The sequence below is a fragment of the Clostridium sp. Ade.TY genome (assembly GCF_000498355.1).
In the GTDB taxonomy this organism is placed as follows: domain Bacteria; phylum Bacillota; class Clostridia; order Clostridiales; family Clostridiaceae; genus Clostridium.
Window position 1 is genome coordinate 1 of record NZ_AVSV01000027.1, and the last position, 57,671, is coordinate 57,671.

General features: G+C 26.6%; 54 protein-coding genes, 2 riboswitches and 1 other annotated feature (1 of these 57 running past the window's edge). Of the genes, 45 read left to right on the top strand and 9 right to left on the bottom strand.

Translation table 11 applies throughout. From position 1 onward, the window contains the following. Positions 1–107 precede the first annotated feature (107 nt). The 29 genes from tyrP to O212_RS0109830 all read left to right on the top strand — a co-directional run bounded on the left by tyrP (position 108) and on the right by O212_RS0109830 (position 29,854). A complete protein-coding gene (gene tyrP / locus O212_RS0109690) occupies positions 108–1,547 on the top strand; it encodes a tyrosine-tyramine antiporter (protein ID WP_024614912.1) in 1,440 nt (479 codons plus the stop codon). Beyond that, on the top strand, positions 1,531–3,420 hold the full coding sequence (gene tdc, locus O212_RS0109695) for a tyrosine decarboxylase (RefSeq protein ID WP_024614913.1): 1,890 nt from the start codon (positions 1,531–1,533) through the stop codon (positions 3,418–3,420). Before tyrP ends, tdc begins: the two co-directional genes overlap by 17 nt. A 318-nt stretch (positions 3,421–3,738) precedes the next feature. Then, positions 3,739–4,785, top strand: a complete 1,047-nt coding sequence (locus tag O212_RS0109700; RefSeq protein WP_024614914.1) for an aldose epimerase family protein — start codon at positions 3,739–3,741, stop codon at positions 4,783–4,785. 69 nt (positions 4,786–4,854) lie between these two features. Then, a riboswitch (cobalamin riboswitch) is annotated at positions 4,855–5,037 on the top strand. A gap of 157 nt (positions 5,038–5,194) precedes the next feature. Then, positions 5,195–6,022 (top strand): sirohydrochlorin cobaltochelatase, encoded by an 828-nt coding sequence (locus tag O212_RS0109705; RefSeq protein ID WP_024614915.1) that lies wholly within the window; start codon positions 5,195–5,197, stop codon positions 6,020–6,022. Positions 6,023–6,040: 18 nt separating this feature from the next. Next, positions 6,041–7,345: a cobyrinate a,c-diamide synthase gene (locus O212_RS0109710; protein ID WP_024614916.1), complete on the top strand. Its 1,305-nt coding sequence runs from the start codon at positions 6,041–6,043 to the stop codon at positions 7,343–7,345. A 29-nt stretch (positions 7,346–7,374) separates the two neighbouring features. Beyond that, positions 7,375–8,001 (top strand): precorrin-8X methylmutase, encoded by a 627-nt coding sequence (locus tag O212_RS0109715; RefSeq protein ID WP_024614917.1) that lies wholly within the window; start codon positions 7,375–7,377, stop codon positions 7,999–8,001. 6 nt (positions 8,002–8,007) lie between these two features. Continuing rightward, positions 8,008–9,090: a cobalt-precorrin-5B (C(1))-methyltransferase CbiD gene (gene cbiD, locus O212_RS0109720; RefSeq protein ID WP_024614918.1), complete on the top strand. Its 1,083-nt coding sequence runs from the start codon at positions 8,008–8,010 to the stop codon at positions 9,088–9,090. 13 nt (positions 9,091–9,103) lie between these two features. Continuing rightward, positions 9,104–9,706 carry a precorrin-6y C5,15-methyltransferase (decarboxylating) subunit CbiE gene (gene cbiE / locus O212_RS0109725; protein WP_024614919.1) on the top strand — a complete coding sequence of 201 codons (603 nt, stop codon included), beginning with the start codon at positions 9,104–9,106 and terminating at the stop codon, positions 9,704–9,706. Between the two features lie 16 nt (positions 9,707–9,722). Next, positions 9,723–10,307, top strand: coding sequence for a precorrin-6Y C5,15-methyltransferase (decarboxylating) subunit CbiT (cbiT, locus tag O212_RS0109730; RefSeq protein WP_024614920.1), 585 nt, complete (start codon positions 9,723–9,725; stop codon positions 10,305–10,307). Further along, the gene (locus tag O212_RS0109735) at positions 10,300–10,965 is read left to right on the top strand and encodes a cobalt-factor II C(20)-methyltransferase (protein ID WP_024614921.1); all 666 of its coding nucleotides are present in this window, start codon (positions 10,300–10,302) and stop codon (positions 10,963–10,965) included. Before cbiT ends, O212_RS0109735 begins: the two co-directional genes overlap by 8 nt. 13 nt (positions 10,966–10,978) lie before the next feature. Then, positions 10,979–11,725, top strand: coding sequence for a precorrin-4 C(11)-methyltransferase (gene cobM / locus O212_RS0109740; protein ID WP_024614922.1), 747 nt, complete (start codon positions 10,979–10,981; stop codon positions 11,723–11,725). Between the two features lie 3 nt (positions 11,726–11,728). Beyond that, positions 11,729–12,712: a cobalt-precorrin 5A hydrolase gene (gene cbiG / locus O212_RS0109745; RefSeq protein ID WP_024614923.1), complete on the top strand. Its 984-nt coding sequence runs from the start codon at positions 11,729–11,731 to the stop codon at positions 12,710–12,712. A 3-nt stretch (positions 12,713–12,715) separates the two neighbouring features. Beyond that, positions 12,716–13,441, top strand: coding sequence for a precorrin-3B C(17)-methyltransferase (cobJ, locus tag O212_RS0109750; RefSeq protein WP_024614924.1), 726 nt, complete (start codon positions 12,716–12,718; stop codon positions 13,439–13,441). Beyond that, entirely contained in the window at positions 13,441–14,211 is a 771-nt protein-coding gene (locus tag O212_RS0109755; RefSeq protein WP_024614925.1) for a cobalt-precorrin-6A reductase, read from the top strand. Before cobJ ends, O212_RS0109755 begins: the two co-directional genes overlap by 1 nt. A 10-nt stretch (positions 14,212–14,221) precedes the next feature. Continuing rightward, entirely contained in the window at positions 14,222–15,169 is a 948-nt protein-coding gene (cbiB, locus tag O212_RS0109760) for an adenosylcobinamide-phosphate synthase CbiB (protein WP_024614926.1), read from the top strand. Beyond that, complete coding sequence (gene cobD, locus O212_RS0109765) at positions 15,166–16,245, top strand: threonine-phosphate decarboxylase CobD (RefSeq protein ID WP_024614927.1); 1,080 nt, start codon at positions 15,166–15,168, stop codon at positions 16,243–16,245. Before cbiB ends, cobD begins: the two co-directional genes overlap by 4 nt. Then, positions 16,235–17,368: a hypothetical protein gene (locus O212_RS0109770; protein ID WP_024614928.1), complete on the top strand. Its 1,134-nt coding sequence runs from the start codon at positions 16,235–16,237 to the stop codon at positions 17,366–17,368. Before cobD ends, O212_RS0109770 begins: the two co-directional genes overlap by 11 nt. Before the next feature lie 12 nt (positions 17,369–17,380). Then, positions 17,381–18,886 carry a cobyric acid synthase gene (locus O212_RS0109775; RefSeq protein WP_024614929.1) on the top strand — a complete coding sequence of 502 codons (1,506 nt, stop codon included), beginning with the start codon at positions 17,381–17,383 and terminating at the stop codon, positions 18,884–18,886. A 182-nt stretch (positions 18,887–19,068) separates the two neighbouring features. Next, positions 19,069–20,520 carry an aminoacyl-histidine dipeptidase gene (locus O212_RS0109780; RefSeq protein ID WP_024614930.1) on the top strand — a complete coding sequence of 484 codons (1,452 nt, stop codon included), beginning with the start codon at positions 19,069–19,071 and terminating at the stop codon, positions 20,518–20,520. 84 nt (positions 20,521–20,604) lie between these two features. Continuing rightward, positions 20,605–22,584: an oligopeptide transporter, OPT family gene (locus tag O212_RS0109785; protein ID WP_024614931.1), complete on the top strand. Its 1,980-nt coding sequence runs from the start codon at positions 20,605–20,607 to the stop codon at positions 22,582–22,584. Continuing rightward, positions 22,584–22,961, top strand: a complete 378-nt coding sequence (locus O212_RS0109790; RefSeq protein WP_024614932.1) for a hypothetical protein — start codon at positions 22,584–22,586, stop codon at positions 22,959–22,961. The genes O212_RS0109785 and O212_RS0109790 overlap by 1 nt, the downstream gene beginning before the upstream one ends. 116 nt (positions 22,962–23,077) lie before the next feature. Then, complete coding sequence (locus tag O212_RS0109795; protein WP_024614933.1) at positions 23,078–23,416, top strand: hypothetical protein; 339 nt, start codon at positions 23,078–23,080, stop codon at positions 23,414–23,416. A 74-nt stretch (positions 23,417–23,490) separates the two neighbouring features. Then, complete coding sequence (locus O212_RS0109800; protein ID WP_024614934.1) at positions 23,491–23,727, top strand: TIGR04540 family protein; 237 nt, start codon at positions 23,491–23,493, stop codon at positions 23,725–23,727. Positions 23,728–23,890: 163 nt separating this feature from the next. Then, positions 23,891–24,340, top strand: coding sequence for a hypothetical protein (locus tag O212_RS0109805; RefSeq protein WP_242829570.1), 450 nt, complete (start codon positions 23,891–23,893; stop codon positions 24,338–24,340). Between the two features lie 83 nt (positions 24,341–24,423). Further along, positions 24,424–24,906, top strand: a complete 483-nt coding sequence (locus O212_RS0109810; protein WP_024614936.1) for an NAD(P)H-dependent oxidoreductase — start codon at positions 24,424–24,426, stop codon at positions 24,904–24,906. A gap of 24 nt (positions 24,907–24,930) precedes the next feature. After that, positions 24,931–25,269: a hypothetical protein gene (locus tag O212_RS0109815; protein ID WP_024614937.1), complete on the top strand. Its 339-nt coding sequence runs from the start codon at positions 24,931–24,933 to the stop codon at positions 25,267–25,269. A gap of 54 nt (positions 25,270–25,323) precedes the next feature. Continuing rightward, a riboswitch (Lysine riboswitch) is annotated at positions 25,324–25,494 on the top strand. A gap of 87 nt (positions 25,495–25,581) precedes the next feature. Continuing rightward, a complete protein-coding gene (locus tag O212_RS0109820) occupies positions 25,582–26,907 on the top strand; it encodes an amino acid permease (RefSeq protein ID WP_024614938.1) in 1,326 nt (441 codons plus the stop codon). Between the two features lie 284 nt (positions 26,908–27,191). Next, positions 27,192–28,730, top strand: coding sequence for an AbgT family transporter (locus tag O212_RS0109825; protein WP_024614939.1), 1,539 nt, complete (start codon positions 27,192–27,194; stop codon positions 28,728–28,730). Positions 28,731–28,840: 110 nt separating this feature from the next. Beyond that, positions 28,841–29,854: a glycosyltransferase gene (locus tag O212_RS0109830; protein ID WP_024614940.1), complete on the top strand. Its 1,014-nt coding sequence runs from the start codon at positions 28,841–28,843 to the stop codon at positions 29,852–29,854. A gap of 16 nt (positions 29,855–29,870) precedes the next feature. Here the strand turns inward: O212_RS0109830 and O212_RS0109835 are convergent, their stop codons facing one another. Both O212_RS0109835 and O212_RS0109840 read right to left on the bottom strand, forming a co-directional pair. Next, positions 29,871–30,350, bottom strand: a complete 480-nt coding sequence (locus tag O212_RS0109835; protein WP_029699298.1) for a threonine/serine exporter family protein — start codon at positions 30,348–30,350, stop codon at positions 29,871–29,873. Between the two features lie 4 nt (positions 30,351–30,354). Continuing rightward, a complete protein-coding gene (locus O212_RS0109840; RefSeq protein WP_024614942.1) occupies positions 30,355–31,119 on the bottom strand; it encodes a threonine/serine exporter family protein in 765 nt (254 codons plus the stop codon). A 190-nt stretch (positions 31,120–31,309) separates the two neighbouring features. On the opposite strand from O212_RS0109840, the gene glyA reads away from it, so the two are divergent. From glyA to O212_RS0109860, 4 genes are all read left to right on the top strand, one after another. Beyond that, positions 31,310–32,545 (top strand): serine hydroxymethyltransferase, encoded by a 1,236-nt coding sequence (gene glyA, locus O212_RS0109845; protein ID WP_024614943.1) that lies wholly within the window; start codon positions 31,310–31,312, stop codon positions 32,543–32,545. A gap of 92 nt (positions 32,546–32,637) precedes the next feature. Next, the gene (locus tag O212_RS0109850) at positions 32,638–33,549 is read left to right on the top strand and encodes a metallophosphoesterase (RefSeq protein ID WP_024614944.1); all 912 of its coding nucleotides are present in this window, start codon (positions 32,638–32,640) and stop codon (positions 33,547–33,549) included. A gap of 54 nt (positions 33,550–33,603) precedes the next feature. Next, on the top strand, positions 33,604–34,530 hold the full coding sequence (locus O212_RS0109855) for a membrane dipeptidase (protein ID WP_024614945.1): 927 nt from the start codon (positions 33,604–33,606) through the stop codon (positions 34,528–34,530). A gap of 19 nt (positions 34,531–34,549) precedes the next feature. After that, on the top strand, positions 34,550–35,287 hold the full coding sequence (locus O212_RS0109860; protein WP_024614946.1) for an SDR family oxidoreductase: 738 nt from the start codon (positions 34,550–34,552) through the stop codon (positions 35,285–35,287). 5 nt (positions 35,288–35,292) lie between these two features. Here O212_RS0109860 and O212_RS0109865 read toward each other — a convergent pair whose 3' ends face one another. Together O212_RS0109865 and O212_RS0109870 are read right to left on the bottom strand one after the other, a co-directional pair. Next, entirely contained in the window at positions 35,293–36,807 is a 1,515-nt protein-coding gene (locus tag O212_RS0109865) for a HAMP domain-containing sensor histidine kinase (protein WP_024614947.1), read from the bottom strand. Next, positions 36,807–37,478, bottom strand: a complete 672-nt coding sequence (locus tag O212_RS0109870) for a response regulator transcription factor (RefSeq protein ID WP_024614948.1) — start codon at positions 37,476–37,478, stop codon at positions 36,807–36,809. The genes O212_RS0109865 and O212_RS0109870 overlap by 1 nt, the downstream gene beginning before the upstream one ends. A 146-nt stretch (positions 37,479–37,624) precedes the next feature. Between O212_RS0109870 and O212_RS0109875 the strand changes: the two genes are divergently transcribed. Genes O212_RS0109875 through O212_RS0109885 form a run of 3 tightly spaced genes read left to right on the top strand, consistent with a single transcriptional unit; the run spans position 37,625 to position 40,577 of the window. After that, entirely contained in the window at positions 37,625–38,869 is a 1,245-nt protein-coding gene (locus O212_RS0109875) for a pitrilysin family protein (RefSeq protein WP_024614949.1), read from the top strand. A 9-nt stretch (positions 38,870–38,878) separates the two neighbouring features. Further along, positions 38,879–39,517: a recombination regulator RecX gene (gene recX / locus O212_RS0109880; RefSeq protein WP_024614950.1), complete on the top strand. Its 639-nt coding sequence runs from the start codon at positions 38,879–38,881 to the stop codon at positions 39,515–39,517. 1 nt (position 39,518) lies between these two features. After that, positions 39,519–40,577 (top strand): transglutaminase domain-containing protein, encoded by a 1,059-nt coding sequence (locus O212_RS0109885; protein ID WP_024614951.1) that lies wholly within the window; start codon positions 39,519–39,521, stop codon positions 40,575–40,577. A gap of 26 nt (positions 40,578–40,603) precedes the next feature. Here the strand turns inward: O212_RS0109885 and O212_RS0109890 are convergent, their stop codons facing one another. After that, positions 40,604–40,957 (bottom strand): tetratricopeptide repeat protein, encoded by a 354-nt coding sequence (locus O212_RS0109890; RefSeq protein WP_024614952.1) that lies wholly within the window; start codon positions 40,955–40,957, stop codon positions 40,604–40,606. A 268-nt stretch (positions 40,958–41,225) separates the two neighbouring features. Here O212_RS0109890 and O212_RS0109895 point away from each other — a divergent pair, with 268 nt between their 5' ends. From O212_RS0109895 to O212_RS0109905, 3 genes are all read left to right on the top strand, one after another. After that, the gene (locus O212_RS0109895) at positions 41,226–45,464 is read left to right on the top strand and encodes a 2-hydroxyacyl-CoA dehydratase (protein WP_024614953.1); all 4,239 of its coding nucleotides are present in this window, start codon (positions 41,226–41,228) and stop codon (positions 45,462–45,464) included. A 58-nt stretch (positions 45,465–45,522) separates the two neighbouring features. Then, positions 45,523–45,747 (top strand) — a binding site (T-box leader). Between the two features lie 137 nt (positions 45,748–45,884). After that, complete coding sequence (locus O212_RS0109900; protein ID WP_024614954.1) at positions 45,885–48,530, top strand: valine--tRNA ligase; 2,646 nt, start codon at positions 45,885–45,887, stop codon at positions 48,528–48,530. 64 nt (positions 48,531–48,594) lie between these two features. After that, a complete protein-coding gene (locus O212_RS0109905) occupies positions 48,595–49,257 on the top strand; it encodes a GTP pyrophosphokinase family protein (RefSeq protein ID WP_051373006.1) in 663 nt (220 codons plus the stop codon). Between the two features lie 21 nt (positions 49,258–49,278). On the opposite strand, the gene O212_RS0109910 is transcribed toward O212_RS0109905, so the two are convergent. Continuing rightward, positions 49,279–50,538 carry an FprA family A-type flavoprotein gene (locus O212_RS0109910; RefSeq protein WP_051373007.1) on the bottom strand — a complete coding sequence of 420 codons (1,260 nt, stop codon included), beginning with the start codon at positions 50,536–50,538 and terminating at the stop codon, positions 49,279–49,281. A 231-nt stretch (positions 50,539–50,769) separates the two neighbouring features. On the opposite strand from O212_RS0109910, the gene O212_RS0109915 reads away from it, so the two are divergent. After that, complete coding sequence (locus O212_RS0109915) at positions 50,770–52,062, top strand: folylpolyglutamate synthase/dihydrofolate synthase family protein (RefSeq protein WP_024614955.1); 1,293 nt, start codon at positions 50,770–50,772, stop codon at positions 52,060–52,062. A 12-nt stretch (positions 52,063–52,074) separates the two neighbouring features. On the opposite strand, the gene O212_RS0109920 is transcribed toward O212_RS0109915, so the two are convergent. Further along, positions 52,075–52,323, bottom strand: coding sequence for a TIGR03905 family TSCPD domain-containing protein (locus O212_RS0109920; RefSeq protein WP_024614956.1), 249 nt, complete (start codon positions 52,321–52,323; stop codon positions 52,075–52,077). 219 nt (positions 52,324–52,542) lie between these two features. Between O212_RS0109920 and O212_RS0109925 the strand changes: the two genes are divergently transcribed. Continuing rightward, positions 52,543–53,340: a YncE family protein gene (locus O212_RS0109925; RefSeq protein ID WP_152524864.1), complete on the top strand. Its 798-nt coding sequence runs from the start codon at positions 52,543–52,545 to the stop codon at positions 53,338–53,340. On the opposite strand, the gene O212_RS0109930 is transcribed toward O212_RS0109925, so the two are convergent. After that, positions 53,337–53,873 carry a DUF4364 family protein gene (locus tag O212_RS0109930; RefSeq protein ID WP_024614958.1) on the bottom strand — a complete coding sequence of 179 codons (537 nt, stop codon included), beginning with the start codon at positions 53,871–53,873 and terminating at the stop codon, positions 53,337–53,339. The genes O212_RS0109925 and O212_RS0109930 overlap by 4 nt on opposite strands. 119 nt (positions 53,874–53,992) lie before the next feature. Between O212_RS0109930 and O212_RS0109935 the strand changes: the two genes are divergently transcribed. Then, positions 53,993–54,751 (top strand): polysaccharide deacetylase family protein, encoded by a 759-nt coding sequence (locus O212_RS0109935; protein ID WP_024614959.1) that lies wholly within the window; start codon positions 53,993–53,995, stop codon positions 54,749–54,751. 108 nt (positions 54,752–54,859) lie between these two features. Then, positions 54,860–55,513 carry a single-stranded DNA-binding protein gene (locus O212_RS0109940; RefSeq protein ID WP_024614960.1) on the top strand — a complete coding sequence of 218 codons (654 nt, stop codon included), beginning with the start codon at positions 54,860–54,862 and terminating at the stop codon, positions 55,511–55,513. A gap of 41 nt (positions 55,514–55,554) precedes the next feature. Here the strand turns inward: O212_RS0109940 and dapD are convergent, their stop codons facing one another. Continuing rightward, positions 55,555–56,265 (bottom strand): 2,3,4,5-tetrahydropyridine-2,6-dicarboxylate N-acetyltransferase, encoded by a 711-nt coding sequence (dapD, locus tag O212_RS0109945; protein ID WP_024614961.1) that lies wholly within the window; start codon positions 56,263–56,265, stop codon positions 55,555–55,557. A 149-nt stretch (positions 56,266–56,414) separates the two neighbouring features. Between dapD and O212_RS0109950 the strand changes: the two genes are divergently transcribed. Continuing rightward, the gene (locus tag O212_RS0109950) at positions 56,415–56,960 is read left to right on the top strand and encodes a cob(I)yrinic acid a,c-diamide adenosyltransferase (protein ID WP_029699304.1); all 546 of its coding nucleotides are present in this window, start codon (positions 56,415–56,417) and stop codon (positions 56,958–56,960) included. Beyond that, positions 56,960–57,671: the 5' portion of an aminotransferase class I/II-fold pyridoxal phosphate-dependent enzyme gene (locus O212_RS0109955; RefSeq protein ID WP_024614963.1), read on the top strand. 422 nt of this gene lie beyond the right edge of the window; the window shows 712 of its 1,134 coding nt (coding positions 1–712); the start codon lies at positions 56,960–56,962; its stop codon lies off the right edge, out of view. Before O212_RS0109950 ends, O212_RS0109955 begins: the two co-directional genes overlap by 1 nt.

Here is a 57,671-nt window from a genome sequence, read left to right on the forward strand (position 1 = left end):
TATGCTTTTTTGTTTAGATTAAATAAGATTATAGGAAATCATTACTTGGATTAAATAATAAATTTAGACAAATAATAAAATTATCTACTTAAAGGAGGATGTAAAAAATGAATGATTTAGAACATAGAAATAAAAAACTTACTTTGTTTCAATTAGTAGGAATAAGTATAGCTTTCTATGGAAGTATAAGAAGTGTGCCAACTTTAGCTATAGTTGGATGGCAACAAATATTTTTTTTAATAGGAGCTGCTATAATTTTTGCTATTCCTATATCACTTATTGCTGCAGAACTTGCAACAGGATGGACAGAAGAAGGTGGATCACAAGTTTGGGTAACTGAAGCTATTGGAGAAAAGTGGGGATTTGTGACAGCTTGGCTTTTATGGGTTCAATTATTTTTTGGAATGGTTATGGTAGCATCAACAGTTGGAGTTATGTTAGCTTATGCAATTGGTATGCCTAGTCTTTCACAAAATAATAATTTTATATTTATTGTAATTTTAATTTCTTATTGGGCAGTTACTTTATTAAACTTTAGATTTGATATGGGTAAAGTGGTTGGAAGTATTGGAGCTGTTGTAGGTATATATATACCATTTGTAGTTTTAGTAGGACTTGGTTTATGGTGGGCTTTTAAACATGGAAATGTTAATTTAGGACCCTTAAATGTTAATACTGCAATACCAAGTTTAGGATCTTTTGATAAATTATCATTTTTTGCTGGAATAATATTTATATTTTCAGGCCTTGAAATTGCATCTGTTCATGCAAATGAAATAGAAAATCCAAAGAGAAATTATCCAATATCAGTATTTTTATCAATGGGATTATTAGTAATATTTAATTTAATTGCAGGGCTTACAGAAGCAAATACAATACCTCCTAATAAAATACAATTATCAAATATAACTCAACCATTTGAAATATATTTTAATGAATTAGGAGTTCCTTGGCTTACTAATGTTATTTCAGGAATGATTGCAATTGGAGTTTTAGCTCAATTAAGTGCATGGGTACTTGGACCTTCAAAAGCTATGATAAAAGTTGCTGAGGCTGGTAATTTACCTAAGATATTTCAAAAAAGAACTAAAAGAGATGTTCCTATAACATTTGTTTTAATTCAAGCTATAGTAATATCTTTAGTTGCTATTGTATATGTAGTAGTACCAGATGTTAACAATAGTTTTTTTATGGTGCTTATATTAACGACTATTCTTTATAGTATAGTTTATATATTTATAATAATAGCGGAAATAGTACTTAAATATAAAAGACCAGATGTACATAGAGCATTTACAATTCCAGGTGGAAAAATTGGTATGTGGATAACTTGTATTCTGGCATTTATTGGAGTAATTATTACAATAGGTGTAAGCTTCATACCACCAAGTTCAATACCGGCAGGAAATAAAAATATGTATGTATCCTTTCAAGCAATAGGTACACTAGTATGCTTTATAGCACCATTAATTATATATAAATTTAAGAAGGATTCTTGGAAGAAAATAGACAAGGAGGATGTTTTGAAAAATGAAACAAGAGAATAATTTTGGAACTAAAACTTTAGGTAATGGTGAAGATGTTAATTTAAAAGCTATGTTTTTAGGACCTAAATCAGAAAATGAAGATTTTTTTGAAGAAAGTTTATTAAAATTGTTTAGAGAACATGCAGAGTGGAGAAAAAATTATCATCCAGAAGATAGTACTATAATAAAAGTAGCAGATGAACATAAAGAAAGCTTTGTAATAAGTAAAGAAAGGTTAGAAGAAGTATTTATAGAATTATCATCTAAGTTAAGGTCGGGTTCAGTTCCATGGCATTCACCAAGATTTTTAGGCCATATGAACTCTGAAACTTTAATGCCAGCGTTACTAGGATATTTTGCTGCTATGCTATATAACGGAAATAATGTAGCATATGAATCATCACCAGCTACATCACAAATGGAAGAAGATGTTGGCGAAGATTTTTGTAAGTTAGTAAACTATAATGAAAATGGTTGGGGACACATATGTGCAGATGGATCAATTGCAAATTATGAAGGCCTTTGGTATGCAAGAAACTTAAAGTCAATTCCTCTTGCTATAAAAGAAATATCACCTGAATTAGTTAGTGAAAAATCAGAATGGGAACTTTTAAATTTTAGTGTTACAGAAATTTTAGATTTAATGGATAAATCAGGAGATAAATTAGATCAAATAAAAGAACATTCCGCAAGAGGTGTAGGAGAAAAAATACATAAACTTGGAAAGTGGCTTATTCCAGAAACTAAGCATTATTCATGGCTTAAAGCTGGAGATATATTAGGACTTGGTGTTGAGGCTGTAGTTCCAGTAAAAGTTGATAATAAATATAGAATGGATATAGAGGAATTAAATAAAACAATTGAAAAATATACAGAAAAGAAAGTTCCTATACTTGGAGTTGTAGGCGTTGTAGGTTCTACAGAAGAAGGTGCAATAGATCATATTGATAAAATCGTAGAACTTAGAGACGAATTTTCAAAAAAAGGAGTAAATTTTTATATTCATGTAGATGCAGCTTATGGTGGATATGCAAGGTCAATTTTCTTAGATGAGAATTATTCATTTATAAGCGAAGATGAATTAAAAAATAAAATGTTAGAGCATAAAGCAATAAAGGATTCTAATACAGAATGGCCAACAACTGATGTATATAGAGCATTTAAGGCAATGAAAGATGCTGATACTATAACAATAGACCCACACAAAATGGGATATATTCCATATTCAGCAGGTGGAATCATAGTTAAAGATAAGAGAATGAGAGATGCTATTTCGTATTTTGCAACATATGTTTTTGAAAAAGGTGCTGATATACCATCACTTTTAGGAGCATTTATGTTAGAGGGGTCAAAGGCTGGTGCTACAGCGGCTGCTGTATGGACAGCACATAAAGTTATGCCGCTTAATATAACTGGATATGGAAAGCTTATTGGAGCAGGTAATGAAGGGGCTTATAAACTTTATAATAAATTTAAAATGCAAAAATCATATAAAGTTTTAGATAAGATAGTTGATGTTTATCCTTTAGTTAAACCAGATTTTAATATGGTCAATTTTTCATTTAATATAAGAGGAAATAAAGATTTGAAAATTATGAATGATTTAAATCATGATTTTTATGAAGAAGCTTCATATGTAAAAGAAGAATTATATGTAAATGACTTTATAACATCTCATACAGATTTTACGAAGAGTGATTATAGTAATTCACCAGTAGAATTCATAGAAAGATGTGGTATACCAAGAGAGGAATGGGAAAGAGTACAAAAAGTTACTGTATTAAGAGCTTGCGTTCTATCTCCATTTTTAAATTGTGAAAAAGTATTTAATGATTATATGGAAAAAATGGATAAAGCGATAGTTGAAAAATTAGAAAAAATATTAGTGAAATAAATTTTAAAAACTTCTTGAAGAATAAAAAAATTCTTTAAGAAGTTTTTTATTATATATATAATTGACACTTATATAATATTTTACTAAAATTAAATTATAGTTATGAAAACATTTTCTATAGCTTATTTATTATGATTAAGACATATTTTATTTTTAAAATAGTATAATTGTTTAAGGAGGGGTATAGTAAAATTTTACTAAAAATTATAAAGCTTTTTTGGGAACTTTATTATTAAATTTAAAATAGTACTATTTATTTTTGAAAACTAATAAATATATATGGGATTTAATATAAAATTTATTTTGTGAGGGTGAAAAATGAGAATAGATGAAAAGAAAATTGCAAAATTTAATTCAGATGAAATTAAAAGTTATACTATAACTAATTCTAGTGGGTTTTCTGTAACGGCACTTAATTATGGTGCAATAATAACAGATATTATGGTAAAAGATAAAAATGGTAAATTAGAAAATGTTGTTATGAAGTATAATGATATTAATGATTATAAAAATAATCCGTCTTACTTTGGAGCATTAATTGGAAGAACTTCTGGAAGAGTTTGCGATGGAAAAGTATTATTAAATGAAAAGGAATTAAGTTTTAATAAAAACTATGGACTGCATCAAGGTCATGGAGGGGACAAGGGTTTTGATAAAAAAATTATGGATGTCAAAACAAGTGTAGGTAAAAAAGAAAGTTATATAGAATTTTCATTTATAAGTAAAGATAATGAAGAAGGCTATCCAGGTAATTTAAAAGTTAAAGTAAGATATACTATTACAGAAGATTGTTCATTAAAAATCGATTATAATGGAATATCTGATAAAGATACACTTTTAAATTTAACTAATCATAGTTATTTTAATTTATCAGGATATGAAAAAAGTAGTATATTAGAACATTATTTATATGTGGATAGTGATTATTTAATAGAATTAGATGAAACTCAAGTTCCAACAGGAAATTTAATAGATTTAAGTTACTCTCCATTTGATTTTATAATACCAAAAACTATAGGAAGAGATATAGAAAAAAATAATTATCAACTAACTATAGGGTCTGGTTATGATCATCCTTGGATGCTTCATGAAGGAGATAATGTTAAAGCAAGGCTTTGGGATGAAGCTTCAGGAAGATGTATGGACATATATACTAATCAAAAAGCTTTAGTATTATACTCACTTAACTTTCCAGATGATAAATTAGTTGAAAATGGTAAATGTGCAAATAAACAAAGTGCAATAGCTATTGAAACACAAAGTCCACCAATTGGAAGGAATAATTGCTTTATAGAAGATTCTATAATTTCTAAAAATAAGGAATATAAAAAACAAACTATATATAAGTTTTATATAAAAGAATAATTTTACAAACAAATAGTAAAGAAAGTTGAATATTATTAAAAATTAATATATAATTAATGAACGACAAAAGTAAATATTTATTTTATAGGTGAATGTAAAAAACATTTTAAAAGGGAAAATGGTGAGATACCATTACAGCCCCCGCTACTGTGAATAGGAGACAAGTTTAATATATGCCACTGAATTTTTCGGGAAGGATTAAATGAGGATGACCCTTAAGTCAGGAAACCTGCCTATAAATAATTATCTATTCTTCGGAGGGAAGGAATATAGGTGATATTTAGTAATGTTTAAGGTAAATTAGTTTAATATTTAAATTTCTTACTTAATATGTTGCAATTTATTAGCACTTTTATCCTTTGAGGGTAAAGGTGCTTTTTGTTTAAAGAAATAAATTTAGAGGTGTAAAATGAAAAAAGCAATTTTAGTAGTTAGTTTTGGAACGAGTTATTTAGATGCATTAGAATGTTCTATTGAAAAGATTGAAAAAGAAATAAAAGAAAATTTTAATGAATACGATATATTTAGGGCATTTACTTCTCATATGATAATTAATAAATTAAAAAGAGTACATAACATAGAAGTTGATAAACCTGAATTTGTACTTAAAAAGTTAAAAGAACTAGGTTATGAAGAAGTTATAGTTCAACCACTTCATATAATACCAGGAGAAGAATATGATTATGTAAAAGGAAATGTATTAAATTTTAAAGATGATTTTAAAGTTTTAAAATTTGGAAGACCAATATTCTTCTATCAAGGAGAAGAAGAAGCACCTAATGATTATTCTATATTTATAAATAGTATAAAACATATTTTGGATTCAGAAGATGATGAGGCAGTAGTTTTATTTGGACATGGAAGTATGCATTATTCAAATGCTGTATATGGAGCTCTTCAATCAATGCTTTATGATGAAGGTTATGAGAGAGCCTTTGTTGGAACTGTAGAAGGATATCCAACAATAGATACTGTTATAAATAGATTAGAGAAAAATAATATAAAGAAGGTAAAACTTGCACCTCTTATGGTTGTTGCTGGAGATCATGTTAAAAATGATATGGCATCAGATGAAGAGGATTCATGGAAGAGTATATTAGAAAGCAAAGGAATAGAAGTTAGTATACACATGAAGGGTTTAGGAGAAGAAAAAACTTTTAGAGACATATATATAAAACATGTTAAAGATGCAATAGAAGATACTTTTAAAGGTATTGGAGAAACTAAAAAACTTTAAGAATAAGGAGATTAAAGCATGAAATCTTTAATTATTTCTTCAAACAAAAGTGGTGGAGGAAAAACAACTTTTACATTAGGTCTTATGAATTTATTAATTAAAAAAGGATTTGATGTTCAAGGATATAAGGTTGGACCAGATTATATAGATGGAGCTTTTCATAACTTTATTACAGGAAAGCCATCAAGAAATTTAGATTTATTTTTGATGGGAGAAGAAAAGCTTCAATATACATATTCAAAGGGTAGTGGAGACTTAGGAATAATAGAAGGGGTAATGGGACTTTATGATGGTAAGGGAATAGATACTTTTTCTTCAACTTATCATGTATCGAAAGTTCTTAATGATATGCCAATACTTTTAGTTATTACTCCAGGTGCACAAAGCGTTACTCTTTGTGCAGAAATTAATGGAATAATTAATTTTAAGGGAGCAAATGTAGTTGGAGTTGTATTAAATTCTATAAGTAAAAGTTATTATATGCTTTTAAAAGCAGCTATTGAGAAAAACTGTAATATAAAAGTATTTGGATATATAGAAAAAGATGAAAAATTATCGTTAAAGAGTAGACATCTTGGATTAGTTCAAAGTGTTGAAGTTAATAATTTAAAAGAAAAAATAGATTATTGCAGTAGTATTATAGAAAAAAATATTGACATAGATGGATTATTACATGAATTTAAAAGTATTGAATGTAAAAATGAAAGTTTAAATATAGAGTATAAAAATATAAATATTGGTATTGCTTTAGATGAAGCATTTAGTTTTTATTATGAAGAAAATATAGAAATATTAAAGAAAATCGGAAATTTAGTATATTTTAGTCCATTACATGATGAGGAATTACCAAAAAATTTAGATTTTTTATATTTAGGTGGAGGATATCCTGAAATATTTAAAGAAAAATTATCTAAAAATAAGACTATGAGAAATAGTATTAAAAAGGAATTAGAAAATGGACTTAGATGTTTTGCTGAATGTGGTGGTCTTATGTATTTAACTGAAAGTATCGATGGATATGATATGGTTGGATTTTTTAATGGAAATAGTGAAATGACAGAAAAATTACAAAGATTTGGATATGCAACTCTTGTATTAAAAGATAGAAAAGATTTAACTATAAATTGTCATGAATTTCATAAATCTAAAGTTAATTTAAATGAAAATAAAGTTTATAAAGTTACAAAAGAAAATTTTTTAGGTAAAAAAATTGATTGGACATGTGGATATGAAAAAAATAATACTATAGCAGGATATCCACATGTGAATTTTTTAGGGAATATTGAATTTTTAAAAGAAGTTATAGGATATAAAAATTACTAAAGATATTAGTTTGAAAGAAGGTAAATTTAATGAGTTATATAAAAAATCCTATGGGAATTGAAAAAAGAAGTTTTGAAATTATAGGAGAAGAAATTGGAGAAAATAACTTTTCGGATGAAGAACTTCTTATAGTAAAGAGAGTTATTCATACAACAGCTGATTTTGAATATAAAAATTTATTAGAAATAAGTGATGGAGCAATAGAAGCTGGAATAGATGCTTTTAAAAAAGGAGCAAAACTTTATACAGATACTAATATGATTTTATCTGGAATAAATAAAAGAGCTTTAAATAGTTTAAATTCAGAAGCTATTTGTTATGTTAATTTAGAAGAAGTTCATAAAGAGGCAAAAGAAAAAGGAATAACTAGATCTATGGCTGGAGTCTTTAAAGCATCAGCAGAAAATGTTGATATATTTGTATTTGGTAATGCGCCTACAGCACTTTTTAAATTAAGAGAACTTATAGAAGAAGGAAAAGCTAATCCTAAACTTATAATTGCAGTTCCTGTTGGTTTTGTTGGAGCAGCTGAAAGTAAGGTTGGACTTGAAGATTTAAATATACCGTTTATAAGAGTAAATGGAAGAAAAGGTGGAAGTACAGTTGCAACAGCAATAATTAATGCTATCATGTATATGCTTTATGAAAGAGAGTAATTTATTATGCTTGATTTATATATTGAAGGACCAGATGGTAAAAAATTAAGATGTGGATATACAACAGGTTCTTGTGCAGCAGCTGCTGCAAAGGCAGCTACATATATGCTTTTTAATAGAAAAGAAATTTCAAATATAGAAATAGATACTCCAAAGGGAATAAAACTAAACTTAGAAATAAATGATATTAAGTTTGGTACTGATTATGTTGAATGTTCCATTATAAAAGATGGTGGAGATGATATAGATGTAACAAGTGGATTGGATATTTGGGCAAGAGCTAAAATTATTGAAAGTGGTTATAAGTTAAAAGGCGGACAAGGAGTAGGAAAAGTTACTTTAGATGGACTTTTTACACCAAAAGGAGAACCTGCAATAAATAAAGTTCCAAGAGAATGTATAAAGAAAGAAGTAATGAAAGTTATGCCAGAGGATAGTGGTGTAGAAATTACTATATTTGTACCAAAGGGAGAAGAAGTTTCTAAAAAAACTTTTAATCCAAGACTTGGAATAGTTGGAGGTATATCTATACTAGGAACAACAGGAATAGTATATCCAATGTCTGAAGATGCATTAAAAGCATCTATAAAGCTAGAAATAAATCAAAAAGCGGTAAAGAATGAAAGACTTATATTAACTTTTGGAAATATGGGAGAAAGACTTTGCAAAGAACTTGGATATAAAGAAAGTGAAATAGTTATAATATCTAACTTTGTAGGATATGCACTTGACTGTTGTAGGAATTTAAATATAAAAGAAGTTATTTTAGTAGGACATATAGGAAAAATTAGCAAAATAGCTTATGGATGTTTTAATACTCATAGTAGAGTAAGTGATGTAAGATTAGAAGTTATAGGATTAGAACTTGCTTTGTTAGGATATGATATAAATTTTGTAAAAGAAGTTTTAGAGCAAAAAACATCAGAAGGTGCAGTAAAAATTTTAGGCGAAGGATATAATGATTTATATAAAAATATAGTAGAAAAAATAAAAAATAGAATGGAAATTTATACTTATAATGAAATGAAGTGTGAAGCTGTTATGTATTATGATCCATTAAATCCTAAAGTTTTATGGAGTTCTATATAAAGGAGAAGATGTTATGGTTTATATAGTTGGAATAGGTCCTGGAAGTAAAGATTATATATTGAAGAAAGCTATTGATACATTAGAAGCAAGTGATATAATTATAGGTTTTTCTAGGGCTTTAAAGTCTGTAGAGTTTTTAGAAAAAGACTTTATATGTGTAAGCTCAATTAAAGAAATTATAAGTAAAATAGACCAAAATAAAAATAAAAAAATATCAGTTATAGCATCAGGAGATCCTTTGTTTTATGGAATAACTGATTATATAAAGAAGAATATAGAAGAAAATATAGAGATTATACCTGGAATTAGTTCTTTTCAATATTTTGCAAGTAAAGTTTCTATAATGTGGAGTAAAGCGTACCTTGGAAGTTTACATGGAAGAAATGATGAGTTTTTAAAAAAAGTATTAGAAAACAAAATAAGTATTTGGTTAACTGATAATGTAAATACTCCAAAGAAACTATGTAATATATTAAGTGAAAATAATATTTGTGCTAAAGTTTATATTGGAGAAAACTTATCATATGAAGATGAAAAAATTACTATAGGTAAACCTAATGAGTTGAAAAATAGAGATTATGATAGATTATCTGTATTAATTGTAGAGATTATTTAAAGAGGATAGTGATTAAATGAAATTTATAAAAGATGAAGAATTTATAAGAGGAAATTGTCCTATGACAAAAGAGGATATAAGAATAAATTCTATTTGTAAGCTAGAAATTAAAGAAGATTCTAATGTGTTAGATATAGGAAGTGGAACAGGGTCAATTACAGTTCAGTGTTCAAAGCTTTGCATAAATGGAACTGTATATTCAATTGAGAAAGATGAAGATGCTATAGATATAAGCAAGAAAAATTTCTACAAGTTTAATTGTAATAATGTAAAGTTTTTAGAAGGAGATGCAGTAGAACATTTAAACAATCTTCTAAGAGAAAAAATAAAGTTTGATTCTATATTTGTAGGAGGTAGTGGTGGAGATTTAGAAGAAATATTAAAATTATCTAATGAACTAATTAAACCTTCTGGAAAACTTGTTATGAACTTTATAACATTGAAAAATGTTTATGATGCAATTAAAGTTATAGAAAGTTTAAATTATAAAGTGGATGTTACAATGCTACAAGTAAGTAAATCAAAGGGAAAAAGTTTAATGCTTATAGCAAATAATCCAATATTCATAGTAGAGTGTAGAAAGGAAGACATAAATGGCTAAATTATATGGAATAGGTGTAGGACCAGGAGATTCAGAACTTTTAACTATAAAGGCAGTAAATGCAATAAAAAAATGTGACATAATTGTTTCACCAGTAGCTGAAATCGGGGGAGAAAGTGTAGCTTATGAAACAGCAAAAGAATATATAAATGAGAACACTGAAGTTATACTTAAACATTTTCCAATGGGAAAAAAAGATAGAGTTTCAAAAGCAAAAGATGCTTATAATTATATTGAAAATGAAATAAATGGAGGAAAAACTGTAGGTTTTTTAACTATAGGAGATCCTTATGTTTATAGTACATATATACATATGCTTAAACATATGAAGGAAAGTGGAATAGAAGTTGTAACTATACCTGGAGTAACATCATTTTGTGCAGCAGCAAGTCTTGTAAATAGAACATTAGTAATAGGAAATGAGCCATTACTAGTACTTCCAGCAGCAAGAGTTTCAGATATTAAAGATGAAAAGTATGTTGTAATAATGAAATTATATAGAAAAGAAGAAGAAGTTTTAAACTTATTAGAAGAAAAAGGCTTTGAATATGTTTGTGTTCAAAGAGTTGGTAGAGATGGAGAAAAAGTTTTAGAAAATAGAGATGATATTATAAATTCAAGAGAATATATGTCATTAATTATAGCAAGTAGAGATTAAGGAGGAATAATTTATGGTTTATTTTATAGGAGCAGGTCCAGGAGATGTTGATTTAATTACAGTTAAAGGAAGAGATATTTTACAAAGTGCTGATGTAGTTATATATGCAGGGTCTTTAGTATCAAAGGAGCATTTAAAGTTCTGTAAGGATTCAGCTAAAATATATAATTCAGCAAAGATGACTTTAGATGAAGTTATAGAAGTTATGAAAGAAAATAAGGATAAAGTTATCGTAAGATTACATACAGGTGATCCAGCTATATATGGTGCTATAAAGGAACAAATGGATGATTTAGATAAACTTAATATAGAATATAAAGTTGTTCCAGGAGTAAGTTCATTTACAGCAGCAGCATCAGCAATAAAAAAGGAGTTTACTCTTCCAAGTGTAACTCAAACAGTAATACTTACTAGGGTAGAAGGAAGAACTCCAGTTCCAGAAGGAGAAGATTTAGAAAAACTTGCAAGTGTAGGAGCTTCAATGGCAATATTCTTATCTATATCAATGATAGATAAAGTAGTGGAAAAGTTAAGAAAAGGTTATGGAAGAAATGTAAATATTGCAGTTGTAGAAAGAGCAACTTGGGAAGATGAAAGAGTAATCCTTGGAACACTTGACGATATAAGTGAAAAAGTTAAAGCTTGTGGAATTACAAAATGTGCTCAAATTTTAGTTGGTGATTTTATAGATTGTGATTATGAAAAAAGTAAACTATATGACAAGTCATTTACACATATGTTTAGAGATGCAAAGGAATAAATTATGATCGGAATTATTAGTGTAACTAAAAAAGGAGATATTTTAGCGGATAAATTAAAAAATAACTTTAATTCTGAAGTGTTTTTAAAATCCAAGGAAGATTTAGATATTAAAAGTGTAGTTTCAAAGTACTTTGAAAAGTTTGATGGAATTATTTTTATAAGTTCAACAGGAATTGCTATAAGAATGATTGCAAATCTTTTAAAAGGAAAAACTAAGGATCCTGCTGTAGTAGTTGTTGATGTAAATAATAATTTTACAATAAGTTTATTAAGTGGGCATCTAGGTGGAGCAAATGAATTAACTTTAAAAGTATCTAATATATTAAAAAATACTCCAGTTATTACAACGGCAACTGATGGAATGAATATAAAAGCTCCGGATATTATTGCAAAAGAAAATGGATTTATTATTGATGATTTAAAAATATGCAAAAATATAGCATCTTTACTTGTAAATAATAAGGAAGTCTTTATAAATGATGAAAAAAATATTATAAAGAATGAAAAAGGATATATTGATTCTGAAAATGTAGATAGTAACACTATTTTAATTACTAATAAAAATGAAAATTATAATAAAGAAAATGTTCTAAAACTTATAAGACGTGATGTAGTTTTAGGAATTGGTTGTAGAAAAGACACAGATCCTAAAAATTTAGAGAAGTTCGTATTAGATACTTTAAATAGCAATGGATATGATTATAGGTCTGTATGTAAAATAGGTTCTGTAGATGTAAAAAAAGAAGAAACTGCAATTATAGAGCTTTCTAAAAGGTTAAATTGCGATTTTTTAACCTTTGATAGAGATAGTATAAACAGTGTAAATTGTGATTATGAAAAAAGTGAGTTTGTATTTAAAACTTTAGGTGTTTATGGAGTTTGCGAGCCAGTAATTTATTTAATGAATAGTTATGTTACGGTTAAGAAAATAAAATTTAATGGAATGACTCTAGCAATAGGTGAGATAATTAGTAAAGGAGAATAAAAAATGGGAAAATTATATGTAATAGGAATTGGTCCAGGTGGATTAGAACATATGACTTTAAAGGCTAAAGAAACTATATTAAATTCAGATATAATAGTTGGATATACTAAATATATAGACATGGTTTCTGAATTAGTTGACGGTAAAGAAGTATTTAAAACTGGTATGAGAGGTGAAGTTGAAAGATGTAAAAAAGCTTTAGAACTTTCAAAAGATAAAAATGTAGCCTTAATAAGCACTGGAGATTCAGGAATATATGGAATGGCAGGTCTTATATTAGAACTTAGAGAAGATGAAAATATTGAAATAATTCCAGGGCTTACAGCATCAAGTGCGGCAGGTTCTGTTATAGGGGCACCTCTTATGCATGATAATTGTAATATTAGTTTAAGTGATTTAATGACTCCATATGAAGATATTAAAAAGAGAGTAAAACTTGCAGCTGAAGGAGATTTTATAATATCTTTATACAATCCAAAGAGTAAGGGAAGACCAGAGTATTTAAAAGAATGCTTAGATATAATTAGACATTATAGAAATGGTGATACTCCAATTGCTGTAGTTAGAAATGCTTTAAGAGATGATATGAGTTATACTATAACTACGTTAGATAAATTTGATGTAGAAATAGTAGATATGATGAGTATTGTTATAGTTGGAAATTCAAAAAGTTATATAAAGGATGGAAAATTTATAACTCCAAGAGGATATAAAATAGGTGATAAATAATGATAGGTTTTATACTTGGAACGTCAGAAGGTAAAAATATTTTAAGATATATTAATAGATTTACTGATGAAGTTATAGTTTCAACTGCCACAGAATATGGTGGCGAATTACTTAAGGAATATAAATTTAAATATTTAAATACTAAGCCACTTGATAGAGATGGCTTAGTTGATTTAATAAATAAGTTCAATATAAAAGTACTAGTTGATGCAAGTCATCCTTATGCTAAAGAAGTTAGTAATAATGCTATAGAGAGTGCTAAAGAGTGCAATATAGATTACATAAGATATGAAAGACTTGGTGTTTTAAAGGAATCAAATTATAAGAAGATTTCTTATATAAGTGGTTATGATAAATTAAAAGATTCTGTTAAACATATTGATGGAAATATTTTAAATACAACAGGAAGTAGAAATATAGAAACTATTTATAATCTTAATATAAAAAATAGAATAATACATAGAATACTCCCAAATGCAAAAATACTTCAAAATATTTTAAATATTGGAGTTGATGTAGAAGATATTATAGCTATAAAAGGACCTATATCTTATGAGCTTAATAGAGCCTTTATAAATCAATATTCTGCAAAGGCAATAATAACAAAAGATAGTGGAAAAGCTGGAGGAACTATTGAAAAGCTTAAAGCTTGTATTGATGAAAATATAGATATTATAGTTATAGATAAGCCTAATATGGAATATGGAATAACATTTTCAGATGAAAAAGAACTAGTAGATTATTTAATAGATAAATATAGTATAGTTTAGGAGTTTTAATATGTTTAAAATAATTTTTGGATATATATTAGATTTAATAATAGGGGATCCACAAAATCCTTATCATCCAATTAGATTTTTAGGATCTTTAGCAAGATTTACTGAAAATATATTTAGAAAAATATTTAAAAATAGTTTAAAGTTAGCTGGATTTATAACATGGATTGTTGTTATATTAATAACTTTTTTAATTAACGTAATAATAATAAAATTATTAAGCAGTATAAATGTATACCTAGCTTTTATATATGAAGCTTTAGCAATATATTTTTGTATAGCAACAAAAGCACTTAAAGATGAAGGGCTAAAAGTAATAGAATATTTAAAGAAAGATGATATAAAAGGTGCAAGAAAAAGATTATCTTATATAGTTGGAAGAGATACTGAAAATTTAGATGAAACTTCAATAATAAGAGCTGTTATTGAAACAGTAGCAGAAAACATGTCAGATGGAGTTATTGCACCTATAATTTTTGCGGGAATTGGAGGAGCACCTTTAATTTTTGTATATAAAGCAGTAAATACAATGGATTCTATGTTTGGATATAAAAATGAAAAATATAAGGATTTTGGATATTTTCCTGCAAAACTTGATGATGTATTTAATTATATACCAGCAAGACTTACAGCTTATTTAATTATAATATCTTCATTTTTACTTGGATTAGATTATAAAAAAGCTTTTTTCATATATAAGAGAGATAAAAGTAATCATACAAGCCCAAATAGTGCTCATCCAGAAGCTGCAGTGGCAGGAGCTTTAAATATAATGCTTGGTGGACCAAATTATTATTTTGGGAAAATAGTTTATAAACCTAAAATAGGAGATGATACAGAAAAAATAACTTTAAATAAAGTTTACTTAGTAAATAAAATATTATATTTAAGTTCTTTTTTAGGTATCATATTAGCTTGTATTATAAGTAAGTTTATTGAGGTGGTTTTATGAAAAAATTTACCCATGGCGGTAATATAGATGAGGTTTGTAGAAACTTATGCATAGATAGAAAAAACATTATAGATTTTTCAGCGAATATAAATCCTTTAGGATTAAGTGAAAATGTTAAAAAAACTATAATGAATAGTGTAGATTTAATAATTAATTATCCTGATATAACTTATTATAATCTTAAAAAAGAAATAAGTAATTTTGAAAATATAAATAGTGAAAATTTATTTTTAGGTAATGGAGCGGCTGAATGTATATTTAATGTAGTTAGAGCTATAAATCCTAAAAATACTCTTCTTTTAGCACCAAGTTTTTCAGAATATGAGGAAGCTGTAAAGAGTATTGATTCTAATATAGAATACTATTTTTTAAAAGAAGAAAATAAATTTAGAATAGATAATGAAATACTTAAAAGATTAACTTCTAATATAGATTTACTATTTATATGTAATCCAAATAATCCAACAGGAGTTTTAATAGAAAAAATATATTTAGAAGAAATAATAAAAAAGGCATATGAAAATAACATATATGTTGTTATTGATGAATCATTTATGGACTTTGTTAAAGAAAATTACAAATATTCAGTTAAGGAATTATTAAGTAAATATAATAACTTAGTAATAATAAAATCAATAACAAAATTTTATGCAATACCAGGTCTAAGAATAGGTTTTGGAATTACAGAAAATGAAAAGTTGCTTAAAAAGTTAGATAATGTAACTATGGCGTGGAATGTTAATACTTTAGCTTCAGAAGCTGCAATAAGTGGCTTACAAGATGAGGTATACATAAAAGAAACTATTGAATATGTAGAAAAAGAAAGAGAATTTTTATATAAAAATTTATGCGATATAAAAGGATTAAATGTATACAATCCTTCTGTAAATTTTATATTTTTTAACATAAATAAAAATATTGATTTAAAAAAAGAAATGTTAAAGTACGGAATAATAATTAGAAGTTGCAGTAACTATAATGGTTTAAATAGTAGTTTTTACAGAATAGCAGTTAGAACAAGAGAAGAAAATGAAAAAATATTAGAAATATTAAATAGGGTTTTACATGGAAAGTAAAAAAATACTTATTATATTAGATGGATATTATGAAGAAAATTCTATTATTAAAAATACAATAAATAATAATTTTAATAAAATAATAGAAATTTCACCATTTTACAAAAAAGGATATATAGATAATTCAATAGAAGGATATGATGTTGATAGTTTAAGTTGTATATTTAATATATTAGGATATAAGCTCAATGAAGAAAAAATATATGAAAGAGCATATTTTGAAGCGATATCAAAAGGATATAACATAAGTGATAATGAATCAGTTCTTAGATGTAATTTAATTAAAGTATATAAAAATAAGTTACATGATTTTACTGGCGGATTAAATAAAAATCTTGAAGAAGAATTAATAAATGGCTTTATAAATGATGTAATTAAAAGAGAAGATTTAAAAGATTATTTAAAACTTGTTAATTGTAGTCATTATAGAAATTTATTATTTATAAATGAAAAATATGAAAATATACAAAATATAAAGTTTTATAAACCACATGAAAATGTAGGAAAAGAGATAAGTAATATACTACCGAAATGCAAATTTAAAAATGAAATATTTAATAAAATATATTTAATGATTGAATTATCAAAAAAATATTTCAAAAGTAAAGGTTATGATGGACTTATGTTATTTCCATGGGGATTATCTAAAAAGGCTAATATAAACACTTTAAATGAAAAGTATTCTTTGGATGGATATGTTGTAGCTGGAATAGATTTAATAAAAGGAATGGGATTAGCGTTAGGGTTAGATTCAGTTAATTTAGAAAAAGCTACTGGTAACTTTGATACTTCTTTAGATGAAAAATTAATTAAATCAAAAGAAGCTATAAAAGATAAAGATTTTTTATTTACTCATATTAATGGATGTGATGAACTAGCTCATACATGTAATTTAGATGGAAAGGTTAGTTTTATAAATAAGTGTTTCGATGAATTTGTAAATCCTTTTATAAACTATATAAAGTTAAATTATAACAATTATTCTATAATTATAACAGGAGATCATATAACTAATTCAATAACTGGAAAGCATGAAAAGGGAGATACTTTCTATCTTATATTATCATCTAATAAAATAAATGATTATATACATAAAAATTCACTTATAAATATATTTAAATAAAGGAATGATAAAATGAAAACTAAAGGGATAATGTTTCTTGGAACAGCTTCATCAGTTGGAAAGAGTACTTTAGCAACTGCAGTATGTAGATATTTTACAAATAAAAATTTAAAAGTTTGCCCATTTAAAGCTATGAATATATCTTTAAATTCATTTGTTACAAAGTCAGGTGATGAAATGGGAAGAGCCCAAGTTGTGCAAGCTGAAGCATGTAATATTGAACCACAAAGTTTTATGAATCCATTACTTTTAAAACCAAATGGAGGTAAAACTCAAGTAATAGTAAACGGAAAAGTTAAATTTATAATGGATGCTTATAAGTATAAAGAAATAAATAAAGAGTTAAAAAAAGAAGTGCTAAGTACATATAATAAAATAAAAAACAATTATGATTTAATGGTACTTGAAGGTTCAGGAAGTTGTGCAGAAATAAATTTAAAAGATACAGATATAGCCAATATGGAAATGGCAAGAATGGCAGATGTTCCTGTAATATTAGTTGCAGATATTGATAGAGGTGGAGTTTTTGCATCTGTAGTTGGAACACTTATGCTTTTAGATGAAGAAGATAGAAAAAGAGTTAAAGGTGTAATTATAAATAAATTTAGAGGTAGAGTAGATTTCTTTAAAGAAGCTATGGAACAACTTGAGAAAATAATAAATATACCAGTTCTTGGAGTTATGCCATATGTTAAATTAAATATTGAGGATGAAGATGGCGTAACAGATAGAACTAGTAATAGTTACGGAGAAAATTATAAAATTGATATAGCTGTTTTAAAGCTTCCACATATGTCTAATTTTACTGATTTTAACAATTTAGAAAGAATAGATTATGTTAATTTAAGATACATAGATAATATTTTAGATTTAAAAACTCCTCATATGGTAATTATTCCTGGAAGTAAAAATAGTATAGAAGATTTAAAGTTTATTAAAGAAAAAGGTTTTTTTAATAAATTAAAAGATTTAAATAAAAATGGAACTATTTTATTTGGTGTATGTGGTGGATATCAAATGCTTGGGGAAGAAATTCGAGATGATATTGGGGTTGAAGGTAATTCAATATCTGAAGAGGGATTTAAGTTATTAAATTTTAAAACTAAGTTTAGTAGTGAAAAAGTAACTATTCAAACTAATGGAAAAATAAATAATAATAATCCTATTAATAAATATTTTAATGATTTAAATGTAAATGGATATGAAATTCATAACGGATTTAATGAATATAATAAAGATGCAATTCCATTTGTATATGGAGATGAGAATAGAATTGTTGGATCAATAAATGAAAATGGAACAGTAATAGGAACTTACCTTCATGGTATTTTTGATTCAGATAATTTTAATAAAAATCTTATAAAATTCATATGCGATAATCATAATATACAAGGTGTTGATTTAAAAAATAAAGAATCATATAAAGAATATAAAAGTAAAGAATATGATAAAATAGCTAAAATTTTAGAAGAAAATATAGATGTAAAAAAGATAGAAAATATAATAAAAAATAATTAGTTTATTAAATAAAGAGTACTATATGTATAGTACTCTTTATTTTGTGAAAAAACTATTACTAATATATAATTTATATCAATTTTATTTGTAATCTATTGATTCTTAACTTGAAAATGTCTACAATTTTTGTTAAGAAGTAAAATGAATTTACTTAAATTTGACATTAAGAAGGAGCGATTATTATGTCAGTATGTGAAAATTTAGAGCCTAAAAAAGTATTTAAATTTTTTGAAGAATTAACTAAAATTCCTCATGGTTCATACAAGGAGCAACAAATAAGTGATTATTTAGTTGATTTTGCAAAAAAAAGAAATCTTGAAGTTATACAAGATGATGCTTTAAATGTAATTATAAGAAAACCTGGAAGCAAAGGTTATGAAAATAAAACACCTGTAATAATCCAAGGACATATGGATATGGTTTGTGAAAAGGGACCTAATAGCAAACATGATTTTGAAAAAGATCCTTTAGAATTAAAAATAGAAGGAGATTTTTTATATGCAAATGATACTACTTTAGGTGCTGATGATGGAATAGCAGTTGCATATACACTTGCTATATTAGATTCAGATGATATTTCACATCCTCCAATAGAAGCAGTATTTACTACAGCTGAAGAAGTTGGTATGGATGGTGCAGTGGCACTAGACACTAGTGTTTTAAAAGGAAAAATATTATTAAATATTGACTCAGAAGAAGAAGGAATATTTTTAACAGCTTGTGCTGGAGGAATAAATACTAAAGTTACTTTTGAAGATAAGTTAGAAGAAGCTTACGGAAAGTGCATTAAATTAGAAGTTAATGGATTACTTGGTGGTCACTCAGGGCTAGAAATAATTAAACAAAGAGCAAATGCTAATAAATTAATTGGAAGATTATTATTTGCATTAAGAGAAGAAGTTCCATTTAATTTAGTAAGTATAAATGGAGGATCAAAGCACAATGCTATTCCACGCCAATCAGAAGTTTTAATTACTTTAAGCAATGCAGAAGATATAGATAAAGTAAAAAAAATAGTAGAAAATATGACAAATGATTTTAAATCTGAATATAGAGTAGCGGATAAAGGATTAAATGTTGAAGTTAGTGATTGTAATGAAAATATAAATAAGCAATTTACTTTAGATACAACTTCTAATTTAATAGACTTTTTAGTTATGTCTCCAAATGGAGTTCAAAATATGAGTGAAGATATAAAGGGGTTAGTTCAAACTAGTTTAAATGTAGCAGTTATAGAAACTGTAAATGGTTCTATTTCTATAACTACTTCTATAAGAAGTTCACTTAAAAGTTTGAAATATGAAATATTCAATATTTTAACTGTAATGGCTAAAAGAACAGGAGCTTCAATGGAAAAACTTACTGAGTATCCAGAATGGGAATATGATCCAAGTTCAAAAGTAAGAGAACTTTGCGTAAAAGTGTATGAAGAAATGTTTAATAAAGAGCCAGAAATTTCAGCAATTCATGCAGGACTTGAGTGTGGATTATTTAAAGAAACTATGAAAAATACTGATATGATAAGTTTTGGACCTAATATATTTAATGCTCACACTCCTACAGAACATTTAAGCATATCATCAGCTGAAAGAATGTATAAATTTTTAGTTGAGCTTTTAAAAGAAATAAATTAAGTAAATTTTAAAAAGTATTAAGAGGACATTATTTTTTAAAATAATGACCTCTTAAAGCTTTTGACTTAAAGGAGAGGTAAACATATGGAAAGTGAAAGAAAAAAACTGTCACCTACAGCGTATGGTGGATGTAAAGGAGAAGATTATGTACCATTTGTACCTACATCTGATGTTATGCCAGAAACCACAGGGTATTCAATAATAGCAGGTATAATTATTGCTTGTGTATTTGCAGCAGCTAATGCTTACCTAGGATTAAAGGTTGGTATGACAATTGCATCTGCTATACCTGGAGCTATATTATCAGTAGGTATACTTAGAGGTGCATTTAAAAGAAATAATATATTAGAAGCAAATCTTGCTTGTTCTCTATCAGGAATGGGAGAAGCTGCCGCTGGATGTGCAGTATTTGTACTTCCTTCACTTATATTAGCAGGATTTAATGTTAGTCTAGTTACAATAATACTTATTATAGCTATAGGTGGTACTATGGGTATTTTCTTTATAACACCACTTAGAAGATACTTAATAGTTGAAGAACATGGTAATTTGATTTATCCAGAAGGTATGGCAGCGGCTGAAGTTTTAGTTACAGCTAGCCAAGGTGGTAATTCATTTAAAACAGTTTTAACAGGTATTGGTCTTGGAGGAATTTACAATCTTTTTTCAGATGGATTTAAATTATGGGGTAGTCAAACTACTTATACATTTAAAAGTTATCAAGGAACAATGATTGGTATGGATACTTTAGCACCAGTTTTAGGTGTAGGTTTTATTGTTGGAATAAGGGTTGGTCTATTAATGTTTGGAGGATCACTTGTTGCATGGTTTGCACTTATTCCGTTAATAAAGTTTTTTGGTAATGGACTTACTAGCGCTATATTTCCATCAACACATCTTATATCACAGATGTCAGCTATGGAAATATGGTCAAACTATATTAAATATATAGGTGCTGGTGCCGTTGCTATGGGAGGATTCATATCACTTGCAAAATCACTTCCTACTATTATGACTAGTTTTAAACAAGCTATCACAGGTGCTGTAAAAGAAGAAAAGCATGCTGATAAAGTTACTAAAAGAACAGATAAAGAAACTCCAATAGTATGGCTTATAGGAGCTGCATTACTAGGTTTCTTTGCTACATGGCTTTTACCTATGTTTAAAGCAGGAATAATTGGTGGATTACTAGCTATATTATTTGCATTCTTTTTTGCTGTAGTTTCAGCAAGAATGGTTGGTATAATTGGAGAATCTAATAACCCAGTTTCAGGTATGGCTATTGCATCACTATTATTTATTGCAATAATATTTAAATTGACAGGACTTTCTGGACAAGTTGGTATAGAAAAATCATTAATTGTAACTTCAATAGTTGCAGCTGCAATTGGTATTGCAGGAGCCGCATCACAAGGTTTAAAAACAACATTTGTTATAGGTGGTACTCCAAAAGAAAACCACATATGGATGTGGGTTGCTGTTATGTGTTCAGGTGTTATTGTTGCATGTACAATATTTATGTTAAATAAAGCATATGGATTAGGTTCAATAAATGCACCAGCACCACAAGCAACACTTATGAAAATGTTAGCTGATGGTATAATAACTGGACAAATACCATGGATATTAGTAATTATTGGAGCATTTATAGCAATATTCTGTGAAATGGCTGGAATTCCTATATTACCAGTTGCACTTGGAGTTTATCTTCCAATAACATTAAATGCAACAGTATTTTTTGGTGGACTTATAAGAGTACTAGTTGAAAAGAGATTTAATAAAGAAGAAGATAAAGATGCTAAGGGAGAAGCCGTTGAGAAAGGGGTTTTAACTGCATCAGGTCTTGTTGCAGGAGGAGCTATTATGGGAATAATAGTAGCTATGTTTACAACTTTTGGAATAAATATAGGCTTTGGTGCTAATATAATACCAAGTATAACACAAAGTAATTGGTTGCCTCTTGTTATGTTTTTAATACTAGCTTTCTGGTTTTATAATTCATCAGTAAAAGGTGGTAAAGATTTTAAGATAGCAAATGCAAATAAAAATAAGGAAAGAAAGTAATGATTAATAAATCAAAAAAGGATAATTCTCATAAAAAAGATGAATACAATTTTCTTTTATATGTCCCAGAAATAAAACATAATAATTGGAAGATTGTAGATAATAAAGTTGTAATTTATTTTAAAGTTAAAGATCCAGTAAAAAAGTTTGTTGGATGGCTTTATAAAACATCACCGGCATGTGATGTTACATTTGATGAACTTTGCACAAAAGCATGGCTACTTATAGATGGTGAAAAATCAATTTATGATATAGCAAAAATTATGGCTAAAGAATGCAATGAAAGTATAGATGATTCTATATATAGAGTTGTACCATATATGAGGTATATTGCGAAAAAAGGTTGGATAGATTTTAAAGAAGTTAAAAAAGTATAAATAGTTAAAGAGAGCAATTAAATTTTTAATTGCTCTTTTTTATAAGAAGATTATAAATAGCATTTAAGGGGAAAAGTATTCATAATTATAAATAATTAAGGATTTAAGGAGTTGGTATGAGAAAAGTAAAACTTTTAATAATTAGTTTATTTATATTAAGTATCTTGGGATGTTCCATAGGTGTATTTAATAATTCAAAAAGTAAAATATCAAAAGAAGAGGCAAAAAATATTGTGTATGAATATATAAAATTAAATAACAATATAAAAGAAGAAATATTTATTGATTATATTGATGATACCTTTATAAATGGTAAAAAGGCTTATGGATTTAATCCTAGAGCTATAATGTATATGCATACATCATCATTAGGCTTTTTTTATGTTACTGTTGATGGAACTCTTTATGAAATGGATATTTTAAATCCTAATCATTTTATAAAGATAAGGGAGTGAAAAGGTAAGATTGAAATAATAATAAAATATGGTATTATATATTTAAGAAAATTATTAATACGAAGGAGTAAATTATGAGAGCAGTTTATAGAAATCCAAAAGAATTAGCAACTTGTTTGAAAGATTTAGTAGATCAATATTTAGAAGATCTAATTACTTATGAAAAATTAACAGAAAAAGTATTAAGAATAGTAGAAGCAAATAAAAATGCTGTTTATAAAGATGGTCATATGCCATCAAAGTTAGCTAATTTTTTAGGCGATGATAGAAAAGGTATATTAGATAAAATAGTTAATAATGAACAAAATTAATATATTTATTTAAGAATTAAAGTAAATATTTCAAAAAACGGATATTTTAATGTATAATGTAATAGGTAATTTATTTTAAGTGAGTAATCTAACTTCTTTTATGGTTAGACATATGATAGTATTTATATGCACTTAATAAAAGTATATTTGGAAGAAGGTAGAAATGATGGAAACTATAAAAGTATTTAATAAAAAGATACATTGGGATGGTTTAAATTTAACTTGTGTAATGGAAAGATATTTAGATACTAATAATATAGCTTTAGAGGTATATGATGAGTATGGTGAATTTTATGAATGTGTTACATTAGATTATAAAGAAAGCTTACCAAAATCAAATAATGCTATTATAAATAATAGAAATGAATGTGAGGGAGTATTAAATGCTATAACTTCAGCAAATCTTGCTAAGGTTGTTGGTAGAATAGATGTGAATCTTTTAATGAGAGATTTAGTTGTAGTTAACAGTAGAGAATTTAAGGAAATCGATGAAGATTTATTTTTAGAGTTTGCTAAAAGTACATATAATGATTTAAGTTCATTTATATCTTCAAAGGAAAAAGAAGAAAATGAAGAAGAAATTGAACTTGTTGAAGTAACAGAGGAACTTTAATTAAAAGATTATAAAATTAGGTGTAAGTTTTAACTTACACCTAATTTTATATAAAACAAAAGATAAGTTTAGGAGGAGTATTTATGAAAATTTCTATATTATATGATTCTAAAAGTGGGCATACTAAAACAGTTGGAGAAAATATAAAGCTAGGTGCTGAAAAAGTAGAGGGGATTCAAGTAAAATGTATGAATATCAATAATATTGATATAGATTTTTTAAATGAAAGTAAAGGAATAATATTTGGTACACCAACTTATTTAGCAAATACAACTTCAAATTTAAAAAATTGGTTAGATAACTCACATCACATTAATTTTGAAGGCAAAATAGGAGCTATGTATGCAACGGCTGATTACATATGGGGTGGAGCAGACACTGCTATTTTAACGCTAATGAATCATTTAATAGTAAAGGGAATGCTTTTATATTCAGGAGGAGCTGCCCTTGGAAAACCTTTTATACATTTAGGGTATGTTAGTGTAAATGGAGTTAATGATAATGATATAGAAACACCTATGATATTTGGTGAAAGAATAGCTAAAAAAGTGAAAGAATTATTTTAATTTATAAAAGAAGGAGAATTTTAAATGAATGACACTATTAGTTTAAAAGACGCAGCAAAAGAACTTGGATTAAATATTAAAATAGTTACATCAGTAAGATCTTTTAATAATTATAATGCATTTTATAATATATTTGATGATTCAGAAGAGGCATGTAGACGTTTAGTAATATTAACAAAAGATAATAATATTGAAGAGGTATATGATGAAAATCCAAGTGAACCAGTTAAAGAAGGAATTAATGTAGATGATAATTTTTGGATAAGAGAATATAAACTAACTACTAATCCAAATAATATTGACATAAATAGTATAAATATTAATAAAAGTACCTTTAATGACATTAAGAATAGCATAAAATAATTTGACATTTTATAAAAATTTGTCTACAATTACATAGTCGAAAAATATAAAAATAAGTAAGATAGAGGTCGCAATAATAATTAGTACTTTGAATGAGATAAGCAGGATGATTTTTTAGGAAAGGTATTATTGCCGAAATGTATAATGGAAGCTTTAAAGTTATATGTTGGGTTTGTATAAAATATGTACAAAACTGTCACAAGTTTGTGGAGGGCTATCTTTGTGTTTTGGATTTTATTCAGGCTCAGAGATTAGACTACTTCTCTGAGCTTTTTTATTTTACTATATTAGATACACTTTAAGGAGGAGCAGATGGAAGAGAGAAACTTAAAAAAAGAGATTAGCCTTTTTATGGCCACGATGCTTGTATGTGGAAATATGATAGGTTCTGGAGTATTTATGCTTCCAGCAACACTTGCACAACTTTCAGGACCACTTGCTACAATAATTGCATGGATAGTAACATCAGCAGGGTCAATACTTATTGCAATGTCATTTGCTAATTTAGGATCAAAGTATCCTTCAACTGGTGGAGCTTATCAGTACACTAAGATAGCTTTTGGAGAATTTACAGGGTTTTTAAGTGCGTGGTTATATTGGAATGGCTCATGGATAGGAAATGCTGCTATAATAGTTGCACTTTCAAGTTATAGTGCTGCAGTTATACCTGCATTAAGAAATCCTTTAATTTCTATAATATATACTAGCGGAATTTTATGGTTTTTTACAATTATAAATATAATCGGAGTAAAAAAGGCCGGAAAGCTTCAAACTATTGCAACAGTATTTAAAATTGCATTTTTTGCTATATTTATAATAGTTGCATTAATTAATTTTGATACTGCAAATATAATACCTTTACTTCCAGAAGGAAAAGGATTTTCAACAATATCACTTGCAGCTACATCAACTCTTTGGGCTTTTGTAGGACTTGAAAGTGCAACTGTTACAGCAGGAGAAATTAAAAATCCAGAAAAGAATGTAAAAAAGAGTACTATTTATGGAATGATAATAGCATCTGTAATATATATGTTAATTAGTATAGCAAGTATGGGGGCAATGCCAAACTCAGAACTTGCAAATAGTCAAGCACCTCTTACTGATATATTAACTAAAATATTAGGTAGTTCAATAGGTAAGCCAATTACAATTGCAGTTGTAATATGTATATTAGGTACAACTATAGGATGGCTTTTATCAACTGCTCGTGTAGCTTTTGCAGCTGGTGAAGATGGTGTTTTTCCTAAATTTTTTGGAAAACTTCATCCAAAGTATGGAACACCTGCAAATGCTTTAATAGTTGGATCAATTTTAGTAAATATACTTTTAATAATGAATTATCAAAAAAGTATGGTATCAGCATTTACATTTATAACAATACTTGCAACACTTTCCTTTTTACCTATTTACCTTTTAACAGCGGCTGCTGAAATAATGCTTATGTTTAAAGGGGCAAAAGAATTTAATTTTGGAATATTTATAAAGAAAGCTATAATTCCATTATTAGCATTTATATATTCAATATGGACAATATATGGTTCAGGTGCAGAAACTGTAATGTGGGGATTTATATTAATGCTTATAGGAGTTCCTTTTTATATATATAACTATCACAAAAATAAAGTTGAAATTAAATAATAAAAAGACAGTCTTTACTTTTAAAGACTGTCTTTTTTGTTTAGAAAAATTATAATTATATATAAATAATATTAAATAATGAAAAATATAACGTATATATTAATAACTTAATAAAAATAATGTCTAAATTATATACATAATAGAAAAATATATAAAAATGTATAAATTTTATGTTTTATATTTAAAAAATAATTAAAGATGATATAATGAAAAGGTAATTATGAATAAATATAAACAAATGTTTCTGAATGGTGAACATTTTATTAAAGGGGGTTATTATTTATATGAAGAAAGGGAAAATAAAAAAGGAATCTTTTATTGAAAAGATTGGTAAGAAGATTCCGGATCCAGTAATTATTTTTATGTCATTATATGCAATAGTAATAATTGCAACAATTTTTATGGGTGGTATTAAATTTGAAACATTAGGAGCTGATGGAAATACTATAGCTTATGAAGTAAAAAATATGTTTCAAGCTGAAAATGTAAGATGGATATTCAATAATGCACTTTTAAATAACTGGCTAGCTTATGGTGGTGGAGTTTTAGGAACTATACTTATAGTTATGCTTGGGGTTGGTATTGCAGAAGAATCAGGACTTTTAACAACTTTAATTAAAAAAATAGGTTTAAAAGTATCAGATAAGTTTTTACCGATAGTTTTAGTTTTCTTAGGAATTATGAGTAGTATAGCAACAGATGCAGGATACATAATACTTATACCACTTGCTGGATTGCTATATGTAGGATTAAAGAAAAATCCTTTAATAGGTATGGCAGCTGCTTTTGCAGGGGTATCAGCAGGATTTAGTGCAAATCTAATTCCAGCGACTCCAATTGATGTTATTGTTGGAAATAATGCAAAAATATTTGCAGAAGGACAAGGTGTACCTTTTGTATCACAAGCTGGACAAGCACTTAATCCAGCAACGATGCACTATATATTTATAGTTGCATCAACTGTATTACTTTCAATTGTAGGATTTATAATAACTGCTAAATTTGTAAAACCAAGACTTGAAAAAGAAAGTTATATTGTTCCAGAAGATATGCATTTAGATGACTTTACTGTTAAAAAGGAAGAGAATAAAGCATTAAAATATGCAGGAATAGGGTTATTAATAGGATTAGTAATAGTAGCAATACTTTATTTTGGACCACTTAAGGCTTATGTTGGTGAAGATGGAAAAACAATTAATCCATTTATGGATAATGTAATATTAATGATAACATTTTTATTCTTTATGCCAGGATTATTTTTTGGTAGAAAAATGGGCAAATTTAATAATGCTATGGATATAGTAAAAGCTATGTCTAAACAAATGAGTGGTATGGGTTATATTTTAGTATTAACATTCTTCTCATATAACTTTTTAGCATTGCTTAGTTATTCAAATATTGGAACTTATATAACATATTTGGGTGCTACATTCTTACAAGGTTTAGGAATAGATAAATATCCAATAATGCTTTTAATTGGATTTATAATAATAACAGCAATAATTAATTTATTTGTTGGTGGATTGACTTCTAAGTGGATGTTACTTGGACCTATATTTATTCCTATGTTATATCAAGTAAATCCAGATTTAACTCCAGATTTCGTATCAGCAGCGTATAGATTAGCTGATTCATCTACAAATGTAATTTCTCCGCTTATGTCATATGCTGGAATAATACTTGTATTTATGAAGAAGTATAAGCCAGAATATACTTTAGGAGACATGATAAGATTAATGTTCCCATATTCTGTTGGATTCTTAATATGCTGGACTATATTACTTATTGGATTCTTTGTTTTAGGAATACCTTTAGGTGTATAAATAGAAAAATCCTTGGTTTAAAAACCAAGGATTTTATATTTTAAGTAATAAAATATAAAAATATACAATATAAATATTATGAAATATTATATATTGTAAGGAGAATCATTATGGAAGATGTTTTAATAAGTCTTTGCATGATATGTAAAGATGATAAAAATTTTATTAGAGAATCAATTGAAAGTATTAAAGATGTTGTAGATGAAATAATAATTGCAAATATAGATAATAAAAAAGATGTAAAATATATAGCAGAATATTATGGTGGAATAATTATAAATGAAAAATTTGAAGGTGATTATTCTAAAATAAGAAATGAAATGATAAAAAGATCTAAAGGTAAATGGATATTAATTTTAGATAGTGATGAAGTTATTGACAATGAAAATAAAGAAAAAATATTTGAATATATAAATGAAAATAAAAGGGATAAAGGTATATATGTTAGAGTGAAATCTATTATAGATAATAAAATTAGGGGGATTGATAATTTTATAAGGCTTTTTAGAAATGATAAAAATATAAAATTTAGTGGAAAAATACAAGAAAGTGTTACTGAAAGTATAATTGAGTTTTATGGGGAAAATAGTTTATCTTTTAGTGACATAGAAATATGTAGTTATGGTAATGATGTTAAATATGTTGATATAGAAAGAAAAAATAATAGAGTTATAGATATATTAAATAGTTATAAAGATTATGAAAAAGACTTTATTTATTTTTATAATTTAGCGAATGAATATGGTAAAAATTTAAAATTTAAAGAAGCTTTGGAAAATTATAATAAGTCACTTAAATTAATAAATAAGGCTGAAAGTGAATATATTTATATAAGGTTAATTGCAAATAAAATAAAAGCTCTTTATCAGTTAAATAGATATGATGAAGCAGAAAATGAAATAGAAAATTTTGTGAAAGATTATAATGATTTTAGAGATGTTTATTTTATAAATTGTTTAATTAAAATACAAAAATATAAATTTAATTTAGCAAAAGAATATTTAGATAAATATATAAGTATACCTTTAAATATAAAATATCCATCAAGTGAATTCGAAGAAGTTATAAATATATATGAACTTAGAAATAAGCTTAATAGTATAGATTTAATTTTAGAAAATTAATAAAAAAGATTGAGAATTAATTTTTCTCAATCTTTTTTTTATATAATTTTCTTTTTATATAATTTTTATTTTTTACTATATAATATTGTCTAGTTATTGTTGAAACAAATATTACTCCAAGTGCTAATGCACCAGCACTTGATAATGTATTTAATCCTAATTCGATAGAGTGAATAATATTCCCAGTTACAGCTTCATACATTGTGTAATACATTCCTGAACCAGGAACTAAAGGTATTAATGCACAGGCAACTAATGTTGTAACAGGTGTTTTAAGTTTTCTAGCTAGTATTTCAGAGTAAATGCTAAACGCAACAGCTGATAAGAAAAATGATGTTGTTTGTGAAAAGTTAACTTGCAAGCATAAACTATAAACAAACCAACTTATTCCGCCACCTATACCAGCAAAAATTAAATTTCTTCCATGTATATTAAATATTACTGCAAATCCGATAGTAGCAATAAAAGAACAAATTGTTTGAATAAATATAGTCATATCTTTAAATACCTCCTAATACTTTAAGCCAGAAACTTATAACACCACCTGTGCCTACAGCAATTGCAATAGCAACTAAAAATGCTTCACTAGCTTTTATTATTCCACCTAAATAATCACCTGCTATTGTATCTCTTATTGCATTTGTAATAGCAAGACCAGGAACTAATATCATTATTGCCCCAATTATAGTTTCATCAATATTATCTATAAAGCCAAAATTTAAAAACAATATTGCAAAAGCAGCAGATACACCTGCACAAATAGTATTTATAAAGAAATCGTTAAGAGACATTTTGGTAAATATCATAGAAAGATATTTAATAAAACCACCTATAAAAAAGGACGCAACTAAATCTTTCAAATTTCCTCCAAACAGTATTGAAAAAAAACCTGCTGCTATACCAGAAAAGAATAAGGTTGATACTAGAGAATATCTTTCAGTATTATCTATATCTTTTAACTCTGCTTCAACTTTATTAAGAGATGGTTTAGTTCTTGCAATTCTTCTTGATAAATCATTAATTCTTTCTATTTTATGTAAATCTACACCTCTTATTGTTACTCTCTTTACAATAGAGTAAGTTTGATCATTATAGCAAATAGAAACCATTATCCCTGTAGGAGTAACAAAACTATTAGCTTCATCAATATCATAAGATTCACAAATTCTACAAATAGTTTCTTCAACTCTATATATTTCAGCACCACTTTGAAGCATTACAATACCTGCATATGTAGATAGATGAAGCAATTTATTTACGTCCAACATAATCACTCCTTATACAAAAAAGTATAATTAAATTATATCATAAATATATATTATAAATATAATATATATGATTAATAATATATTATGTTTATGACATAAATTTATAAAAGTATTAAAAAATATGTTGAAAAATTTAAATAACAACCGTATAATCTAATAAAAATAAATAAAAAATTGGGGTGCTATAATGAATTTTGAAAAAATAAAAAAAGAAGACATTGATATTTATGAATTAATAGAAAAAGAGGTAGAGAGACAAGAAGATGGAATAGAACTTATTGCATCAGAAAATTTTGCAAGTGAAGCAGTAATGGAAGCTATGGGATCATATCTTACAAACAAATATGCAGAAGGATATCCAGATAAGAGATATTATGGAGGATGTCATATAGTTGATAAGGTAGAAGATATAGCAAGAGATAGAGCAAAAAAATTATTTAATGCAGAACATGCAAATGTTCAACCACATTCAGGATCACAAGCTAACATGGCTGTATATTTTTCAATACTTAATCCAGGAGATACTGTATTAGGAATGGACTTAAGTCATGGAGGACATTTAACTCATGGTTCACCTGTAAACTTTTCAGGTAGATTATTTAATTTTATATCTTATGGGGTAGATAAGGAAACAGAAGTAATTGATTATGAAAATGTAAGAAAAATAGCATTAGAACATAAGCCTAAACTTATTGTAGCTGGGGCTAGTGCTTATTCAAGAGAAATAGATTTTAAGAAATTTAAAGAAATTTGCGATGAAGTTGGTGCATACTTCATGGTTGATATGGCACATATAGCAGGGCTTGTAGCAGCTGGATTACATATGTCTCCTGTACCTTATGCTGATTTTGTAACATCAACTACACATAAGACTTTAAGAGGACCAAGGGGTGGGCTTATTCTTTGTAAAGAAAAGTTTGCTAAAGATCTTGATAAAAATATATTCCCAGGAATGCAAGGTGGACCTTTAATGCATATAATAGCAGCAAAGGCAGTATGTTTTAAAGAAGCATTAGATGATAGCTTTAAAGAATATATTGAGCAAGTAGTTAAGAATTGTAAGGTTTTAGCAGAAGAACTTGTTAAATATGGGTTTAAATTAGTATCAGGTGGAACAGATAATCATTTAATTTTAGTTGATTTAACTAATAAAGATATAACAGGTAAAGATGCAGAAAAGTTACTAGATTCAATAGGAATAACTTTAAATAAAAATACTGTTCCAAATGAAAAAAGAAGTCCATTTATAACATCAGGAGTTAGAATAGGAACTGCTGCTGTAACTACAAGAGGATATGGAGAAGATGATATGAAGGAAATAGCATCAATTATAAATGATGCTATAAATAATAGAGTATATAGTGATGAAGAGTTAATTAGTAGAGTTAGAAAATTAAGTTCTAAACATAGAATGTATATTTAAAAAAATAAGTGAGTAGTTTATTCTACTCGCTTATTTTTTTAGGAAACATTTATAATATAATATATTATAAAACAATTTAAATAAGGATTTTTATGGGGAAAAGAGATTTAAAAAGAATATTAAAAGAATGCGAATGTTTAGATTTTGATATGGATTCTAAAATAGTTTTTATTAGTGATGTTCATAGGGGGGACGCTGGTTTATCAGATTCTTTAATTGGAAATAAAAATATATATTTGGCAGCTATAAATTATTATTATAAAGAAGGATATACATTAGTTGAGGTAGGCGATGGAGATGAACTTTGGAAAAATAAAGATTGTAAAGATATAGCATATAACTATAAAGATGTTTTTAGTATATATAATAGATTTAATAGTGATAATAGACTTTATATGATATACGGCAATCATGATAAAATAAAAAGTAAAAAAGATTTTAAGGAACAACAAAGAAAAAAATTTAAAAGAATTGGTGAAAATTTTGGAGAGGATTTTATTAATCTTATAGCAAAAATAAAGTTTTATGAAGGGTTAGTTATAAATTTTAAACCTTATAATAAAAAAGGTTTAGTAGTACATGGACATCAGTTAGATATTATGAATAATGAATTAGATTTTTTTACTAGATTTTTAGTAAGATATTTTTGGAGAGTAATGGAGAGCTTTTTTGGATTTAAAGCACCAAATAGTCCAGCAAGTAGTTATAAAAAGGGAAGTAAAATAGATAAAGATTTAAATGATTGGGCAAATGATAATAAAAAAATACTTATATGTGGACATACTCATAGAGTTAGGTTTCCAAAGGTTGGGGAAGGAATTTATTTTAATGATGGTTCATGTGTGCTTCCTCATAGCATAACCTCAATAGAAATAAATAAAGGACTTATAGCATTAGTTAAGTGGAGTATAGATATTGGTAAAGACAATAATCTTTATATAAAAAGAAGCTTTTTAGAGGGCCCTGAAATGTTAGAAAGTTATTTAAGTTTTGTTAATGAATAAAGTTTGTAATATAATTATTATTAAATATATTTATTAATAATTAGGGGGAAACTTATGAAATATATAGATTTGCATTGTGATACAGCATATAGAATGTTAAATGAAGATTTAAATCTTAAAGATAGTATATGTAAAGTTACTTTAGATAAATTAAAAAAAGGTGATGCACTTTCTCAAATATTTGCTTTCTTTATAGATTTAGGAGAAATAAAGAAAAGTCCTTTTGAAGAATTTAATAAAATGTATAATAATTTTATTGAAGAAGTTAATACAAACAAAGATGAAATAGAAGTTATAAAGGATATAAAAAGATTAAGTTATATAGAAAAAGATAAAAAAATAGGTGCAATTTTATCAATAGAAGAAGGTGAAGTTTTAGAAGGCAAGGTAAATAATGTTTCTAAAGTTTCAGAACTTGGAATTAAAATAATAACATTAACTTGGAATTATGAAAATACTATTGGATATCCAAATTATAATTTTATATTTAAAGATAAGGGACTTAAAGAGAAGGGAATAGAAATTGTAAGTGAAATGGAAAAGTTTAATATGATTCCAGATGCATCACATTTATCTGATGGAGGATTTTATGATCTTTTAAGAATTTGTAAAAAACCATTTATAGCAACTCACTCTAATGCAAGAGAAGTTAAAAATCATCCTAGAAATTTAACTGATGATATGATTAAAAAATTATCAGAAAAAGGGGGAGTTATGGGATTAAATTTTTGTAGCGATTTTGTAGGAAAAAGTGAAATAACTAAAGTTAAGGATATAGTAAGACATGCTAAACATATAAAAAATGTTGGGGGAATAGATGTACTTTCTTTAGGTAGTGATTTTGATGGTATAGAAAATGAAGTTGAAATTAAAGATACGAGCGAAATGAATAAGCTTTATTATGCACTTAAAAAAGAAAAATTTACTGATGATGATATAGAAAAGGTATTTTATAAAAATATAATAAGAGTACTAGAATAATGTAGTAAGGAGTAATTAGATGAAGTTATTAGGAAAAGTTGCTATAGTAACAGGAGCTTCAAGAGGAATTGGAAGAGATATAGCAGTAGAACTTGCAAAAAATGGAGCTAATGTTGTTGTAAATTATTCAAAGGATGAAATTGGTGCTGAAGAAACTTTAAAGGAAATAAAAGATAATGGTAATTTTGCAATAAAAGTTAAGGCGGATGTTGGAGATTATGATGATTCAGAAAGATTAGTTGATGAAGCTGTTAAAACTTTTGGAAGATTAGATATTATAATAAATAATGCAGGAAGAAGTACAGTTGGTTTATTTATGGATTCAACTAAAGATGATATAGATGGTCTTATTAGAACTAATCTTTTAGGAACTATGTATATGGCAAAACATGGAATTAAATATATGCTTAGTAATGGAGGATGTATAGTAAATATTTCATCTATGTGGGGAGAAGTTGGTGCTTCTTGTGAGGTTGTTTATTCTACATCAAAAGGTGGAATGAATTTATTTACTAAATCTTTGGCGAAAGAAATGGCTCCATCTAATATAAGAGTTAATTGTGTTGCACCGGGTGTTATAAATACAAAGATGAATTCATTTTTAACAGATGAAGATAAAGAAGATTTAGAAAATGAAATTCCTATGGGGAGATTTGGAGAAGGTAGTGAAATTGCAAAATGTGTTTTATTTTTATGCTCTGAAGATTCATCATATATAACAGGACAGGTAATTAGAATAGATGGAGGAATGATTTAAAAAAATCATTCCTCCATTTCATTTATTTCAGCCTTTTTTAAAGTAAATTCAAATAAAACTCCAAGTTTAACATTTTTAATATTATATTTTGAATTATGAAGATCTAGTATGTTTTTTACAATAGCAAGACCAAGTCCAGTACTATTCTCTCTTCTATTTCTAGATTTATCACCTCTAAAGAATTTATCAAACAAGTTTATGTTTTCTCCTTCAGGTATTTTAGACCCTGTATTTAATACTGAAATTTTAAAATAGTTTTCATTAAAATCTTCTATAGAAATATATATTGAATTATTTTTATGTGTATATTTTATAGCATTAGTAATAATGTTAGTTAAAACTTGCTCCATTTGGAAAATATCTGCTTTAACATATGAGTAATCTGTTTTTGGAGAAAATTCTATAGATAATCCTTTTTCAATGCAGTCATATTTTAGGGTTTTTACAACTTTATTAATAAGTCTATTTATATTAAACACTTCAAAATTAGGGGTTATAACACCAGATTCAAGTTTTGAAAGTTCTAACATATTAGCAACTAATTTCCCCATTTTTTGAGATTCATCTATTATTGTTTCAAGATAAAGTCTTAAATCATCGCCTTTAACAATACCATCTTTAATTCCTTCTGCATAACCTTCTATTATGCCTATAGGTGTTTTCAATTCATGGCTAACATTAGCAATAAAGTCTTTTCTCATAATATCTAATTGTCTTTCTTTTTCAATATCTTTTTCAAGCTTTTCATTTTGTGTTTTTAAGTCATTTAAAGATTTTTGTAAGTTTTCTGATAAGAAATTTAAGGTTTTTCCTAAATTTCCAATTTCATCATCACTTATATTAGTACATTTTTCAGAAAAATCCATATTAGATAATTTTGTAGCTATATGATTAATTTTTTTTAATGGATTAGTGACTAATTTAGCAAATATCAATGAAATAATTAATGAAATAAATATTATTCCAATAAATACGTAAATGTAAAATTCACTTATAACATTACCTGCCTCTATTATAGGCTGAATTGATGATACTGCAAGTACTATAGAGTCATGGTTATAATTTAAAGACATTGATGTTGCAACGCCTATATTTTTAATTTGACTATCATTAGCTGAAAATACAGTAGATATTGGTTTGTTGCTTGCTAAAAGTTTAAATAAAATTTCTTTATTATTTATTAATGTAGAACAAAAATCACTAAGTAATTTTATATCATCTTTATCATTTTCAAGATTATTAGAAATATATCTTAAACTTCCATCAAGAGAGAATATTGCTATTTTTGCATTATTTGTATTTTCAAAACTTTTTAAGGCTGTATAAAGTCCTGGTAAATTATTTAGTTTAAAAGAATTTTCTTTAGAAAAATCTTCAATTTCATAAGTTAAATCTTTAATTTTTTTCTGTTCATAAAAATCTTCAAATATAAAGGTTTGAAAAATTAAAGTTAATGCCATAAAAGAAACTAAAAATAAAGCTGTTATTAGAAATAATTTTTTTGATAAAGTTTCTTTCATTATTTTGCCTCAAATTTATAGCCGCTACCACGAACAGTCACAATATAATTTGATTTATCTAAAAGTTTTTCTCGAAGTCTTTTAATATTTGTATCTACAGTACGTATATCACCGTAATAATCTATTCCCCATACGTTATCTAGTATTGTATCTCGAGATAAAGCAATTCCTTCATTTGATATTAAATATAATAAAAGCTCATATTCTTTTGGTGATAGTGATATTTCAGTTTCATTAACTTTAACTTCATGAGAAAGTTTATTTATAATAAGTCCATTGAAATCTTGAGAACTTGAATCTATATCTGTTCTAGTTCGTTTTAATAATGCTTTACTTTTAGCAACTAATACTTTTGGACTAAAGGGTTTTGTCATATAATCATCAGCACCAACTTCATAACCTTGTAATTTATCATCTTCTTCACTTTTAGCAGTAAGTAATATAACCGGAACAGATGACACAGAACGTATTTTCTTTAAAAAAGTTATTCCGTCCATTTTTGGCATCATTATATCTAAAATTATTAAGTCAATTTTTTCTTTAGAAAATATATCAATACCTTTTTCACCATCTTCTGCTTCATATACATTAAAATCTTCATTTATAAAATAATCTCTAATTAAAAATCTAATTCTTATTTCGTCTTCCACAATGAGTATGGACTTTTTCATAATATTAATACCTCCATTTTATTTGACTTAATTACATTATATACAAATATAAAAATATTTGAAGGGTTTAGGTATGTTTATGTTGTATTATTTATAAAAACATATTATATTAAAGGTTGTAATTAAATTACAAATAGGAGATGGATATGATTAAATTAAATTTTGATATAAAGAAAAAAACATTAGAAAATGGATTAAGAGTAATAACAGTAAAAAAAGATACTAAAATAGCTTCAATAAATGTTGGAATAAATATTGGAGCAATGTATGAAGAAATGGATGAGAAGGGGATAAGTCACTTTATAGAACATATGCTTTTTAAAGGGACAAGTTCTAGGTCAAATGAAGAATTAAATGAAGAGCTAGAATATTTAGGTGGTGAATATAATGCATATACTGATTATGCATCTACAGTATACACTATAAGTTGTTTAGAAGATGAAATTAAAAATGCAACTGTTTTACTTGGAGATATGATTATAAATTCAAATTTTCCAGAAGGTGAAATAGAAAAAGAGAGAAGTGTAATACTTGCTGAAATAAGAACAAGTAAAGACGATATAGAAGATTTAAGTTTTAAGAAGGCAAGTGAAGTAGCTTTTGATAAAAGTTATTTGAAATTTGATGTTATAGGTTTTGAAAAAAATGTAAATAGATTTAATAGAGAAGATTTATATAAATACTATAAAGAAAATTATAGACCTAATAACACTGTTATTGTAATGGTATCTTCTTTTGAACATGATGAAGCGTTAAGAATAATAAGTGAATCTTTTTCTAATTGGCAAAGAAAAGAGACTAGGAAAAAAGAATTAATGTCAGAAAAAAATAAAAAAATAGAAGTTATTAGCTATAAAAACGAAATTGAACAAAGTACTATAGTTTATTTATATACTTTTGATAATCTTAAAAAGAGTGATGAACTTCCTCTTAGAATTTTAAACCATAGACTTGGAGAGAGTGCTAATTCATTACTTTTTAGAGAAGTTAGAGAAAATAGAGGATTAGCTTATGATATATTTACACATTTAGATATAAATAAAGATTATAAGACATTATATATATACACATCAGTTGGAGATGAGGATGTAGAAGAAGCAAAGGAAGCAATTGATAGTGTTATAGAATCTATATTGAATAATGAAATAAAATTTACAGATAGAGATTTAAATATTATGAAAAAAGTTCATAAGACAGCAGTTATAGGTACTCTTGAAGATTCATCAGATCTTTGTAATTATATATTACATCAAGAACTTGAAGATGAAAATTTATTAGAATTTGTTGATGATATGGGTAGAATTAATACTATAGAAAAGGATGAAATTTATGAAGTTTCTAAAAAAGTATTAAAAGACCCAACAATTCATATATTAAGAAGAGAGAAGTAAGGTGGAATTTTGAGTAAAATAACAAAAATAGAACAATGTAAAAGAAATAAGGAAAGAGTAAATATTTATATAGATGAAGAATTTGCCTTTGCAATATATATGGAACTTGTATATAGATTTGGACTTAAAGTAAATGATGAAGTAGATAGAGAGAAACTTATAGAAATTGCAGAAATTGAAAATTTATCTAAATGTAAAGATAGTGCATTAAAAACTATAGAGAGAAGCTATAAAACTGAAAAAGAAATTAGAGATAAATTATTAAGTAAAGAATTTGATGAAACTACTGTTGAAAAAACAATAAGTTTTTTAAAGGAATATGCTTTTATAGATGATTTAAAGTTTACTAAAATGTATGTTAAAGATAGAATAAGAAATCAAGGTAGAAATAAAATTAAATATGCATTAACACAAAAGGGAGTTAATAAATATTTAATAGATGAAGTATTTGAAAGCTTAAATAAAGATGAAGAGGAAGAAAGAGCATTTCTAATATGTGAAAAAAAATATTTATCAATATGTAAAAGAGAGGATGATGATTTTAAAATAAAAAATAAACTTATAAGATATATGTTGGGCAGAGGATATGAATATGATATGGCACGAAATATAGTGTCTAAAATTTATTTAGAATATAAGGGAGATTAATATGAAGTTAACTCTACCTGAAATAATTATTTTTATTATAATTATTACTGTTACATTAAAAAGTATAAAAGATTCTTTCCTAAATAGAAGTCTTTATTACGTTAAGGATTCCATAATAGGAAGTGTATCGAGCATTTTAAGCTTTTTTATAATGTTTTCTTTTTATAATTATTTTTATGAAAAAATAAGTGTATTTTTATTTAATGTTTATAATGGAGAGCGATTTTTAGTATTATTTAAATTAATAAGCTTTATAATAATATTTTGGACTATAAAATGTATTATATATTTTATACTAAGTTTTGTAGATAAAATATTTTTTAGCTTTGAAATTGGTGGAGAATCAAGTTCACAAAAAGTATTACTTGTAACTTTAAGTTCTTTTCTTGGTGTTTTAAGAGGCTTTTTAATAGTTGTATGCATTTTTATAGCAATGATATTCTATAATGGTTTAGTTGATAAAAAATTTGAAATAAATTTTTTCGAAAATTTAAATGTTTATAACAAAATATCAGCAGTTATAGATAATAAAACTGTAAATAAAATAAAAAATGGATTATTTGAAGATGATTCATTAAATACAATTGTATATTATAATGGTGTAACTTTAAAAGAAGGGGTAGCTTCTAATGAAGTTATAGATAATAAAGCTAAAGAATTAACAAGAGGATTAAAGACAGATAGAGAAAAAGCAAAAGAGATTTACAAATGGGTTGGAAGCAATATACAGTATGATTATAAAAAAGCTGAAAACATAGAAAATAGTATTTCTAAAAATAGTGGAGCTATTGCAGCTTTTGATGAAAGAAAAGGGATATGTTTTGATTATGCATGTCTTTTTGCTGCAATGTGTAAAGCAAATGATATAAAAGTTAGAATAATAATTGGTGAGGCTTATAATGGATATGAATATATAAGTCATGCATGGAATCAAGTATATTTAAAAAATGAAGGTAAATGGATTAACGTAGATCCGACATTTTATAGTGCTGGAGACTATTTTGATAATAAGGATTTTTATAAAGATCATAAAGAAAAAAATATTGCTGGAGAATTGTAAAGTTAGAAAGAGCTTTTATACTCTTTCTAACTTTTTTTATGTTTAGAAAGAATTAAATCAATTGCTTTTTCACAATCTTTATCTTTATTATCTAAAGACCAAGACATATTAAAATATATTAAAGCTTTATTATTTTCATTTTTCATTGCATAACAATATCCAAGATTAAAAAAATATTTACTATCCCTTTGGAAAGTTATTGCTTTTTTAAGCATAGCTATAGCATTATCATAATTTTTTAATTTTATAAAACATACTCCAGAGTTATAGTAAGAACATGCTTCATTTTCATTATACTCAACAGCTTTTTGATAAAACTTAATAGCTTTTTCATAATCTTTTGTGTTATATAATCTATTAGCTTCACTAAAATAATTCATAAATACCTCCTTAAAATTTAATAAGGTTTTAAAATTTCTTTTTTAAAATAAATAAGAAATTTATTAAACATTTACAGTATGTACATAGTTTTAATATTATATACTGAACTTACCAAAAATATACTTAAATTTTAATAAAGATTTAACTTAACCTTAATTTTTTGATAAATAATAATATAATAATATAATTATTATTGCTTTGATAATTAGTTAATATATAATACATATATAAGTGTTTTATTTAAAATGGATAAGTAGGTGTAATTTAATGAATAATTATAAAATGGGGTTGGATGTAGGATCAACTACTGTAAAAATCGTAGTTTTAAACACTAACAATGAAATAGTCTTTTCGGAATATAGAAGACATTTTTCAGATATAAAAAATACAATAATTCAATTAATAAATGAATGTTATGAAAAAATTGGAGATAGACAAATTACTGTAACTATAACTGGATCAGGCGGTTTATCATTATCAGAATGGCTTGGAGTAAACTTTGTACAAGAAGTTATAGCTTGTACGGAAACTATAGAAAAAGTTATAAAAGAAACAGATGTTGCAATAGAACTTGGTGGAGAAGATGCAAAAATAACTTACCTAAAAGATGGAATAGAGCAAAGAATGAATGGGACTTGTGCCGGTGGAACTGGAGCTTTTATAGATCAAATGGCAGCTCTTTTAAATACTGATGCAAAGGGATTAAATGAACTTGCAAAAGGACATACAATTATATATCCAATTGCATCAAGATGTGGAGTTTTTGCTAAAACAGATGTACAGCCATTAATAAATGAAGGTGCAAAAAAAGAAGATATAGCTGCATCAGTACTTCAAGCTGTTGTAAATCAAACAATTGGTGGACTTGCATGTGGTAAACCTATAAAAGGTAATGTGGCATTTTTGGGAGGGCCACTTTATTTCTTATCAGAGCTTAGAAAAAGATTTATAGAAACATTAGACTTAAAAGATGATGAGATTATATTTCCAGAAAATTCACAGCTATTTGTGGCTATGGGAGCAGCACTTTTATCTGAGGATCAAGAAACTAGATCATTTAGTGAATTAGTTAATAAGACTAAAGATATTAGTGATGCAAAAGACGATAATATAGAAAGATTACCGGCATTATTTAAAAATAAAGAAGAGTTTTATAAGTTTAAAGAAAGACATGATAAAGCTAAAGCTAAAAGAGGAAGTTTAGAAAATGCTAAAGGAAATGTATTCTTAGGTATAGATGCTGGTTCAACAACTACAAAAGTGGTATTAATAAATGAAAATAGTGAGATAATATATTCATTTTATGGAAGCAATGAAGGTAATCCATTAAAAACTATTGTTGATATAATGAATGATTTATACAGTAAATTACCAGAAGATGCTAAAATAGTAAAAAGTACTGTTACAGGATATGGAGAAGCTTTAATAAAATCTGCACTTCACATGGATCTTGGAGAAATAGAGACAATAGCTCATTATAAGGCTGCTGAATATTTCCTTCCAGGAGTAGACTTTATACTTGATATAGGCGGGCAAGATATGAAATGCTTAAGAATAAAGGGTGGAGTAATAGATAGTATATTACTTAATGAAGCTTGTTCATCAGGTTGTGGTTCATTTATAGAGACATTTGGTAAATCATTAGGTATGGAAGTTAAGGATTTTGCTAAAGAAGCATTGTTTTCTACTTCTCCAGTAGATCTTGGATCAAGATGTACTGTATTTATGAATTCAAGAGTTAAGCAATCACAAAAAGAAGGTGCAAGTGTTGGTGACATATCAGCAGGGCTTTCATATTCAGTAATAAAAAATGCATTATATAAAGTTATAAAAATTAGAGATGAAAAAGAGATGGGCGAAAAGATAATAGTCCAAGGAGGAACTTTCTATAATGATGCAGTTTTAAGAAGTTTTGAAAAAATATCAGGTAGAGAGGTTATAAGACCAGATATAGCAGGACTTATGGGAGCTTTCGGAGCAGCTCTTATCTCTAAGGAAAGATATATACAAGGAGAAGAGTCTAGTTTACTTAAAAAAGAAGAAATAAAAGGATTTAATATGACATCTGAATTTAGAAGATGTGGTTTATGTGGAAATAATTGTTTGTTAACTGAAAATACATTTTCTACTGATGAGAAATTTATATCAGGTAATAGATGTGAAAGACCACTTGGAATTCATATAAAGAAAGATGAAGTACCAAATCTTTATAAATATAAATTTAAAAGAACATTTGGATATAAACCATTAAAAAAAGAAGAAGCAAAAAGAGGAACTATAGGAATACCAAGAGTTTTAAATATGTATGAAAACTATCCTTTATGGTTTACTTTATTTACAGAACTTGGATTTAGAGTTGTTGCATCACCAGTTTCTTCAAAGAAAATATATGAAAAGGGTATAGATACAATACCTTCAGAATCAGCTTGTTATCCAGCAAAGCTTGTACATGGACATATAATGAGTTTAATAGAATCAGGAGTAGATACAATATTTTATCCATGTATACCATATGAGAAAAAAGAATTTAATGATTCAACTAATCATTATAACTGTCCTATGGTAACATCATATCCTGAAGTAATAAAAAATAATATGGATATATTAGAAGAAAAAAATATAAAATATATAGCACCATTTTTCTCATTAGATGATGAAAAAGTCTTAGCTAAAAGAATATTTGAAGAGTTTAAAAACTTTGGAATTACATTAGAAGAAGCTAAAGAAGCAGTAAAAAAAGCTTATATAGAAAGAGATAATTATAGAGCTGATATCAAAAATAAGGGAAGAGAAGTTGTTGAGTATCTTAAAAAGAATAATAAAAAAGGTATAGTACTTACAGGAAGACCATATCATATAGATCCAGAAATAAATCATGGAATACCAGATGTTATAACTTCATTTGGAATTGCAGTATTAACAGAAGATAGCATTTGTGATTTAGGAGAGCTTAATGCACCTCTAAGAGTAGTTGATCAATGGACTTATCATGGAAGGCTTTATAGAGCAGCAGCGTATGTTAGGGATTCAAAAGTTTTAGAGATGATTCAACTTAATTCATTTGGATGTGGTTTAGATGCAGTAACAACAGATCAAGTTAATGAAATTCTTCAAGAAAAAGGTAAAATATATACAGTATTAAAAATAGATGAAGGAAATAATTTGGGAGCTGCAAAAATAAGAATTAGATCTTTAAAAGCAGCTATTGAAGAAAGAGATAGAAATAATTATACGCCAATAATAGAGGATATAGAATATAAAAATCCTGTATTTACTAAAGATATGAAGAAGAAGCATACAATATTATGTCCACAAATGTCACCAATACATTTTGACATTTTACAAGAAGCTATAAGAGCTTCAGGATATAATCTTGAGATATTGCCATCAACAGATCCAGGTGCTGTTGAAGAAGGATTAAAATATGTAAATAACGATGCATGTTATCCATCAATAATTGTAATTGGACAAATAATTAAGGCATTAAAGTCAGGTAAATATGATTTAAATAATACATCTGTTATAATATCTCAAACAGGTGGAGGATGTAGAGCAACAAATTACATAGGATTTTTAAAATTAGCTATGAAAAATGCTGGATTTAACAATGTACCAATACTTTCTTTAAATGCAGTTGGACTTGAAAAACAACCAGGTTTTAAAATAACTATAAGACTTATAAGAAGGGCATTAATGGCACTTGTTTATGGTGATCTTTTCATGAGAGTTTTATATAGAACTAGACCGTATGAGAAAGTTAAAGGTTCAGCAAATGAACTTCATGAAAAGTGGAGAGAAATTGCTAAAGAAAATGTTAGAAATGGAAGCAAGAGAGAATTTAATAAAAATGTTAGAAATATAATAAAAGAGTTTGATGAATTAGAATTATTAGATATTAAAAAACCTAAAGTTGGTGTTGTTGGAGAAATATTAGTAAAATATCATCCGACAGCTAATAATGATATAGTTAGTCTTTTAGAAAGTGAAGGAGTAGAAGCTGTTGTACCTGATCTTTTAGATTTCTTCTTCTATTCAGCTTATGATAGTGAGTTTAAAGCAGATTATTTAGCATTTAGTAAATTATCAAAAAATATATCTAATTTAGCTATGAAATATATGAATAGTTATAGAAAAGAAATGAATAAGGCATTAGAAGAAAGTAATAGATTTGAAGCACCTAAAAATATAAGAGACCTTGGTAAGATGGCATCACAAATACTTTCACTTGGAAATCAAACAGGAGAAGGTTGGTTTTTAACAGCTGAAATGATAGAACTTATAAAAAGTGGAGCTGATAATATAGTATGTATGCAACCATTTGCTTGTCTTCCAAATCATGTAACTGGAAAAGGTATGATGAAAGCACTTAAAAAGAGATATAAAAATGCTAATATAGTTGCTGTAGATTATGATCCAGGTGCATCAGTTGTAAATCAGGTAAATAGAATAAAATTAATGATTTCAGTTGCATTTAAAAAGATGAATGAAGATAATACTACAAAATAAATTAAACATTTGACAAAAGTCAAATATTACTATAACATATATATACGAAAATCATATATTAAAGGCTTAGAAAAAGAGGAGTAAATTTATTAAGCATCAAAGAGAAAAGGGATTAGGTGAGAGCCCTTTATGCTGAGTATTTTGAAGGTAGCTTTGGAGCTTCTTTAGTGAAATAGTAGTAGCTAAGGACGGTTTATAAAAATCGTTATTTTAATTAAGTGCTTATAATAAATAGTTATTTATTATAAGAATAAAGGTGGTACCACGAGCTTTCGTCCTTTTTAGGATGAAAGCTCTTTTTATTTTATAAGAAATTATATAATTATAGGTTATTACATATTAGTAATAATTTAATTATAATAATAGGCTTATACTATATAAAAAATATTAGATAGAAACTTATTAAAGGAGGAGATTTTGATGTCAGATATAAAAAACATTGAGACAACATATAATCCAAAAGAATTTGAAGATAGAATTTATAAAACTTGGGAAGATAAAAAATATTTTACTCCAAAGGTAGATAAGAATAAAAAACCATATTCAATTATCATGCCTCCACCAAATATAACTGGTAAGTTACATTTAGGTCATGCACTTGATAATACACTTCAAGATATGCTTATAAGATTTAAGAGAATGCAAGGGTTTGAAACTCTATGGCTTCCAGGAGAAGATCATGCTTCAATAGCCACAGAAGTTAAGGTTGAAAATGAATTACTTAAGCAAGGTTTAAAGAAAAAAGAAATGGGAAGAGAAGCATTTCTTGAAAAAGTTTGGGAATGGACAGATGAATATAGAGATAGAATAAGAACTCAACTTAAAAAAATGGGTTGTTCAGCAGACTTTACTAGAGAAGCATTTACTATGGATGAGAACTTAAATAAAGCTGTTAAGCATGTATTTGTTAAGCTTTATAAAGAAGGTCTTATATACCAAGGTAATAGAATAACTAATTGGTGTCCTAAGTGTCAAACAGCTCTTTCAGATGCAGAAATTGAATATGAAGAAAAAGCAGGACATTTTTGGCATATAAATTATCCTCTTAAAAATGGAGAAGGATTTTTAGAAATAGCAACAACAAGACCAGAAACATTACTTGGAGATACAGCTGTTGCAGTTAATCCAAACGATGAAAGATTTAAACATCTTATTGGAGAAACTTTAATACTTCCTTTAGTAAATAGAGAAATTCCAATAGTTGCTGATGACTATGTAGATTTAGAATTTGGTACAGGTGCTGTAAAAATAACACCGGCTCATGATCCAAATGACTTTGAAGTTGGTAAAAGACATGGACTTCAAGAAATAAGAGTTATGGATGATAAGGGCTTCATAAATGAAAAGGGTGGAAAATATGAAGGTCTTGAAAGATATGAAGCTAGAAAAGCCATAGTTAAAGATTTAGAAGAACTTGGACTATTAGTTAAAATAAAAGATCATAATCATAATGTAGGAACACACGATAGATGTGGTACGGTAATAGAACCAATAATATCAAAACAATGGTATGTAAAGATGCAATCTTTAGCAGATCCAGCTATAGAAGTTGTTAAAAATGGAAAAACAAAGTTTGTTCCAGAAAGATTTGATAAAACATATTTTAACTGGATGGAAAATATACAAGATTGGTGTATTTCAAGACAATTATGGTGGGGACATAGAATACCTGTATGGTACTGTAATGATTGCGGACATATAAATGTAAGTGAATCAGAAGTAACAACATGTGAAGCTTGTAAAAGCCATAATTTAAATCAAGAAACAGATGTTTTAGATACTTGGTTTAGTTCAGCACTATGGCCTTTCTCAACACTTGGTTGGCCAGAAAGAACTGATGATTTAGAATATTTTTATCCAACTAATACATTAGTTACAGGATATGATATTATATTCTTCTGGGTTGCTAGAATGATATTTAGTGGAATACATAACATGGGAGAAACACCATTTGAAAATGTATTAATACACGGTATAATAAGAGATTCTGAAGGAAGAAAAATGAGTAAATCTTTAGGTAATGGAGTAGATCCACTTGAAGTTATTGATACTTATGGAGCGGACGCATTAAGATTTATGTTAGTTACTGGTAATGCACCAGGAAATGATATAAGATACTATCCTGAAAGAGTTGAATCAGCAAGAAATTTTGCAAATAAAATTTGGAATGCTTCAAGATTTGTAATGATGAACTTAGACAGAGAATTAATGGATAAGTACAAAGATTCAAAAGAATATAGTTTAGCAGATAGATGGATACTTTCAAATTTAAATACATTAGTTAAAGAAGTTACAGAAAACATGGATAAATTTGAACTTGGAATAGCTCTTCAAAAGATTTATGATTTTATGTGGAATGAATTCTGTGATTGGTATATAGAACTTGTAAAACCTGTATTATATGGTGATGATGAAAAAGCTAAAGGTATAGTTTATAATGTATTATTTAATGTTTTAGAATCAGGACTTAAATTACTTCATCCTGTAATGCCATTTATAACAGAAGAAATATTTACTCATTTAAATGATAAAGAAGAAACAATAACATTATCAGCTTGGCCAGAATATAGAGAAGAATTAAATGATAAAAAAGCAGAAGTTGATATGGCATTTATTATAGAAGCTATTAAAAATTTAAGAAACTTAAGAGCAGAAATGAATGTTAAACCTTCAAGAAAAGCAAATGTTATTTGTTATATATCAGATGAAGCTAAAGATGCATTTAAAAATGGAGCTGCTTATATTGAAAAGTTAGCATCAGCATCAAATGTTTCATTTATAGAAAGTAAAGATGAAGTTCCAGAAAATGCTGTATCATTAGTTGTTAAAGGTGGAGAATTATTTATGCCACTTCTTGACTTAGTTGATAGAGAAAAAGAACTTGAAAGATTAAATAAGGAACTTAAGAAGCTAGAAGGAGAAATCGAAAGAATAGATAAAAAACTTTCAAATCAAGGTTTTGTTGCTAAGGCTCCTGAAAAAGTAGTTCTTGGAGAGAAAGAGAAAAGAGAAAAGTATGTTGAAATGTTAGAGGCTGTTAAAGGCAGAATTGATACATTAAAATAATTTAATATTAGGCGTTGGTAAATTTATTTACCAACGCTTTTAAATAATGAGAGGATAAATACATATGGATAAATTGACAGAGCAAGAAAGTTTAAAATTTAAAGAAATAATGGAAAATGAAGATTTTTTTTTGTGGCGTGATCTTACAAAGACATATGAATTTGCAATACAAGAGATAAGTACAAAACTTAATATATTAAACGATGAATTTAAAATAATGCATGATTATAATCCAATAGAGCATATTAAAACTAGAATTAAAAAGCCTAAAAGTATAATTCAAAAGCTTATTAATAAAGGTATAGACCCTACAATTCAAAATGTAGAAAAATATTTAAAAGATATAGCTGGAGTTAGAGTTATATGTTCATTTACAGAGGATATATATAGAATTTTTGATATATTGACAAATCAAGATGATATAGAAGTGATTGAGGTTAAAGATTATATAAAAAATCCAAAAGAAAATGGATATAGAAGTTTACATGCTGTAATAACAATTCCTGTATTTTTATCAACTGGAACTAAGTATATGCCAGTTGAAATTCAAATAAGAACTATAGCAATGGATTTTTGGGCAAGCTTAGAACATAAAATGTATTATAAATATAAAAATAAGAATCTTGAAAAAATATCTTTTGATTTAAAAGAATGTGCGGATATGATATATCTTTTAGATGAGAAGATGGAAAATATAAAAAATGAAATAAGTAAATTAGAAAAATAAAAAAAGGCTTTAAGCCTTTTTTTATTTTTTAGCTACATCGCATTTACCATGATCTATAGCCTTTAAGTCAACTTCACCAAACATAGCTTTAGAGAAATTATCTCCGAAGTTTATTGCTTCTTGAATTTGTTCTTCTGAAGCTCTGAATTTAACTTTTAAACCTGGATTTACTAATTTCATTTTTAATTCTTCTAATCTGTGTTCTATTCTTGGAACAGCTTCTCCACTCCAACCGTATGATCCAAAGGCACCAGCAAATTTACCACCATGAATTATAGGGTTTAAATTTGCAAGTAACATTCTAATTGGTGGAAGTAATTCATTTACTATAGTTGGTGAACCAAATAATATACCATCTGATTCTTCGATGTTTTTAAGGATTTCTCCTGTTTCATGTTCTATAACATCAAACATTTTAACTTCTACATTATGATCCTTTTTAATACCTTCAGCTATATGTTCTGCTAACTCTTTAGTATATCCATATGCAGAAACATAACAAATAGTAACTTTTTTATCTCCTGTTATATCATGTTTTACTGGAGTACTCCATTCTTTATATGCTTCTACTATAGCCCATGGATTATCTCTAAGTACAGGTCCGTGTCCAGGACAAATTATATCAATATCTAAATCTTTTATTTTATTGATAGCTTTTAATACAAATGGTTTAAAAGGTCCTAAAATACAATCATAATAATAGATTAGAGCTTTGTTATAATCTTCTTTACTTGGAATTAAGTCATTAAAGATTTCTTCACATGAGTAATGACTTCCAAATGAGTCACAAGTCATTAAAACTTTGTCTTCAACTACATAAGTATACATTGAATCAGGCCAATGTAAAAATGGTGCAGAAATGAATTTTAATGTTTTATTTCCAAGAGATAAAGTATCGCCATCTTTAGCAACTATATACTCAAAATCTCTATTTATAATTTCTTTTAAGAAATTAATTGCTTGCATTGAACCAACAACTTTAGCATGTGGAGCAAGGTCAAGTATTTTACCAACTGATCCAGCATGATCAGGTTCTGTGTGATCAACTATTATATAGTCTATATCAGATGGTTTTATATCTAAAGTTTCAAGTGTTTTTAAATATTCATCAAAACATTTTTCTTTTACAGTTTCAAATAAAGCAACTTTTTCGCTTCCCTTAACAACATATGAATTATAAGTTGTTCCATATGGAGTATACATAATAATATCAAATACTCTTAAATTTGGATCTAATGCACCTACCCAGTGGATATCTTTTTTAATCTCAACATTTTTCATTTTGAACACCTCTTACTAATAATACTTTTTATTAAATAATAAATATTAATCCGACTAATTTTATGATAGCAAAAAAACAATTTATTGTAAATGATAAATTGTCATTTATTAGATAAATTTAGAAAAATATAATATAATTATATTATAAGCTTTTAATGATAAAATATTTGTATTTAAAATATTAATAGTGTTAAATTATAATTAATAGAAAAGATTAATAGGAGAAAATGTATGAACTATAAAGAAGCAATGGAATACATAAAAGAGGTTGGTAATTTTGGTTCAAATTATGGACTTGAAAGAACTGAGAGGATTTTAGAGTTACTTGGTAATCCACATAAAAAAATTAAATGTATACATATAGCAGGAACAAATGGAAAAGGGTCTACTACAGCTATTCTTAATTCTATCTTAATTGAAGAAGGATTTAGAGTAGGTATGTATACATCTCCATTTTTAGAAGAGTTCGAAGAAAGAATTCAAATAAATAAAAAGAATATAAAAAAAGATGAGTTAGCATCTACAATAGAAATTATAAAAAAAGCAGTGGATAAAGTTATTGAAGAGGGATATAGTCATCCAACAGAATTTGAAATAATAACTTGTTTAATGTTTGAATATTTTTATAAAAATAAGGTTGATTATGCATTAATAGAAGTTGGACTTGGAGGTAGACTTGATTCTACTAATGTAATAAATCCAGTTTTAACTATTATAACTTCAATAGGACTAGACCATATGAATTTGTTGGGTAATACAATTGAAGAGATAGCAAGAGAAAAAGGCGGAATAATAAAGCCTAATGTTCCTTTAATATTATACCCACAAAAAAAATCTGTTAAAGAAGAACTTTTAAGTATAGCAAAAGAAAAAAAATCAAAAGTTTATATAGTGGATGAAAAAGATGCTAAATTAATAAATATAAATAAAAAAGAGTTTTATCAAGAAATTGAAATTAAAGGATTTTTTAAAAAATATAAAGTAGAACTTAGACTTTTAGGAAAGCATCAAATACTAAATTGTCAAGTAGCTATAAATGCAGTTGAAGTTTTATCTAAAATAGAAGGATTTAATATTAAAAATATTGAAAAAGGAATATCTAATGCTAAATGGATAGGAAGATTAGAAGTATTAAAAGAAAAACCACTTGTAGTAATAGATGGGGCTCATAATATACAAGGGATAAAAATGCTTAAAAATAATATATTAGAATATTTCAATTATAATAATATGTATTTATTAATTGGAATTTTAAGCGATAAACAAGTGGATGATATGATAAATGAGATAGTTCCTTTAAGTAAAAAGGTAATTGCATTAACACCACATAGTGATAGAGCTGAACTTGCAAGTGAATTGAAGTTACATATAGAAAAGGTAAATAAAAATGTTTTAAGCTTTGAAAATTATGAAGATGGATTAGAAGAAGTATTAAAAGATGCTAAAGATGATGATTTAGTTTTAGTTACAGGTTCTCTTTATATGATAGGAGATATTAGAAAAATAATAAATAAAAAAAAGTAAGCTAATTTTAGCTTACTTTTTATTTTTATATTCTTTTAATGCCTTTGATAGTTGATCAGGACATGAAGTATCTTTAGTTCCACATTTTATGCCTTCAAGCTTTGATATGGCATCATTTATGTTCATACCTTCTACTAATTTAGATATTCCAAAAAGATTTCCAGGACATCCTCTAACGAATTCAACAGACTTTATTATATCATTACAAACGTCAATGTGTATTTCAGTTGAACAAACCCCAGATGTTTTATAAGTGTACATTAAACCTACCTCCAATTATAAAGTGTACAAGTATATTATATTTGGAATTTATAAAGAAATAAAGTATAATTTGTCGCTAATTCAATAAATAATTCATATTATATAGAGGTAAGTCTTTTAAAGGAGGTGTTAACAATAAATAATATATATGTTTGCAATACTGTAGATGATTGTATTAAAAAACTAAATATAGATAATTTTAAACTGGATACTTTGCAATTGAAAAGGTTTGAAAAAAAATCTATAAGACCTATATCTATAGATATAAGAGAAGATAAATGTATAGTAGTAAATAATTTTGATGGGACTATATCAAACATTGATATTAAAAGTTTTACTGAATGCAATAGGCAATATATATGCCCAAGCCCTAGAGATGTGAAAATATATGAAGAATATGCTTATATATGTAGTGATGAAGCGAATTCTATAATAATTTATAATATAATGAAAAATAGTATAGAAATGCAATTAAAAACTGGAATAGCACCAAATAGTATTGTATTATGTGAAGATACAAAAATGCTATTTTGTTCTAATTTACTAGAAGATACTATATCAATTATAGATTTAAATAACAATGGAGTTTTAGGGGAAGTAAAAGTTGGAAAATATCCAATAAAAGTAAAATTATCTGGAGATAAAAAATTTATATATGTATGTGAAAGTAATTTTGATGAAGATAGTAAAGGATATATAAGTATTTACTCTTTAAATAATTTTAATTTAGAAAAACGAATAACTACTGGAAAGACACCAATTGATATGTATGAAGATAAGGGATTATTGTATGTTGCAGACTTTGAAGGGGGGAGTATAAACTTAATAAACATAAGAGAAGGAAAGGAAGAAGGAAGGTTATTTTTAGGTGGGATGCCAAATGGAGTATTAAAGCATGAAGAAAAAATATATGTTACAGATTACTTTAATGGGAATTTATATCAAATTGATGAAAAGTTTGAAAAAATAAAAATCATTGCAATAGGTAATGAACCTAATGCAATGATCATAGTTTAATTTAAATCGTCAAAAAGTAAATTTATGATTTGATTATAAATTTCAGAAGGATTTTCCTGCCACTTGTTACAAAGATAAGTGGCTTGTTTTTTTGTTGGAACTTGTAGTTTCAATTCTATTAATGGAGAATCATCTTCTAATGCTTTAATATCTACAATAAAGCTATCATTTGGACCAATTGTATAATCGCTATGTATAGTTAATTCTTTTTTTATTAAATCTATATGTGACTTAATATATTCATTTATAAGTGATATCTTTGAGGGAGATATTCTATCTTGGAAAAATGAAAGAACTCCTTCTCCTTTATCGGTAACTTTTAATAATTTTTTATCCATTACTTCAGCATACTCTATAAAATTTGCTTCGTTAAGTTCTGTTACGTATTGTTGAAGAGTAAAATAGTTAATAAAGCTATTTTCAAGCACTATTTCTGTAAGTTGAGTATTAGAAATAGGATGTTTTAATGATTTTAAAATATATAAAAGCAATAATTTATTTTCTGCTAATTCTAATGAATTTTCTTCGTACATAATTAAGCCTCCATCTATCTAGATATATTTTTAATTATAGCATAAATTTTTGAATAATGAATATAGTGACAATAAATAAAATATAAATGATATATAATAATAAGTAAAAGAGAGGATTAATGAAAAACAAGAAAAATATTTTTATATTAATAGTAATTATAATTTTAATTAGTATTACTACTTTTTTAAGATTTCAAAAAATCGCCTTAGAAACAATAGGAAATGAAAATAAATTACCTATACATTCTGTAGAAACTAAAAATAAAGAAATAGCATTAACATTTGATATAAATTGGGCTGAGAAAGATTATTTGCCTGATATATTAAATTTATTAGAAAAGTATAATGTTAAGGCTACATTTTTTATAATAGGTAAATGGGTTAATTATACAGATGAAAATTTGAAAAATTTAAAACTTATAAATGAAAAAGGTCATGATATAGGTAACCATAGTTATATACATCCAAATTTTTCAGGGCTTAGTGATGAACTTATAGAAAAAGAGATAGTTAGAACTGAAAAAATAATATATGATGCTATAGGAGTAAAGACAAATTTATTTAGATTTCCAAGTGGAGATTACTCAAATAATGCAATAAAAAAGGTAGAAAGTATGGGATATATACCAATACAATGGAATGTAGATTCTGTTGATTGGAGAGAAGATGGAAAAGATAAAGAATATAAAAGGGTTAAAGATAAAGTTAAAGAGGGGTCAATAGTTCTTTATCACAATAATGCAAAATATACTGTTGATAATGTTGAAAGATTAATAAAAGAACTTAAAAACGAAGGATATTCTTTTAAAAAAGTTAGTGAAATGGTTGAAAAAGAAAATTATTATATAGATTCTGAAGGTATACAGCATAAAAAATAATAAATTATATTGAAAATTGAATAAATTATGTATTATAATGGAAATGTACTAGTGTGGGGTCATTAAAATTTATAAAATACTTAATTACAAAGGGAGAGAGGGGTTACAATGGATAATTTAATGTTAAACAACAAAATTTATCTTGAAGGAAAGGTAGTTTCAGAATTAGAGTATAGTCACGAAATGTATGGGGAAGGATTTTATACTTTTAATCTAGAAGTTCAAAGGTTAAGTGATTCAACAGACTTACTTAATATAACGATTTCAGAAAGATTATTAGCTGATTTTGATGTGAGTTTAGGAAGAGACGTTATAGTGGAAGGACAATTAAGATCATATAATAAGTTTGTAGATGGATCTAATAAACTTATACTTACTGTATTTGCTAGAAATATTGAACCTTGTATAGAAAGAAGTAAAAATCCAAATGAAATATATTTAGATGGTTTTATATGTAAAGAACCAGTATATAGAACTACACCATTTGGAAGAGAAATAGCAGATGTTTTATTAGCTGTTAATAGAGCATATAATAAATCAGATTATATTCCAACAATTGCATGGGGAAGAAATTCAAGATTTTGTAAAGCTTTAGAAGTTGGAGATAATATTAAAGTATGGGGTAGATTACAAAGTAGAGAATATCAAAAGAAAGTATCAGAAACAGAAGTAATAAAGAAGATTGCGTATGAAGTTTCTATTTCAAAAATGGAAAGAGTAAAAAAAGATGAGGTTTGTGAGCACGAAGAAGGTGCTGTTTAATATTGAAAAAAAGGTATTTGAAATTTCAAATACCTTTTTTATTATTTTCTTAAGTCATCAAGAAGTTGAGTTTTATCTTTTGTTTTATCATCAACTGATTTTATAATTTTAGCTGGAGAACCTGCAACTACAACTCCATCTGGAACATCTTCAGTAACAACAGAACCTGCTGCAACAACAGAACCTTTACCAATTTTTACTCCTTCTAGAATTACAGCATTTGCTCCAACTAAGGCATTATCTCCAATTTCACATGGTGATTTGCTAGGTGGTTCTAAAACTCCTGCAACAACAGCTCCTGCACCTAAATGAACATTATTTCCAAGTTTTCCACGAGCACCTATTACAGCATTCATATCAACCATTGTTCCTTCGCCAATTTCAGCTCCTATATTAATAACAGCTCCCATCATAACAACAGCATTCTTACCTATTTTAACTCTATCACGAATTATAGCACCTGGTTCTATTCTAGCTTCTACTTCAAGAAGATCAAGCATTGGAATTGCTGAGTTTCTTCTATCATTTTCTACTCTAAAATGTTTAATTAAATGTTTGTTATCTAAAACAACTTTTAATATTGAATCAGATTCACCTGCTAATATGTAAAATCCATTAGCACCGTACCATTCTATATTTTCTAAGTTTGCTTCACTTAAGTCACCATTTATATAAACTTTAACAGGTGTTGATTTTTTAGATTCTTTTATAAATCTAGCTATTTCATATGGATCAGTTAAATTGTATTCCATAATATCATCCTTTCTACTTAGTTACTATTATTTATAAATAACAAATTAATTATAATAAAAAAAGTTTAATAATAAAAGGGTTTAAAGTAAAAAAAAGAGTAATATTTGCTAGTATTAAAAGTTTAATGTAAAATATTTTTAATAAGGAGATGATAAGTTTGAAACTAAATGAAGGATTTGTTCAGATATATACAGGAGATGGAAAAGGAAAAACTACAGCAGCAATAGGTCAAGGGATTAGAGCTTATGGAAATGGTCTTAAAGTTATTATGGTTCAATTTTTAAAAAGTGGGGAGACTGGTGAGCTTCAAACTATAAAAGAACTTGGAGAAAATTTTGAAATTTTTAGATTTGAAAAAAGAAGAGGGTTCGTTTGGACATTAAGTGAAGAAGAAAAAGAAGAGGTGAAAAAGGAAGTTAAGGCCTCATATGACTTCGTTTTGAGTCTTTTAGAAGATGATAGATGTGATGTTCTTATTATAGATGAGATAATGGGAGTGTTAAAAAATAAATTTTTAACTACTGAAGATGTTATAAATATAATAGATAAAAAACCAAAACATGTAGAAATAATAATGACTGGCAGAAACGTTCCAGAAGAAATAGTAAAGAAAGCAGATTTAGTAACTGAAATGAAAGCAATTAAACATTATTATCAAAAAGGAGTTCCAGCAAGGAAGGGGATAGAATTTTAATGAATAGTAGGGTTTTAGATATTGAAATATCAGGAATAAGAAAATTTTACAATAAAGTAAGAAAGGTTAATGGGGCTATATCATTAACTCTTGGCCAACCAGATTTTAATACACCTAAAGTGGTTAAGGATGGAATAAAAAAAGCAATAGATGAAAATAAAACTGTATATACTGAAAATGCAGGAATAAAAGAACTAAGAGAAGAAATATCAAAGTATTTAAAAAGCTTAAATATTAGATATGATAGTAAAGATATTTGTATTACTGTTGGTGGTAGTGAAGCGATATTTGATTGCTTTATGGCTCTTTTAAATGAAGGTGATGGGGTATTAATACCGAATCCTGCATATCCAGCTTATGAAAGTATTGTAAAAATGATTGGTGGAAAGATTAATAATTATAGCTTAGACAAAAATTTTAATATTGATATAGATGATTTAATAAATAGATATAAAGAAACAAAAAGTAAATATTTGGTATTATCTTTTCCAACAAATCCAACGGGAGCTATTTTAAGTAAAGAATTAAGAGATAAGTTAGTAGATTTTATAAAAAAAGAGGATATTATAGTAATTACAGATGAAATATATGCTTCAATAATATATGATACATATTATTCAGTAGCACAAGATGATTCTATCTTAGATAAAATAATATATATAAGTGGATTTTCAAAAATGTTTGCAGCAACTGGACTTAGAATAGGTTATA

Excerpts from the sequence above, each read along its gene's own strand:
- O212_RS0109700 (WP_024614914.1), top strand. The coding sequence starts at position 3,739 with ATGAGAATAGATGAAAAGAAAATTGCAAAATTTAATTCAGATGAAATT.
- O212_RS0109935 (WP_024614959.1), top strand. The coding sequence starts at position 53,993 with ATGAAAAACAAGAAAAATATTTTTATATTAATAGTAATTATAATTTTA.
- O212_RS0109900 (WP_024614954.1), top strand. The coding sequence starts at position 45,885 with ATGTCAGATATAAAAAACATTGAGACAACATATAATCCAAAAGAATTT.
- O212_RS0109915 (WP_024614955.1), top strand. The coding sequence starts at position 50,770 with ATGAACTATAAAGAAGCAATGGAATACATAAAAGAGGTTGGTAATTTT.
- O212_RS0109860 (WP_024614946.1), top strand. The coding sequence starts at position 34,550 with ATGAAGTTATTAGGAAAAGTTGCTATAGTAACAGGAGCTTCAAGAGGA.
- glyA (WP_024614943.1), top strand. The coding sequence starts at position 31,310 with ATGAATTTTGAAAAAATAAAAAAAGAAGACATTGATATTTATGAATTA.
- cbiD (WP_024614918.1), top strand. The coding sequence starts at position 8,008 with ATGCTTGATTTATATATTGAAGGACCAGATGGTAAAAAATTAAGATGT.
- cobJ (WP_024614924.1), top strand. The coding sequence starts at position 12,716 with ATGGGAAAATTATATGTAATAGGAATTGGTCCAGGTGGATTAGAACAT.
- O212_RS0109780 (WP_024614930.1), top strand. The coding sequence starts at position 19,069 with ATGTCAGTATGTGAAAATTTAGAGCCTAAAAAAGTATTTAAATTTTTT.
- O212_RS0109755 (WP_024614925.1), top strand. The coding sequence starts at position 13,441 with ATGATAGGTTTTATACTTGGAACGTCAGAAGGTAAAAATATTTTAAGA.
- O212_RS0109910 (WP_051373007.1), bottom strand. The coding sequence starts at position 50,538 with ATGAAAAATGTTGAGATTAAAAAAGATATCCACTGGGTAGGTGCATTA.
- O212_RS0109890 (WP_024614952.1), bottom strand. The coding sequence starts at position 40,957 with ATGAATTATTTTAGTGAAGCTAATAGATTATATAACACAAAAGATTAT.
- O212_RS0109895 (WP_024614953.1), top strand. The coding sequence starts at position 41,226 with ATGAATAATTATAAAATGGGGTTGGATGTAGGATCAACTACTGTAAAA.
- cbiE (WP_024614919.1), top strand. The coding sequence starts at position 9,104 with ATGGTTTATATAGTTGGAATAGGTCCTGGAAGTAAAGATTATATATTG.
- O212_RS0109785 (WP_024614931.1), top strand. The coding sequence starts at position 20,605 with ATGGAAAGTGAAAGAAAAAAACTGTCACCTACAGCGTATGGTGGATGT.
- O212_RS0109940 (WP_024614960.1), top strand. The coding sequence starts at position 54,860 with ATGGATAATTTAATGTTAAACAACAAAATTTATCTTGAAGGAAAGGTA.
- O212_RS0109875 (WP_024614949.1), top strand. The coding sequence starts at position 37,625 with ATGATTAAATTAAATTTTGATATAAAGAAAAAAACATTAGAAAATGGA.
- O212_RS0109835 (WP_029699298.1), bottom strand. The coding sequence starts at position 30,350 with ATGACTATATTTATTCAAACAATTTGTTCTTTTATTGCTACTATCGGA.
- tdc (WP_024614913.1), top strand. The coding sequence starts at position 1,531 with ATGAAACAAGAGAATAATTTTGGAACTAAAACTTTAGGTAATGGTGAA.
- O212_RS0109715 (WP_024614917.1), top strand. The coding sequence starts at position 7,375 with ATGAGTTATATAAAAAATCCTATGGGAATTGAAAAAAGAAGTTTTGAA.
- O212_RS0109735 (WP_024614921.1), top strand. The coding sequence starts at position 10,300 with ATGGCTAAATTATATGGAATAGGTGTAGGACCAGGAGATTCAGAACTT.
- O212_RS0109770 (WP_024614928.1), top strand. The coding sequence starts at position 16,235 with ATGGAAAGTAAAAAAATACTTATTATATTAGATGGATATTATGAAGAA.
- tyrP (WP_024614912.1), top strand. The coding sequence starts at position 108 with ATGAATGATTTAGAACATAGAAATAAAAAACTTACTTTGTTTCAATTA.
- O212_RS0109705 (WP_024614915.1), top strand. The coding sequence starts at position 5,195 with ATGAAAAAAGCAATTTTAGTAGTTAGTTTTGGAACGAGTTATTTAGAT.
- cbiT (WP_024614920.1), top strand. The coding sequence starts at position 9,723 with ATGAAATTTATAAAAGATGAAGAATTTATAAGAGGAAATTGTCCTATG.
- O212_RS0109865 (WP_024614947.1), bottom strand. The coding sequence starts at position 36,807 with ATGAAAGAAACTTTATCAAAAAAATTATTTCTAATAACAGCTTTATTT.
- dapD (WP_024614961.1), bottom strand. The coding sequence starts at position 56,265 with ATGGAATACAATTTAACTGATCCATATGAAATAGCTAGATTTATAAAA.
- O212_RS0109710 (WP_024614916.1), top strand. The coding sequence starts at position 6,041 with ATGAAATCTTTAATTATTTCTTCAAACAAAAGTGGTGGAGGAAAAACA.
- O212_RS0109825 (WP_024614939.1), top strand. The coding sequence starts at position 27,192 with ATGAAGAAAGGGAAAATAAAAAAGGAATCTTTTATTGAAAAGATTGGT.
- O212_RS0109905 (WP_051373006.1), top strand. The coding sequence starts at position 48,595 with ATGGATAAATTGACAGAGCAAGAAAGTTTAAAATTTAAAGAAATAATG.
- O212_RS0109815 (WP_024614937.1), top strand. The coding sequence starts at position 24,931 with ATGAATGACACTATTAGTTTAAAAGACGCAGCAAAAGAACTTGGATTA.
- O212_RS0109810 (WP_024614936.1), top strand. The coding sequence starts at position 24,424 with ATGAAAATTTCTATATTATATGATTCTAAAAGTGGGCATACTAAAACA.
- O212_RS0109885 (WP_024614951.1), top strand. The coding sequence starts at position 39,519 with ATGAAGTTAACTCTACCTGAAATAATTATTTTTATTATAATTATTACT.
- O212_RS0109950 (WP_029699304.1), top strand. The coding sequence starts at position 56,415 with ATGATAAGTTTGAAACTAAATGAAGGATTTGTTCAGATATATACAGGA.
- O212_RS0109850 (WP_024614944.1), top strand. The coding sequence starts at position 32,638 with ATGGGGAAAAGAGATTTAAAAAGAATATTAAAAGAATGCGAATGTTTA.
- cbiG (WP_024614923.1), top strand. The coding sequence starts at position 11,729 with ATGATCGGAATTATTAGTGTAACTAAAAAAGGAGATATTTTAGCGGAT.
- O212_RS0109920 (WP_024614956.1), bottom strand. The coding sequence starts at position 52,323 with ATGTACACTTATAAAACATCTGGGGTTTGTTCAACTGAAATACACATT.
- cobM (WP_024614922.1), top strand. The coding sequence starts at position 10,979 with ATGGTTTATTTTATAGGAGCAGGTCCAGGAGATGTTGATTTAATTACA.
- cobD (WP_024614927.1), top strand. The coding sequence starts at position 15,166 with ATGAAAAAATTTACCCATGGCGGTAATATAGATGAGGTTTGTAGAAAC.
- O212_RS0109790 (WP_024614932.1), top strand. The coding sequence starts at position 22,584 with ATGATTAATAAATCAAAAAAGGATAATTCTCATAAAAAAGATGAATAC.
- O212_RS0109830 (WP_024614940.1), top strand. The coding sequence starts at position 28,841 with ATGGAAGATGTTTTAATAAGTCTTTGCATGATATGTAAAGATGATAAA.
- cbiB (WP_024614926.1), top strand. The coding sequence starts at position 14,222 with ATGTTTAAAATAATTTTTGGATATATATTAGATTTAATAATAGGGGAT.
- O212_RS0109775 (WP_024614929.1), top strand. The coding sequence starts at position 17,381 with ATGAAAACTAAAGGGATAATGTTTCTTGGAACAGCTTCATCAGTTGGA.
- O212_RS0109800 (WP_024614934.1), top strand. The coding sequence starts at position 23,491 with ATGAGAGCAGTTTATAGAAATCCAAAAGAATTAGCAACTTGTTTGAAA.
- O212_RS0109805 (WP_242829570.1), top strand. The coding sequence starts at position 23,891 with ATGATGGAAACTATAAAAGTATTTAATAAAAAGATACATTGGGATGGT.
- O212_RS0109795 (WP_024614933.1), top strand. The coding sequence starts at position 23,078 with ATGAGAAAAGTAAAACTTTTAATAATTAGTTTATTTATATTAAGTATC.
- O212_RS0109870 (WP_024614948.1), bottom strand. The coding sequence starts at position 37,478 with ATGAAAAAGTCCATACTCATTGTGGAAGACGAAATAAGAATTAGATTT.
- O212_RS0109855 (WP_024614945.1), top strand. The coding sequence starts at position 33,604 with ATGAAATATATAGATTTGCATTGTGATACAGCATATAGAATGTTAAAT.
- O212_RS0109930 (WP_024614958.1), bottom strand. The coding sequence starts at position 53,873 with ATGTACGAAGAAAATTCATTAGAATTAGCAGAAAATAAATTATTGCTT.
- O212_RS0109820 (WP_024614938.1), top strand. The coding sequence starts at position 25,582 with ATGGAAGAGAGAAACTTAAAAAAAGAGATTAGCCTTTTTATGGCCACG.